General features: G+C 33.1%; 58 protein-coding genes and 1 tRNA gene (2 of these 59 cut by a window edge). 46 read left to right on the top strand and 13 right to left on the bottom strand.

Going from position 1 to position 57,671, the window contains the following annotated elements:
* The 4 genes in view from yidD to X925_RS08940 are tightly spaced (at most 58 nt apart) and all read left to right on the top strand, a layout consistent with a single transcriptional unit that may run on beyond the window.
* On the top strand, positions 1-240 hold the 3' portion of the coding sequence (gene yidD, locus X925_RS08925) for a membrane protein insertion efficiency factor YidD (protein WP_121959727.1). 30 nt of this gene lie to the left of the window's left edge; only the last 240 of its 270 coding nucleotides appear in the window; the start codon falls outside the window, past its left edge; its stop codon occupies positions 238-240.
* Between the two features lies 1 nt (position 241).
* Positions 242-1,630: a membrane protein insertase YidC gene (yidC, locus tag X925_RS08930; protein WP_158245453.1), complete on the top strand. Its 1,389-nt coding sequence runs from the start codon at positions 242-244 to the stop codon at positions 1,628-1,630.
* Between the two features lie 8 nt (positions 1,631-1,638).
* Positions 1,639-2,292: an RNA-binding cell elongation regulator Jag/EloR gene (jag, locus tag X925_RS08935; RefSeq protein WP_121514701.1), complete on the top strand. Its 654-nt coding sequence runs from the start codon at positions 1,639-1,641 to the stop codon at positions 2,290-2,292.
* 58 nt (positions 2,293-2,350) lie between these two features.
* On the top strand, positions 2,351-3,178 hold the full coding sequence (locus X925_RS08940; RefSeq protein WP_121514702.1) for a hypothetical protein: 828 nt from the start codon (positions 2,351-2,353) through the stop codon (positions 3,176-3,178).
* A 108-nt stretch (positions 3,179-3,286) separates the two neighbouring features.
* Here X925_RS08940 and X925_RS08945 read toward each other — a convergent pair.
* Both X925_RS08945 and X925_RS08950 read right to left on the bottom strand, forming a co-directional pair.
* Positions 3,287-3,361, bottom strand: a tRNA-Glu gene (locus X925_RS08945).
* An 87-nt stretch (positions 3,362-3,448) separates the two neighbouring features.
* A complete protein-coding gene (locus tag X925_RS08950; protein ID WP_121514703.1) occupies positions 3,449-4,729 on the bottom strand; it encodes a sigma-70 family RNA polymerase sigma factor in 1,281 nt (426 codons plus the stop codon).
* 346 nt (positions 4,730-5,075) lie between these two features.
* Between X925_RS08950 and rsxC the strand changes: the two genes are divergently transcribed.
* Genes rsxC through rsxA form a run of 5 tightly spaced genes read left to right on the top strand, consistent with a single transcriptional unit; the run spans position 5,076 to position 9,268 of the window.
* Positions 5,076-6,398: an electron transport complex subunit RsxC gene (gene rsxC, locus X925_RS08955; protein WP_121514704.1), complete on the top strand. Its 1,323-nt coding sequence runs from the start codon at positions 5,076-5,078 to the stop codon at positions 6,396-6,398.
* Between the two features lies 1 nt (position 6,399).
* Entirely contained in the window at positions 6,400-7,380 is a 981-nt protein-coding gene (locus X925_RS08960) for an RnfABCDGE type electron transport complex subunit D (RefSeq protein ID WP_012208449.1), read from the top strand.
* A complete protein-coding gene (locus tag X925_RS08965) occupies positions 7,373-8,071 on the top strand; it encodes an RnfABCDGE type electron transport complex subunit G (RefSeq protein WP_121959729.1) in 699 nt (232 codons plus the stop codon). The genes X925_RS08960 and X925_RS08965 overlap by 8 nt, the downstream gene beginning before the upstream one ends.
* Before the next feature lie 4 nt (positions 8,072-8,075).
* Positions 8,076-8,696, top strand: a complete 621-nt coding sequence (gene rsxE, locus X925_RS08970) for an electron transport complex subunit RsxE (protein WP_012208451.1) — start codon at positions 8,076-8,078, stop codon at positions 8,694-8,696.
* Positions 8,693-9,268, top strand: coding sequence for an electron transport complex subunit RsxA (gene rsxA / locus X925_RS08975; RefSeq protein ID WP_012208452.1), 576 nt, complete (start codon positions 8,693-8,695; stop codon positions 9,266-9,268). The genes rsxE and rsxA overlap by 4 nt, the downstream gene beginning before the upstream one ends.
* Before the next feature lie 21 nt (positions 9,269-9,289).
* Here rsxA and X925_RS08980 read toward each other — a convergent pair whose 3' ends face one another.
* Positions 9,290-11,332, bottom strand: coding sequence for a metallophosphoesterase (locus X925_RS08980; RefSeq protein WP_121514705.1), 2,043 nt, complete (start codon positions 11,330-11,332; stop codon positions 9,290-9,292).
* A gap of 112 nt (positions 11,333-11,444) precedes the next feature.
* Between X925_RS08980 and frr the strand changes: the two genes are divergently transcribed.
* The 13 genes from frr to X925_RS09050 all read left to right on the top strand — a co-directional run bounded on the left by frr (position 11,445) and on the right by X925_RS09050 (position 22,465).
* Positions 11,445-12,008, top strand: coding sequence for a ribosome recycling factor (gene frr, locus X925_RS08985; RefSeq protein ID WP_103065065.1), 564 nt, complete (start codon positions 11,445-11,447; stop codon positions 12,006-12,008).
* 17 nt (positions 12,009-12,025) lie between these two features.
* Positions 12,026-12,748 carry a polyprenyl diphosphate synthase gene (gene uppS, locus X925_RS08990; RefSeq protein WP_041534266.1) on the top strand — a complete coding sequence of 241 codons (723 nt, stop codon included), beginning with the start codon at positions 12,026-12,028 and terminating at the stop codon, positions 12,746-12,748.
* Positions 12,745-13,590 (top strand): phosphatidate cytidylyltransferase, encoded by an 846-nt coding sequence (locus X925_RS08995; RefSeq protein ID WP_012208456.1) that lies wholly within the window; start codon positions 12,745-12,747, stop codon positions 13,588-13,590. Before uppS ends, X925_RS08995 begins: the two co-directional genes overlap by 4 nt.
* Positions 13,591-13,599: 9 nt before the next feature.
* Positions 13,600-14,001, top strand: a complete 402-nt coding sequence (locus tag X925_RS09000; RefSeq protein ID WP_121959730.1) for a prepilin-type N-terminal cleavage/methylation domain-containing protein — start codon at positions 13,600-13,602, stop codon at positions 13,999-14,001.
* A gap of 115 nt (positions 14,002-14,116) precedes the next feature.
* Positions 14,117-16,747, top strand: a complete 2,631-nt coding sequence (gene alaS, locus X925_RS09005) for an alanine--tRNA ligase (RefSeq protein WP_121959731.1) — start codon at positions 14,117-14,119, stop codon at positions 16,745-16,747.
* 2 nt (positions 16,748-16,749) lie between these two features.
* Positions 16,750-17,553 (top strand): patatin-like phospholipase family protein, encoded by an 804-nt coding sequence (locus X925_RS09010; protein ID WP_158245454.1) that lies wholly within the window; start codon positions 16,750-16,752, stop codon positions 17,551-17,553.
* The gene (locus X925_RS09015) at positions 17,550-18,188 is read left to right on the top strand and encodes a hypothetical protein (protein ID WP_121959733.1); all 639 of its coding nucleotides are present in this window, start codon (positions 17,550-17,552) and stop codon (positions 18,186-18,188) included. The genes X925_RS09010 and X925_RS09015 overlap by 4 nt, the downstream gene beginning before the upstream one ends.
* A gap of 13 nt (positions 18,189-18,201) precedes the next feature.
* Positions 18,202-19,350 (top strand): type II secretion system F family protein, encoded by a 1,149-nt coding sequence (locus X925_RS09020; protein ID WP_121959734.1) that lies wholly within the window; start codon positions 18,202-18,204, stop codon positions 19,348-19,350.
* Complete coding sequence (locus X925_RS09025; RefSeq protein WP_121959735.1) at positions 19,328-19,753, top strand: hypothetical protein; 426 nt, start codon at positions 19,328-19,330, stop codon at positions 19,751-19,753. Before X925_RS09020 ends, X925_RS09025 begins: the two co-directional genes overlap by 23 nt.
* 28 nt (positions 19,754-19,781) lie before the next feature.
* Positions 19,782-20,231 (top strand): hypothetical protein, encoded by a 450-nt coding sequence (locus X925_RS09030; RefSeq protein ID WP_121959736.1) that lies wholly within the window; start codon positions 19,782-19,784, stop codon positions 20,229-20,231.
* A complete protein-coding gene (locus X925_RS09035) occupies positions 20,212-20,622 on the top strand; it encodes a hypothetical protein (RefSeq protein WP_121959737.1) in 411 nt (136 codons plus the stop codon). The genes X925_RS09030 and X925_RS09035 overlap by 20 nt, the downstream gene beginning before the upstream one ends.
* Positions 20,619-21,203, top strand: a complete 585-nt coding sequence (locus tag X925_RS09040; protein ID WP_121959738.1) for a hypothetical protein — start codon at positions 20,619-20,621, stop codon at positions 21,201-21,203. Before X925_RS09035 ends, X925_RS09040 begins: the two co-directional genes overlap by 4 nt.
* Positions 21,204-21,682: 479 nt before the next feature.
* Positions 21,683-22,465 carry an Rpn family recombination-promoting nuclease/putative transposase gene (locus X925_RS09050; protein WP_233187771.1) on the top strand — a complete coding sequence of 261 codons (783 nt, stop codon included), beginning with the start codon at positions 21,683-21,685 and terminating at the stop codon, positions 22,463-22,465.
* A gap of 50 nt (positions 22,466-22,515) precedes the next feature.
* On the opposite strand, the gene X925_RS10335 is transcribed toward X925_RS09050, so the two are convergent.
* Entirely contained in the window at positions 22,516-24,630 is a 2,115-nt protein-coding gene (locus X925_RS10335; RefSeq protein WP_158245455.1) for a YcdB/YcdC domain-containing protein, read from the bottom strand.
* Positions 24,631-25,627: 997 nt separating this feature from the next.
* On the opposite strand from X925_RS10335, the gene X925_RS09065 reads away from it, so the two are divergent.
* The 9 genes from X925_RS09065 (at position 25,628) to X925_RS09105 (ending at position 32,795) form a co-directional block, all read left to right on the top strand.
* The gene (locus X925_RS09065) at positions 25,628-25,843 is read left to right on the top strand and encodes a hypothetical protein (protein ID WP_121959740.1); all 216 of its coding nucleotides are present in this window, start codon (positions 25,628-25,630) and stop codon (positions 25,841-25,843) included.
* A gap of 93 nt (positions 25,844-25,936) precedes the next feature.
* Positions 25,937-26,137 (top strand): hypothetical protein, encoded by a 201-nt coding sequence (locus X925_RS09070; RefSeq protein WP_103065614.1) that lies wholly within the window; start codon positions 25,937-25,939, stop codon positions 26,135-26,137.
* A 17-nt stretch (positions 26,138-26,154) separates the two neighbouring features.
* Positions 26,155-26,364: a DUF2922 domain-containing protein gene (locus tag X925_RS09075; RefSeq protein WP_012209090.1), complete on the top strand. Its 210-nt coding sequence runs from the start codon at positions 26,155-26,157 to the stop codon at positions 26,362-26,364.
* A 397-nt stretch (positions 26,365-26,761) separates the two neighbouring features.
* Positions 26,762-27,781 (top strand): LacI family DNA-binding transcriptional regulator, encoded by a 1,020-nt coding sequence (locus tag X925_RS09080; RefSeq protein WP_121959741.1) that lies wholly within the window; start codon positions 26,762-26,764, stop codon positions 27,779-27,781.
* A gap of 176 nt (positions 27,782-27,957) precedes the next feature.
* Complete coding sequence (alsB, locus tag X925_RS09085) at positions 27,958-28,887, top strand: D-allose transporter substrate-binding protein (RefSeq protein WP_121959742.1); 930 nt, start codon at positions 27,958-27,960, stop codon at positions 28,885-28,887.
* 126 nt (positions 28,888-29,013) lie between these two features.
* The gene (locus X925_RS09090; protein WP_121959743.1) at positions 29,014-30,528 is read left to right on the top strand and encodes a sugar ABC transporter ATP-binding protein; all 1,515 of its coding nucleotides are present in this window, start codon (positions 29,014-29,016) and stop codon (positions 30,526-30,528) included.
* Positions 30,529-30,579: 51 nt separating this feature from the next.
* Positions 30,580-31,554, top strand: coding sequence for an allose ABC transporter (locus X925_RS09095; RefSeq protein ID WP_121959744.1), 975 nt, complete (start codon positions 30,580-30,582; stop codon positions 31,552-31,554).
* A 3-nt stretch (positions 31,555-31,557) separates the two neighbouring features.
* Positions 31,558-32,238: a ribulose-phosphate 3-epimerase gene (locus X925_RS09100; RefSeq protein WP_121959745.1), complete on the top strand. Its 681-nt coding sequence runs from the start codon at positions 31,558-31,560 to the stop codon at positions 32,236-32,238.
* Positions 32,235-32,795 (top strand): glucose-6-phosphate isomerase family protein, encoded by a 561-nt coding sequence (locus X925_RS09105; protein ID WP_121959746.1) that lies wholly within the window; start codon positions 32,235-32,237, stop codon positions 32,793-32,795. The genes X925_RS09100 and X925_RS09105 overlap by 4 nt, the downstream gene beginning before the upstream one ends.
* 337 nt (positions 32,796-33,132) lie before the next feature.
* On the opposite strand, the gene X925_RS09110 is transcribed toward X925_RS09105, so the two are convergent.
* Both X925_RS09110 and X925_RS09115 read right to left on the bottom strand, forming a co-directional pair.
* Positions 33,133-33,468 (bottom strand): hypothetical protein, encoded by a 336-nt coding sequence (locus tag X925_RS09110; RefSeq protein ID WP_121959747.1) that lies wholly within the window; start codon positions 33,466-33,468, stop codon positions 33,133-33,135.
* 5 nt (positions 33,469-33,473) lie between these two features.
* Positions 33,474-33,689, bottom strand: a complete 216-nt coding sequence (locus X925_RS09115) for a hypothetical protein (protein ID WP_121959748.1) — start codon at positions 33,687-33,689, stop codon at positions 33,474-33,476.
* A 158-nt stretch (positions 33,690-33,847) separates the two neighbouring features.
* Between X925_RS09115 and X925_RS09120 the strand changes: the two genes are divergently transcribed.
* Positions 33,848-34,756 (top strand): ROK family protein, encoded by a 909-nt coding sequence (locus X925_RS09120; protein WP_121959749.1) that lies wholly within the window; start codon positions 33,848-33,850, stop codon positions 34,754-34,756.
* A gap of 321 nt (positions 34,757-35,077) precedes the next feature.
* On the opposite strand, the gene X925_RS09125 is transcribed toward X925_RS09120, so the two are convergent.
* Positions 35,078-35,443 carry a hypothetical protein gene (locus tag X925_RS09125; RefSeq protein ID WP_121959750.1) on the bottom strand — a complete coding sequence of 122 codons (366 nt, stop codon included), beginning with the start codon at positions 35,441-35,443 and terminating at the stop codon, positions 35,078-35,080.
* Between the two features lie 229 nt (positions 35,444-35,672).
* Here X925_RS09125 and X925_RS09130 point away from each other — a divergent pair, with 229 nt between their 5' ends.
* From X925_RS09130 to X925_RS09140, 3 genes are all read left to right on the top strand, one after another.
* Positions 35,673-36,458 (top strand): hypothetical protein, encoded by a 786-nt coding sequence (locus tag X925_RS09130; RefSeq protein WP_121959751.1) that lies wholly within the window; start codon positions 35,673-35,675, stop codon positions 36,456-36,458.
* Positions 36,459-37,439: 981 nt separating this feature from the next.
* The gene (locus tag X925_RS09135; RefSeq protein WP_121959752.1) at positions 37,440-38,312 is read left to right on the top strand and encodes an ABC transporter ATP-binding protein; all 873 of its coding nucleotides are present in this window, start codon (positions 37,440-37,442) and stop codon (positions 38,310-38,312) included.
* Entirely contained in the window at positions 38,309-39,115 is an 807-nt protein-coding gene (locus X925_RS09140; RefSeq protein ID WP_103065047.1) for an ABC transporter permease subunit, read from the top strand. The genes X925_RS09135 and X925_RS09140 overlap by 4 nt, the downstream gene beginning before the upstream one ends.
* Here X925_RS09140 and X925_RS09145 read toward each other — a convergent pair.
* The gene (locus X925_RS09145; RefSeq protein ID WP_158245456.1) at positions 39,105-39,458 is read right to left on the bottom strand and encodes a transposase; all 354 of its coding nucleotides are present in this window, start codon (positions 39,456-39,458) and stop codon (positions 39,105-39,107) included. The two genes, X925_RS09140 and X925_RS09145, sit on opposite strands and share 11 nt — an antisense overlap.
* 499 nt (positions 39,459-39,957) lie before the next feature.
* Here X925_RS09145 and X925_RS09150 point away from each other — a divergent pair, with 499 nt between their 5' ends.
* The 11 genes from X925_RS09150 to X925_RS09200 all read left to right on the top strand — a co-directional run bounded on the left by X925_RS09150 (position 39,958) and on the right by X925_RS09200 (position 53,032).
* Entirely contained in the window at positions 39,958-40,689 is a 732-nt protein-coding gene (locus tag X925_RS09150; RefSeq protein WP_158245457.1) for an MBL fold metallo-hydrolase, read from the top strand.
* Positions 40,690-40,915: 226 nt separating this feature from the next.
* Positions 40,916-42,427, top strand: a complete 1,512-nt coding sequence (locus tag X925_RS09155) for an ABC transporter substrate-binding protein (protein WP_121959755.1) — start codon at positions 40,916-40,918, stop codon at positions 42,425-42,427.
* Positions 42,428-42,439: 12 nt separating this feature from the next.
* Positions 42,440-43,381 (top strand): ABC transporter permease, encoded by a 942-nt coding sequence (locus X925_RS09160; protein WP_121959756.1) that lies wholly within the window; start codon positions 42,440-42,442, stop codon positions 43,379-43,381.
* An 11-nt stretch (positions 43,382-43,392) separates the two neighbouring features.
* Complete coding sequence (locus X925_RS09165) at positions 43,393-44,196, top strand: ABC transporter permease (protein WP_121959757.1); 804 nt, start codon at positions 43,393-43,395, stop codon at positions 44,194-44,196.
* A 9-nt stretch (positions 44,197-44,205) separates the two neighbouring features.
* Positions 44,206-45,168 (top strand): ABC transporter ATP-binding protein, encoded by a 963-nt coding sequence (locus tag X925_RS09170; protein ID WP_121959758.1) that lies wholly within the window; start codon positions 44,206-44,208, stop codon positions 45,166-45,168.
* Positions 45,169-45,180: 12 nt separating this feature from the next.
* Positions 45,181-46,206, top strand: a complete 1,026-nt coding sequence (locus X925_RS09175; protein ID WP_121959759.1) for an ABC transporter ATP-binding protein — start codon at positions 45,181-45,183, stop codon at positions 46,204-46,206.
* Positions 46,157-46,963 carry a metallophosphoesterase gene (locus X925_RS09180; RefSeq protein ID WP_158245458.1) on the top strand — a complete coding sequence of 269 codons (807 nt, stop codon included), beginning with the start codon at positions 46,157-46,159 and terminating at the stop codon, positions 46,961-46,963. The genes X925_RS09175 and X925_RS09180 overlap by 50 nt, the downstream gene beginning before the upstream one ends.
* Before the next feature lie 315 nt (positions 46,964-47,278).
* The gene (locus X925_RS09185; protein ID WP_121959761.1) at positions 47,279-48,349 is read left to right on the top strand and encodes an aldose epimerase family protein; all 1,071 of its coding nucleotides are present in this window, start codon (positions 47,279-47,281) and stop codon (positions 48,347-48,349) included.
* A gap of 57 nt (positions 48,350-48,406) precedes the next feature.
* Positions 48,407-50,569 carry a Tex family protein gene (locus X925_RS09190; protein WP_121959762.1) on the top strand — a complete coding sequence of 721 codons (2,163 nt, stop codon included), beginning with the start codon at positions 48,407-48,409 and terminating at the stop codon, positions 50,567-50,569.
* Between the two features lie 184 nt (positions 50,570-50,753).
* On the top strand, positions 50,754-52,121 hold the full coding sequence (locus X925_RS09195) for an MATE family efflux transporter (RefSeq protein WP_103065040.1): 1,368 nt from the start codon (positions 50,754-50,756) through the stop codon (positions 52,119-52,121).
* A 26-nt stretch (positions 52,122-52,147) separates the two neighbouring features.
* The gene (locus tag X925_RS09200) at positions 52,148-53,032 is read left to right on the top strand and encodes a bifunctional enoyl-CoA hydratase/phosphate acetyltransferase (protein ID WP_121959763.1); all 885 of its coding nucleotides are present in this window, start codon (positions 52,148-52,150) and stop codon (positions 53,030-53,032) included.
* 6 nt (positions 53,033-53,038) lie between these two features.
* Here the strand turns inward: X925_RS09200 and X925_RS09205 are convergent, their stop codons facing one another.
* The 5 genes from X925_RS09205 to X925_RS09225 all read right to left on the bottom strand — a co-directional run.
* Positions 53,039-53,686, bottom strand: coding sequence for a hemolysin III family protein (locus X925_RS09205; RefSeq protein WP_103065038.1), 648 nt, complete (start codon positions 53,684-53,686; stop codon positions 53,039-53,041).
* The gene (locus X925_RS09210; protein WP_103065037.1) at positions 53,683-54,252 is read right to left on the bottom strand and encodes a GNAT family N-acetyltransferase; all 570 of its coding nucleotides are present in this window, start codon (positions 54,250-54,252) and stop codon (positions 53,683-53,685) included. Before X925_RS09210 ends, X925_RS09205 begins: the two co-directional genes overlap by 4 nt.
* Before the next feature lie 65 nt (positions 54,253-54,317).
* Positions 54,318-55,142, bottom strand: a complete 825-nt coding sequence (locus tag X925_RS09215; protein ID WP_121959764.1) for a thermonuclease family protein — start codon at positions 55,140-55,142, stop codon at positions 54,318-54,320.
* Positions 55,139-56,638 (bottom strand): YifB family Mg chelatase-like AAA ATPase, encoded by a 1,500-nt coding sequence (locus tag X925_RS09220; protein WP_121959765.1) that lies wholly within the window; start codon positions 56,636-56,638, stop codon positions 55,139-55,141. Before X925_RS09220 ends, X925_RS09215 begins: the two co-directional genes overlap by 4 nt.
* A 30-nt stretch (positions 56,639-56,668) precedes the next feature.
* Positions 56,669-57,671, bottom strand: partial view of a sugar MFS transporter gene (locus X925_RS09225; protein WP_121567522.1) — the 3' portion only. 137 nt of this gene lie beyond the right edge of the window; the window shows 1,003 of its 1,140 coding nt (coding positions 138-1,140); the start codon falls outside the window, past its right edge — the gene reads right to left on this strand; the stop codon is at positions 56,669-56,671.

Raw genomic sequence — 57,671 nt, forward strand, 5'->3', positions numbered from 1 at the left:
TTTTATAGAAAACATATATCGCCTGCAACTCCTCCCAAATGCATTTACCTACCGACCTGCTCATCTTACACCTATGAAGCGGTGGAAAAGTTCGGGGTATTTAAAGGTTTGTACTTGGGATTTAGACGTTTTATCAGATGCAATCCATTACACAAAGGGGGCTATGATCCTGTCCCCGAAAAGTTTTCTTTTTTTGTTCATAAGCAAGGAAAAAATAAACAACACAGAAGGAGTGTATGACTTGAAAAAAGGATTGTTTTTTTTGACGTTACTAATGTTTTTGAATGTTGTTGCCTTTGCAATTCCTGAGATAACGGTATCAGAGAGTTCATTGAATCAAGAAATTAGCATTGAAATGAAATTGTATAGATTGAAGTTAGACCATAATGGGCACATTTTAAATTTCGAACTCTACGATAGCAGAACTAAAAAATATAATTTAGTCTATGAGTATACAGCTGATAGCTACGATATTTTAGATACTCAAAACATGACAGAAATATTACCTAGTAACTATAATATCAGATTGGCGGAAGATCAAAGTTATATCGAAGTAAATTACTTTTTCCCCAACGGAGGCCAAAAGATTTATAAGTTTTACAACGATCCTAACTATCATTTTGATGTTGAATTTAAAAATTTAAATGGATACGTTGTTTTACCTAGCATATCTTTTTCTTCGGGAATAAGATATAGTGGAAATGTTTTTGTTTCATACATTGATAAATCCATCTCAACAGGTGAAGCTTTAGATTCTACACTAGCGATATATACGCCTGTAGCAATAGAATCCACTCAAAATCAATACTTGATGCCATTAAATAATTCAGATCAAAAAATAATTTCTTATTTAGGTCCAACCAAAAAAATATTTATTAAAGAAACGTTTGATGGTATAGAAGAAGGGATCGTTTACTCTACAGTAATCGATTTAATGCAGGATTTAGGAAAGTTTGGACCTTTCAATAATATTTTTTATTGGTTCGTTAACTTTTTCTGGTGGCTATTTAAAGTAACAGGGAATTTTGGTTGGGCTATAATACTCTTTACCCTCATTGTAAATGCAATATTATTCCCCGTATATGGCAGGCAAAAGAAATCCATGATCGAAATGAAACAGTTACAACCAGAACTTGAGAAAATAAGAAAAAAATATAAAAACCCTCAAAAACAGCAAGAAGAAACTCTGAAATTGTACAAGGAAAAAGGAGTGAACCCTGCCGGAGGATGTTTGACTTCTTTGATTCCTCTCCCCATTATGATCATACTGTGGCAAGTAATCTACTATTTTGAAGGTAGTTATGCATACAATCCCAGATTCCTTTTATGGACAGATCTTTCTCTAGGCGGTTTCCAAGCCAATTTTTTCCTACTATTACTAGCCATAATTGCTTCTTTAATCAATGCCCTTTTAATGTCGCAAGATGCCAGGAGCGCATGGACGTCGGTAATTATGTCTGTGGTGTTTCCTTTCATTTTGATTGGATTACCCGTCGGAGTATTCATTTATTATTCACTGAACACTGTAATACAAACCTTGTTGACATTTGTGTACAACAGGATTTACAATGTCAAAGGTATTACGTTTAGACAACTCGTTGGTTTGGGTCCAAAGCCTGTCAGGAGGTGAAATGATAAGTGTTTAAATTACAAGGTGAGACAAAATTTGAAGGAACTGATTTGGAATCGGTTTTAGAAAAAGCAAAATCAAATTTTAACGCATCATGTATCGATGAGATTTCTTATAAGATTATTCAAGAGCCTTCTAAGGGATTCTTTTTTGGAATAGGTAAAAAGCCCCTCATCATAGAAGCTTATCCCAACGAGAAATACCTTATCAATAAGGTAAAAAAATTCTTGAAAAATATCCTTTCTTATTTTGAAGAAGATGTTGATATCAATATTAATTATTACAATAAGACCTTGAAAGTTTTTTTAGAAGGAGAAAACTTGGGTAAAGTAATTGGCAAACAAGGGCGAAACCTTGGAGCACTACAGCATTTAACCATGATTTATGTCAATAGAATGACGGATACTAAATGTGATGTTAAATTGGATGTTGGGGATTACAGAAGAAATAGGAAAAAAAACCTAGAACTAATCGCTGACAATGCTGCTAAAAAAGCAATATCTACTAACGAAAAGGTGGAATTAGCCCCTATGTTTTCCTTTGAAAGAAAAATAATTCACAAGTATATAAATTATAATTATCCCAAATTACATACCGTTTCCATGGGTTTAGAACCTTATAGAAAAGTTGTGATTTATCCCTCAAAAAATGGTCACAATTAAATTAAAAATTACATTAGCACTAACCACAGTGTTTAAAAAATCGTGGGAGGAAACGTAATTGAAAACTGTTTACCAATATCAAGAGCAAGTTCTTTCCATAATTAGTAGAGAAAATCTTCCTGATATTGGTGTTTTAGGTGGCATAGAAATCGAACATATTATAAAAAAAATAAAAGATAATATCAAAATAACAACTGAGGTAGCGGGACCTGGTGGAAGAGTTGTTATTTATTTGAACGATTATTTTCATCTTAAACCATCGATATTTGATTTTTTAAGTCCTGATGAGTATATTGAATTCTTACTTAAAACTTTTCAAACAAAAGAAATTCCTATTATTTGGATTGAAAAACCTGGAGGAAATACGAGGAAAGTTAGGAATATAGAAGAAAGTACTGAATACCTTGATTATCGTGAAACAAACTTAAAAGTAGAACCTGAATTTATTACCGAATATCTCTATAATATAAAAAATCTTTTTATAGTGTATAACTCCTGGAACAAAAAGATAATCGATCTGACTAAGGCAAAAAGAAGATTATTTGTAGATTTACGGGAACCTTATACAGATGAAATTGATAAATTTACATGTGATTATCTTTTTTTAATTTCTAAAACGACATATAGAGAATTAGCAGAAAAAAGCAATAATTTGAAAGCTGATAATAAGCTAATTATAGCAAAAGATGCAATCTCTTTTGATAAAAAAATATATGAAGTAAAAGTTAAAGAAAAAAAGTATTTTGAAGAGGCTGTATCTGCTTTTGAGGCTAATTTTATCAGTAGTATCATAAAAGGTTACACGTTGAAATCTGCTTTTGAAAGTTCTTTTAATCTTTTCAATCACGTTTTTGAATGTGGAAGCATTCCCACAGAAAAATTGTGACTAAATTTTTCGATAAATCAAACTAGCTTCCCTTAAAAAAACAATAAAAATTTATCGGGTAGAAGGTTGATAATAATTCTTATCTATCTTCTACCCGATTATTAATTCTGGCAGCCCCACAGGGAATCGAACCCTGACTCTTGGACTGAGAATCCAATGGACTAGCCGTTATCCTATGGGGCCATTTGTATCGTTTCATTTTCAAATCCTTAGTTATTATATCAACCATAAATTACTTTGTCAATAGGCTTGAGACTTAAAATTTTCCCTTTAGTATTCCTGGATAATATTTTCTATCATCTTTTTTCTAGCCGGATGTTTTAACTTCCTGATAGATTTGGACTCTATCTGCCTTATTCTTTCCCTTGTTACGTTAAAAAATTCTCCGACCTCTTCGAGAGTTTTCTGTTTCCCATCTACGAAACCGTATCTCATTTTTAGTATCATAGCTTCCTTAGGTGAAAGTGTATCAATGATCATTTCCATTTTTTGACGAATAATCATCTTCCTTCCCTCTTCATCAGGGGTAGGTGAATCAGAATCAATAAAATCGAGTACCTCACTTTCTCCTTCAGCATCTACATCATTAGAAATCGGGGCATTTAAAGAGAATATATTTTTGGCACTAATTAATACCTCTTTCATCTTATCTACCGGCTTGTCCATCAAAACAGAGAGTTCTTCTAAATCAGGTACTTCTCCATTTTCTTGAATATACTTATTTACGACCCTATTCATTCTATTAATCGTTTCTACCAAATGTACTGGAATTCTTACAGTCCTTCCTTGATCAGCAATCGCTCTTGTTATAGCCTGGCGTATCCACCAATAAGAATAAGTAGAGAATTTGTAACCTTTTTTCCAATCAAATTTAGCAACGGCTTTCATTAAGCCAATATTTCCTTCTTGTATGAGATCCAAAAAGCCTAATCCATGACCAACATATCTTTTTGCGATGCTAATAACTAATCGCAGATTAGCTTTTATAAGTTCCTCTCTGGCTCTTTTATCTCCCATTTGTGCCCTTCTTGCTAATTTTCTTTCTCTTGAAGGGGTTAATAATTTGCTCTTACTAATCTCTTTAAGATATATTTTAATCGGATCTTGCAACGAAATATTATCACACATCTCAACTTCAACATCGGCAAAATCTTCGAAAATCTCATCGTATTCTTCAGGATCTTTAAAATCTTCATTGTTCTCTAAATCTTTTTCTTCTTCCTCTTCTTCTTCATAAAAATGATGTATTGAGCTATCCACTACAGAAATATTAGATTTTTTTAATTCATTGTAAAACTTTATTAAAAATTCTAATGTAAAATCTTCACGCATTTGGCTAGGTATAGACTCGTCAATTTCTTCAAAAGTTACTGTTTTCTCATCCTTCGATAGCTTTTTTTTGATTTTTCTTAAAATTTCATCGGTGATTGCATTAGGATTATTTTTAATAGTTAAAGACAAGGAATATTTTTTGACTTTTGAGCTTTTATCAGCTTGAGTGCAATCTGTGCTCTCCGATTCGAAGTCCTCGATTTTGTCTTTTTCTATCATGAAAACTCACCTTCTATTAAAAAATTAGAATAAAAAAAGAAGATATTATATGATAAAATCATAGAGAAGCATTTAAAAAAAGTAGACTAATTTAAAACAAACAGTTATATCTCTGTTAAGTATTATAGCGTGACAATATTAAATAAATATGAAAAAACAATTAATATACATAAATGTAATAATTTTTCTTAAAAACTTTAGAAGTTGTTGAAATTAGAACATTCTTTCGTGCTATAATAATTTTCGAACCGCTTTTGAACCCTTTAAAAAAGTTATAGAAGATTACCTAAAATTTATATAGGCTTTCAATTCTTAGTTTCTTAAAAAACAAAAAGGAGGTTTCTTTGTGCCAACATTAACTTTTAAAGGTGGTGTACATCCGCCTCAGAAGAAGCATTTTACAAAGGACAAACCTTTTGAAAAGTTACCTTTGCCCGATTTTGTATACCTATTCACAACTAACCATATAGGAGCTCCTGCAAAGCCGATCGTAAAAGAAGGCGATCAGGTAAAAACAGGTCAATTAATAGCAGAGGCTGCAGGCAATATTTCAGCAAACATACATGCTTCTGTTACAGGGGAAGTTGTTGGTATAGAATCATTTATAAATACCTCCACAGGAAGAAAGGATAACGCAATTGTAATAAAAAGAACTTCAGAAGATATTTGGGAGTATATTGAACACGATGAAAACTTTAAGAAGTTTTCAAAGGAAGAATTAATTAACATTGTTAAAAAAGCCGGTATAGTGGGATTAGGTGGTGCTATGTTCCCATCTCATGTAAAATTAAGTATACCCGCTGGCAAAAAAGTCGATTACTTAATAATCAATGGAGCAGAATGTGAACCTTACATAACTGTCGATGATATGATGATGAGAACATACACAGAAGAAATCATTAAAGGAATAAAAATAATAGAATATATAGTTAATCCGGGAAAAATTTATGTGGGCATCGAAGAAAACAAACCTGAAGCAATAAAAGCCATGAAAAACGCTTTAAAAAATGAAAATATCGAAGTTGCAATTCTAAAAACAAAATATCCTCAAGGTGCAGAAAAACAATTAATAAAATCTATCACAAAAAGGGAAGTCCCTTCAGGAGGATTACCTATTGACGCTGGGGCTTTAGTTTTTAACATTTCCACTACCTATGCAATTTATGATGCAGTAATCAATGGGAAACCCTTAGTTGAACGTGGTATCACTTTGAGTGGGGGTGTAAAAAAACCTGGTAACTATTGGTTCCGAATTGGAACTAAGGTTTCAGACCTTTTAAATCAAGTAGGACTCGTTGAAGAGGAAAAAATCGACAGAATAATCTATGGTGGACCAATGACAGGATTACCTTTACCAAATATTGATTTACCGACTTTCAAGGGAAACAATGCGATCACCGTATTAACAAAAGAAGAGATACCACAAAAGCATGAATATCCATGTATTAGATGTGCTTCTTGTGTTAAAGCATGCCCCATGGGACTTCAACCTTACTACCTAAAAAAACTTGCTGATGCTAGGAAAAACGACATCGCACAAGAAAATGGAATTATGGATTGTATAGAATGTGGTGCTTGTTCTTACATTTGTCCATCAAATATAGATCTAGTTAAAACATTCAAGACAACAAAAAAGGTTATAAAAGCCATTCAAAAAAGGAGGGTTTGAGTTGAATCTTAGCACTGAAGCGGCTCCCCATTTTAGAACTACCAATACTACTAGAAAAATTATGATCGATGTTTTGATATCATTGATACCTGCGGTTATTGCTTCAACGTGGATCTTTGGTTTTCGAGCACTTTTTATTATGTTATTTTCTATGGTTTTTGCAGAAATGTTGGATTTTTCGATCGTTCGTTTTATAAGAAAGCAAAAAGATCACATCCCTGATTTTTCCGCTTCTGTTACAGGGTTACTCTTAGGTATGAACCTTTCTTTAGCTGTTAACTGGTGGCAAATTATGTTAGGAGTGGTCATTGCGATAATTTTAGCGAAACAAGTATTTGGGGGGTTAGGTCAAAACTTTTTTAACCCTGCTTTAGTTGGAAGGGCTTTTATGTTGATATCTTTCCCTACAGCTATGACCACCTGGTATGTACCTTTTTATTACCAGAATCCTGATATTGTTACTTCTGCCTCCGTACTGGGAATAATTTCTGAAGAAGGAATGAGCACAGTACTCCAAAATTATACTTACTGGGATATGTTCATCGGAACAATTCCCGGTTCTATCGGAGAAGTTAGCGCTTTAGCTTTAATTATTGGTTTCATATACTTAGTCATTAAAGGTAGAATAAAATTGATGATCCCTGTATCCTATATAGGAACGGTTTTAATTTTTAGCTCTGTTTTTTACATGGTTGATCCTACCAAATTTGGAACTCCCTTGTTCCATCTTTTAGCAGGTGGCTTAATATTAGGTGCTTTGTTCATGGCAACGGATATGGTTACTTCTCCAATGACCAAAATGGGCCAGCTCGTTTTTGGTGTGGGAGCTGGTATTTTGACGATGATCATAAGATTTTTTGGTAGCTACCCCGAAGGTGTTTCCTTTTCAATTCTTATCATGAACGCTTTTGTCCCTTTGATAGATGATTGGCTAAAACCAAAAATTTATGGAACAACCAAAGGGGAGATAAAACATGCGTGAATATATAAAAACAGGTTTAATCTTAACCGCTTTTATGGTTGCTGCCGGTCTTTTAGTATCTATTGTGTATAATTTTGTCAATCCAATGATAGTACAATCAGAATTCAATAATACATTGTCAGCTATAGAAGAGGTATTAAAAGATGCAAATACTGGTGAATATTTAGTTTCTAATATTCCTACCAATGAAGAACAGTTAGAAAAAAATATATGGAAAGAAGATCAAGATGGTGTTTTATACGTAAGTCCAAAAAACGCAAAAGTTTTTTCCCCGATTTATAAGTTCACGGAAAACAACACCGAAATTTATGTCATGACAGTTTCAGGAGTAGGTTACGGAGGAGATGTGGTTAGCGTTATTTCATTCATCAAAAAAGATGATGTCCAAATTACTTTGAATAAAATAGAAGTAATAAATTATTCACAAGAAACTCCGGGGCTTGGGGCCAAAATCTCTGAAGAACCCGTGAAAAAAAGATTTAGTTTGATCCCAGAATCAGGTTTAAATGTAGGTGTTAAAGTCGATAAAGACGCCGGCGTAACTGTCCCAACTAATTCAATAAATAGTTACAAAGAACAAGGTGTAGTGAAAACTAGCGATGTAATGACAGGAGCAACAATAACTCCAAGAGCCGTTGCTGATTCTATTAATGCAGCTGTAGAATTTTTAAAAGAGGAAGGGGTGATGTGAAAAGATGGCGGATCTGAAAAACTTTACCAACGGTTTGATAAAAAACAACCCAACTTTTGTTCAAGTGTTAGGAATGTGCCCTACTTTAGCTACAACTACAAGCGCAGAAAATGGTTTGGGTATGGGAATAGCTACTCTAGCTGTTTTAACAATGTCAAACATTGTAATCTCTTTGATCAGGAAAATAGTTCCTAAAAAGATAAGAATACCCATTTATATTGTTATTATAGCTTCTTTTGTAACAATGATAGATCTCATAATGCACGGACTAACATACGAATTATGGCAGACTTTGGGAATATTTATACCTTTGATAGTTGTGAACTGTATCATAATGGGAAGGGCAGAATCTTTCGCATCAAAAAACGGGGTATTAGATTCAATATTTGATGCCTTGGGAATCGGTTTAGGTTTTACAGGAGCACTCGTATTATTGGGATCAGTAAGAGAATTATTGGGTAACGGAACGATCTTTGGTTTTACGGTGTGGGGAGACGCCCTCAACTTATACCTTTTCATACTACCACCTGGCGCATTCATTACTTTAGGACTTTTACTTGGAATGTTCAATTCGATAGGTATAAGTAGAGAAAACAAAAAGAAGAAGGCAGGTGCTAAAAAATGAATCTTATCCTTCTCTTTATTTCAGCCGCTTTGGTAAACAATATTATTTTAACTAGATTTTTAGGTATTTGCCCTTTTTTAGGAGTTTCTAGAAGCAAAAGTTCCGCTGTTGGAATGTCTATCGCAGTAATTTTTGTCATGACGATAGCAGGAGTAATAACTTGGCTCTTAAATCAGATACTAATAATGCTTGGAGTAGAATTTTTAAGAACGATCGTGTTTATTTTGGTAATTGCTGTACTTGTTCAATTTGTTGAGTTCTTTATTAAGAAATCAAGTCCAGCCCTTTACGAAGCCTTGGGGATATACTTACCACTCATAACAACCAATTGTGCAATATTGGGGATCGCATTGTTAAACATACAAACTAATTACACCTTTATCGAAAGTTTGGTAAACTCTTTTGCCTCTGGATTGGGATTTTCGCTGGCATTAATAATATTTTCTTCAATAAGAGAAAAAATGCAACTAAACAATGTCCCAAAACCCTTCCAAGGTACCGCTTTAGCGCTAATAACGGCTGGACTTCTTTCAATGGCTTTTATGGGGTTTTCAGGTTTGGTGAAATTATGAAAAGGGAGAATAATCTCCCTTTCACTTTTTGTATATGTAGAATTCATCAATTATTTCGTCAATTGGAGTATATTGATTTGGGAAAAGAGGATTATCAACCCTCGCCACTGCTTTTACAGTAACTTTGATCGAATCTTCGTAAACATCAAAAATAATGTAATGGAGCTTTCCAAGCACGTGCTTTACATGCCAAGGCAGTGGATCCGCTCCATGATTTGTATTTAGCTTAGCACCCCCTCCACCACTGGTTATAAACATGATTCCATCCTTAAAATACCTTTCGTAAGCGTGTATATGTCCGTTTATCACAACATCAACACCGTACTTTTCGAAAATGGGCAACCAATTCTTTGTGTTGAAATGACCTTCGGGAAGATTTTCTTCCATATTACCATACTCCGTGGCTGTCGTCCAAAAAGGATGATGGAAAGCCACGAAGATAAATTTTTTATCATTATTGTTTTTAAGATCTTCTTCCAGCCACTTCATTTGTTTTTCATAAAGATCCGTAGATTCCAAAATATTAGAATCTAAGATAACAAAATGAGAGTTTCCATAATCAAAAGAGTACCATCTCTTGGAATAATCTCCACCACCACTTGGAAGCTCGAATGCCCTATAATAAAGTAAACTGTTTCTTTCGTGATTACCTAAAGCCATGTAATAGGGGATTTGAGAACTTAAAGGGTTTGCAGACTCAAAAAATTTACTCCAGCTCTTCTCTGATGTGCCTTCTTCCGTGTGATCTCCAGGCTTTAGAATGAATGCTGTATTTAGATCCGAATCTCCTACAATTCTATTAACAACGTAAGCGTGTCTTTCGTCATAGATTTGAGTATCTCCATAAACTATAAATCGAAAAGAATCAATATTTTCATCTAAAGGCTTGGTTTTAAAAGCCTTTTTTTCTGTCTTAACATCATTCAGAGTATAAGTATCTTCAACATTTATCACGTATTCATAGGAAGAATCAGGTTGCAAGCCAGAAAGTTCTATATAGTGATATTCCAAAGGAAACTCGTTTTGTATTTCTAACACCTTAGCTTCGCTACTTGAATCATAAACTTCTACAGTTGACCTGGCAGGGACAGCCATCCTGAAATTGATAGTCACACCATCTTCCTCTTTGTTAGTGAGGAAAGGTTGGTAAAAAAAGTAATTTTCTCCAACTTCAACAAAAAGGTCTTCAGACTCTACAATAGAGACAGATTCACTCTTCAAATTTCCAAAATCTACTTTAACTTGGAAATTCCCATAATCTTCATCATTGGGAAGATAAAATTCTGCTTTTCCTTTTTCATCAACTAGTTGAACATCTTGAATGGTTCCCAATTCATCTTCTACAACAACTCTCATGCCCTTAGCAGACTTTTCATTGTTCAATATTATATTTTTTTCGATAGTTGTATAACCTATACCGAATTTATCATAATATCTTTTTTCTATTTCGCTAACGCTCTCACCAACGGTTATAACTCTCGTAAATTCAAGAACATCCTCAGGTTCAAGGGTAAAAAATGAGATACTTGTGGTCATCTCGTCGTTTGCTATAACCCTCTGAAATGTTTGATCATCAACCGGGAAATAGCCAAAGCTTCCAAAATCTTGCTGAAGAACTAATACATAGTTATTTAAGATCTTTGACTTTATAAAAAAAGGAAATGTGTCGGAGTAATCTATTATTTCATTCATTTGGACTCGTTTTTTTGTTTCCGTTTTGTTAGTTATCATAGTACTCAATAAGAGGTTTTGTTCTTGTAGGGTGTAAGTATTCAACACTTTGAAGTCGTTTTCATCATAAATGAAAGAAATCGAATCTTCCGAAGTTTCTACAATGCTGTTTTGGAGCTCTACACCTGAAATTAGAATTTTATGATTTGTGAAAAGACTTTTATTAACTTCATTACTTTTAAAAAGAGTTATATATCCATTTTCTTTAGAAATTCCTATTGTCAAATAGTTGTTGGATAATATATAATTATCCTGATAAGATGAAATTAGATCTGCTGAAAAAAAGAGTACAGACAAAATAGCAAAAAATGTTACGATAAGATACTTTTTCACATTAATGCCCCCTTTTCGTGTTTTTTCGCTCTTTCAATATTATATCATATAAGAAAAACCCTTTGGTGTGGTATAATATTTGCTGAATTAAATTTTATGCGGAGGTGAAGTCATGGCAAAGAGAAGTTCTTATGCGAAAGAAGCAGAAGAAAAAATGAAAAAAACTCTTGAACATTTCGAGGACGAATTAAAAAAAGTAAGAACCGGACGACCTACTACCGCTATTTTTGAGGATATAAAAGTCGATTATTATGGTATGCCTACTCCCATTAATCAGGTTGCAACCTTAAGTGTTGGAGAAGAAAGAACAGTTGTCATAACCCCATGGGATAAAAAGATGCTGGAACCGATAGAAAAAGCTATAAATGCTTCTAATTTTGGCTTTCACGCGATAAACGATGGTAACGTAGTTAGGGTATCTTTCCCAAATCCCACTATTGAAGAAAGAAGAAAACTGGTAAAAGCTATAAAAGAGATGCTAGAAGAAACAAAAGTGGCTTTAAGAAATATTAGAAGAGATGATATAAAAAAGGTTAAAGAAATAAAGAACGAGGGTTCAATAAGTGAAGACGAGGCAAAAAAATTCGAAGAAGAAATCCAAGAGATTTTAAAAGAAAATGAAGATGAGGCAGAAAAAATATTCCAAAGAAAAGAAAAAGAGATCATGGAGTCATAAATGTGGAAAATATAAGTATGAAACTTTCAAAAGTACCTGCCCATGTTGGTATAATTATGGATGGAAACGGAAGATGGGCAACTAAAAGTGGCTATGACAGAAACTATGGACATCAAAGGGGTGCTGAAACTGCCCTCAAAGTTATTGAGTGGTCTAAAGAATTTGGAATTAATTATCTTACCTTATACACCTTTTCAGAAGAAAATTGGAAGAGACCACAAAATGAAATAGAATTTTTATTTGATTTACTCATAAGATACTTTGAAGATAACCTTAAACGTATCATAGAAAATGGGGTAAATGTAAGATTTTTGGGAAGGATCAATAAACTGCCAGAAAGTCTCATAAAGACTTGTAAAGAAATCGAGGACATAAGTAAAAATAACAAAGATTTCAATTTGATCTTCGCCTTGAATTACAGTGGAAGACAAGAGATTGTAGATGCAGTAAATAAAATCTTGAAAGAAAAGAAGACAACAATAACAAAAGAAGATATTGACAGCAACCTTTATTTACCAGATGTTCCTTATCCTGATTTAATAATAAGAACAGCAGGTGAAGAAAGACTAAGTAACTTCTTACTTTGGCAATCTGCTTATTCTGAACTGTATTTTACAGAAACTCTATGGCCTGATTTTTCCTATGATGATTACTTCAACGCCCTTTTAGATTATTCTAAAAGAGAGAGACGATTCGGGGGTATAAGCAGTAAGTCTAAAGATATGGAGGAAAACCTTTGAATAAAAAAGAACTCTGGACAAGAGTAATATCAGGGGTAATTATTGGACCTATAGTTGTTTTTTCTTATTTAACGTATCCCACTCTTTTAGGATTGGTTACAACTATAGTGATGTTAGCTTCCTTTGAATTGATTGAACTATTTACAAGTGATGTCAAAAATAGTTTCATCAAGCTTTTGCTTACTTTTATTGTAGGAACATCCAGTCTTATATATGGATTCTCCTTGGAGGCTGAATATAGAGGAATTTTACCTTTTGAAAGTGAAGGAATATTTTTCTTAGCTTTCGTAGCGTCTGTATTTTCGATCATGCTCTTAGTTAAAGAAATAACGCACACAAAAAGGTTCATAGAATCTTCTGCATTAAGTATTATCTACGTATCTTTTTTCCTTTCAAACTTTTATTTGATTCATTTGAACTATGGACCAGGGATGGCGATTTTAGCATTAACTGCAGTATGGGCTTATGACGCCGGTGCATATTTTTTTGGGTTGAGTTTCGGTAAACATAAACTTTCTCCACATTTTTCACCAAAAAAAAGTTGGGAGGGATTATTAGGTGGCATCTTTTTCACTTTTGCTTATATATTTATATTTGATTCCATTGGGGTTTTTTTTGGAAGCATTCAAAAAATAACTCTCTTGCAAACCCTTATCTTTGCATTGATGGTGGGCTTTTTTGATACCATTGGAGATTTAACAGAATCAATTATTAAAAGATATTATAATGTAAAAGATTCTGGAGAAATTTTACCAGGTCATGGGGGAATGCTCGACAGAATTGATGGTTTGTTGATCGTAACCCCAATGTGGTATTTTTTGTTGAGAATACTGTGGATATAGGGGGCGAAAATGAAAAAGACAAAATTTAACGAAGGTTTCACAGTGGTTGAGGTTCTAATAGTATTGGGGATCATTTCAATCCTCGCTAGCATCGCCATCCCATCGGTTACAGGACTTATCAATCAAGCTAAAGCAACTAAAATAGTAACTGAAATGCAAAATGTGCAAGTCGCTGTAATGAACTATGGTATTTATAATCCAACTTTAAGTGGCTTGACGTTTGATGCTCTCTTGTCAGACGGCTATTTAACTTCTCAACCAGAAAATATAGAAATAGTAAAAGATTCATCTACCCCATTAGAAATCAGAATCGTATATGACGGTGACTCACCTACCGCAACAGAGCTAAAAAAGATTAACAACAACATACTTATCGATAATGATACTGCCTATTTAGTAGTTAAATATTAAAAGAATAGAAAGCAGACACTTTAGTGAGGGTGGGAAACGGGGCAAAGGGTTACTGACAGAAGTTTTAGAGTTTTCAAAGAAAGAATAATTTGAAAAAAATTAGGAGGATTTCTATATGAAATATTTTACCTCTGAAGAAATCAGAGAAAATTTTTTGTATTTTTTCGAGAAAAAAGGGCATAAAAAGTTACCTAGTTCCTCATTAATTCCCAACGATCCTCAATTGTTGTTTACGGTGGCTGGAATGGTCCCTTTTAAACCAATATTTTGGGGAAAAGTTGAACCCACTTATACGAGAATCACTACATGTCAAAAATGTTTAAGAACGAACGATATAGAAAATGTTGGAAGAACTCCCAGGCATCATACTTTTTTTGAGATGTTGGGGAATTTTTCTTTTGGGGATTATTTTAAAAAAGAGGCTATAAAATGGGCTTGGGAATTTTTAACAGAAGAATTAGGACTTCCAGCAGAAAAATTATGGGCTTCCGTGTATGAAACCGATGACGAGGCTTTTAATATCTGGAAAGATGATATCAAAATACCTGAAAATAAAATACTAAGATTCGGTAAAGAAGAAAACTGGTGGGGACCTGCAGGTCCAACCGGTCCATGTGGCCCATGCTCAGAAATATACTTTGACACAGGGTACACCGAAAACTGTCCAGACCAAGAAAATTGCACTCCTGCATGCGATTGTGGACGTTTTGTCGAGATTTGGAACATAGTTTTCACTGAATATTATTCCGATGAAAACGGAAATCTATCCCCATTACCAAGAAAAAACATTGATACTGGTGCGGGTTTTGAAAGAATCTGCGCAGTTACTCAAGGTAAATATGATAATTTTGACTCCGATCTATTCAAAGAAATAATAGAAGAAATACAACGAATCTTTGGTGTAAAATTCAGAGAAAATAAACGTAAAGACGTATCAATAAAAGTAATAGCAGATCACTCAAGGGCGATTGCTTTTTTAATATCTGAAGGAATTATACCATCAAATGAAGGAAGAGGCTATGTTTTAAGGAGATTAATAAGAAGGGCTGTACGACATGGAGCTTTGTTGGAAGCAAAAGGCCCATTTTTAAGCAGTATCCTTGAAACGGTGATTAAAAAAATGGGAAAAATCTATCCTGAACTCATCGAAAAAGAAGCTTTAATCAAAGATATTTCCTTTATGGAAGAAGAAAAGTTTTTTGAAACTATGGAAAAAGGAATGGAAAGGTTAAACAACATAATTCAAAACTTAAACAACGAAACTACATTACCGGGGAAAATAGCCTTCGAACTTTACGATACATACGGATTTCCTTTGGACCTCACAAAAGAGATATTATCCGAAAAAGGGATAGAAGTTGATGAAAAAGAATTTACAGAACTGATGAACAAGCAAAGAGAGATGGCAAGATCAGCTTCGGGTAAAGTAGAATATGATACAGAAAAACAAATTTACAAAGAAATCGATAAATTTTTGACTCCAACTGAATTTATTGGTTATGATAAACTAAGTTCGACAGAAGAAGTTCAGCTTATAATAAAAGGTAATAGTATTGTCCCACAAGCTCAAGAAGGTGACGAAATCGAACTCTTCTTCCCTAAAACGCCCTTTTATGCCGAAAGAGGAGGACAAGTCTCAGATAAGGGTGTTATCTACAATGAAACATTCGAAGCTGAAGTTATACATGTCAAACCTATAAGAAATGAGATAATATCTCACCTAGTAAAAATAAAAAAAGGTAGTATAAAAAACGGAGAAAGAGTATTTCTAAAAGTTGATGAAAAAAAGCGAAAAGCTACAGAGAAAAACCATACAGCGACACATCTTTTGCATTCTGCATTAAGAAAAGTAATTGGAGAGCATATAAGGCAGGCTGGTTCATATGTAGCCCCGGAAAGATTAAGATTTGATTTCACACATTATGAACCTTTGACCCAAGATCAAATAAAGCAAATCGAATACCTTATAAACGAACAAATACAAAAAGCTGTCCCTGTTAACATATACCTAAAAAGCTTAGAAGAAGCAAAAAGTATGGATGTTATAGCCTTATTTGAAGAAAAATACGGAGAAGTGGTAAGAATTGTGGAAATAGACGATTTCTCAAGAGAGCTCTGTGGAGGCACACATGTTTCCAACACAGGAGAAATTGGTCTCTTCAAAATTTTGGAAGAATCCTCTATTTCATCAGGAGTTAGAAGAATAGAAGCTATTACAGGTTTTGAAAGCCTTAATTATGCTACAGAATTGGAAAGTATTATGACTATTTTATCTAAAATGTTGGATTCATCAAGGGACCAGATACCTGATAAAATCGAAGGTATTCTAAAAACTATAAAAAATCAGGAAAAAGAAATTAAACAACTTCAATTTCAGTTGGCCACAAAAAATATAGAAAGATTAGCTGAAACTCCACAAATCATAGAAGGCGAAAAGGTGGTAGTAGCTCAGTTAGAAAACTTAGAAAAAGATGTTCATGCTAACACGGCCGATATCCTACTTCAAAAGTTGGGTAGAGGCGTTGTGATCCTTTTCAACAAGAGTAACAATGATCAAGTAAGTTTGATAGTAAAGGTATCAAAAGACACTTCTAAAAAGTTCCACGCCGGAAACATTGCAAGAAAAATAGCCTCTTACTTAGGTGGCGGTGGAGGCGGTGGACCAACTTTTGCACAAGCCGGCGGAAAATATGCTAATAAGGTGAAAGAAGTGATAGAACACATAAATGATTTTATGGAGGTTTAATATTGCTTGGGGTTGCTTTATCTGGAGGTGGGGCCAAAGGCGCTGCCCACGTTGGAGCACTTTTAGAACTTGAAAAAATGGGAATTAAATTTGATATCGTTGTTGGTACAAGTATTGGCGCACTCGTAGGTGCTGGGTATGCCATTTTAGGTAATTCCAACTTATTGTATGAATACGCTTTAAGGTTACAAAAAGCTCCTTTTATAAAAAAAGCACCCTCATCTCGTAAAATACCATCTATTTTGACGTGTATAGGTGCAAACTTGCTACCATCGGCTTTACCTTCTTTTCTTTATTTTTATATATTAAAAAGGATATTTAAAGACGTCACCTTTGAAGATTTGAAAATTAAATTCTATTGTACAGCGGTAAAAATGGATAGTGGAGATTTGGTAATTTTTCGTGAAGGACCTTTATTCCCAGCTTTAAAGGCTAGCATGGCGATGCCTGGTGCATTCAGGCCCTTTAAAATAAACGGTAGCAAATACATAGATGGCGGAACCCTGGAAAAGCTACCTATCCTAACGGCTAAAAAAGTTGGCGCAGATAAAATTATCGCCCTAAAAATTTTATCAAAGAAGATAAAATACGAGGAAATAAAAAATGCCTCCCAAGCTTTTGATAGGATGGATACAATAAGAGAAAATATATATGATAATTTAACTGAAAAGTTTGCTAACGTACTTATCGAATTGCCCACAGAAGACTTTAATACTTTAGATTTCACACAAACAGAAGCTTTAATAGATACTGGGAGAAGGGCTGTTTTAGAAAGAAAAGAAGAAATCTTGGAGAAAATATCATGATTTTAGTAAGTGGAGGATTTGGATGGCAAGGAATTAAAGCAGCTGAAAACTTAAAAGGTTTGGATCTATCCTATTACGATAAAATCATCACCAACGGTATCACAGGATTTTGTATCGCCTGTTTCCAACTCAAGAAAGAAAAGATCCTTCACCAAACTATAAAAAGTTTAGAGCCTTACTTGAATACAATAGATAAAGATTACATCTTTTTTGGAAACATAAAAAATTGTCTCAAACTTTCTTCAAATTTAGGCAAGTATGAATATCAATTAGAAGAAGATGCTGAATTAAACATTCCCTTAGAAATCGAACTGATAAATTTAAAGACTGAAGAAATAACAGCTAAAAAGATCAGCACCATTCAAGAAAGTTTTTTCTATTCTACACTTTTACCTGGTATTAGGCCACCATTTCAAGGATGGTACAATACCGCTTCATTTTCAAGAACACCTTGTTACTCATTATTAAAATACGAAGGTGAAGAAATAGAAATCTATGATTCACCATATAATTATCACAAATCTTCAACCATACAAAGATTATACAAATCCATTCAGGTTATGAGAAGCAGATATTTTTACGAATTGGTCATGGATGAAATCAAAACAAAAAATAAGGTACATTTCATAAGATAAAAGAAGGGAAAAGGTGAAAAAACTTTACCAGGTGGACGTTGAGGAAAGATCATCAAATAAAAGATACGAATGTCTATTACTTGTAAAAGATAAAGAAGAAATTTATGATATTCTGTCTAACCTCAATATCAGAGTTATCAACATCAATGTTGATAACTTTTATTTCAACAGTAAAAAATTCAATATCGATCAAATGATCAGCCTTGTTGATAATCTGTACCTCCTTGTAAACTCGGGGCTGACCCTCTTTGAAGCTATGGAATTTTTAGTTTTCAACGAACAGGTTGATAAGTTCATAAGAGGTGTTGTTTTTAAAGGATACTTTTTAGTAAAAAAAGGATTAGACTACAAAACCGCATTTGACTTTCCTGAAATAGATAACTACTTTAGGTATACAATAAATATCTCAAAGACAACGCTAATTTTAAGAGAAAACTTATCCAATTTAAAAGATTACTATAACAACGTCAAACTTTCCAGGTCTACCGCCGAAAAATCATTAATTTATCCACTACTAATTCTTTCATCAATTTTGGTTTTGCTTTTTCTTCTAAATTTTTGGGTTATTCCACAGTTTTCTACTCTTTTAGGATACGATATTAATCTTAACTTATCAACTTACATGTTGATAAGTATGTTGATATTTTTCTTCTTTGGGTTGATAACTTTCTGGATAGGCAAGGGAAACGATATTTTTTGGACAAAGATTCCGTTTTTAAAGTCCTTGTACAAGAATTACATACTTCACGAATTCACAAGGAACGTTAACTTACTTTTAAAAAGTGGTCTCACAATATACAACGCTTTAGAAATAGTCCTTTCTAACACGAATTCACAGTATATATCATCTACTTTCTTAACAGCCTATTTGGATATAGAAAAAGGGAAAGATCTTACCGAAGTTTTTTCAAAAATAAAAGACGTTAAAGAATTTTCTTTAACAATGAGCGTCTCAAAAAGGAAAGGAAATTATAAAGAGGTATTTGACTTCTTAGAAAACTATTATTATTCGTCTTTTAAAACCGCTTCAGATAAGATTATGAAAATGATCGAACCTGTACTTATAATATTTTTATCTGTAATAATTTTGAGTTTAGCATTTGAAATTTACTCCAATGTCTACTTAGGGGGGATAAAATTTGAAATGGGGGGTACATTCTAAATCTCATAAGGAAGGTTTCCTACTTATGGAAGTGCTAGTTTCTTTAGGTATCGAATTAATCTTGTTCTCGTCGATAGTTTTTTTCACTGTATATCCACTTCAAAAATACTTTTCATCTCTTACGGAAAGATTCATAGCTTCAGAGGTGGTGTATAAAACACGAAGCGCCTCTACCCATTACGGAGAGGATAACAACTTAAACGGAATCCTACGCTCTCAAATAGTACAGGGAAAATTAAAAATCGTGACTTATGATATAAGATACAGAATAGAAGATCAAAGTAGCCAAGATCTATTATGGAGCTTTGGAAAGATAGTCGGAAGGGGAGGCAGAATTGTAAACAGCGAAGGAAAAACCATATTCAACGTCGTTCCAGTCACGGGAGCGCTCACCAATCCATGATCTATCTTCAAGCCTTTGGAGGAAAATTATGATTAAGTTCAAATACAAAGGGAAAAAAGTATGTATAAATCATATTGATTGTTTTATTAAACCATTTGAAAATGAATTTCAACTGAGAAAAATATACTTCCAAGAAATAACGGATAAAAAAATCGCTTTTAAAAAGATTCATTCTTCTGATAAAGAATATTTCTTGGTAATCGATGCTATCGACTACAAAAAATCAAAAAGATCTTTATTCTTTGACACTATTCTACCGATTCAATCCATTCTTTTGAGAAAAGTCTTAGAATTCAAAGAGGGTAGATACGTTTTAGGTACAGATTTTTACAATTATGAGTTCCTTAGAAACAAAGAATTCGCATTTTCGGGAATAATAGTTGACGAAAAACCAACATACTTTTTTAATAATCAAGAATTGAAGGAATTAGCAATAAAATATTTGGAGGATAAAAGAATTGTTCCTGTTAGAATCTAACGTTAGAAAATTTCTGAAATACACACTAATAACAATAATAATTATACTTTTCGTTCTTCTAGTTTTTGAAAGTTATGAGAAATATCAAGAATATCTGAATATCAAAAGGATACAAAACAACTTAAATTATACTTACAACAACTACCTTTACAAAGTTGCCAACCAAAGGATGGTCGTCGAGGAATTTTTTGATTTCCTAACAGATAACAACTTTTTTCTAATAGAATTCAACTACTCCTTGGCGAATGGACTAACAGCAAAAGTTGCAACATTTATGGAACCAACTCAGAAAATAAAGAGCAAGTACTCCATATCAGAAGTCTCTAAAATAAACATGGGATCCAATTATTACGTGGTTCTTGAAATTAAAGAACAAGGAGTCAACCAATGAAACGCTATCTATTTATTATTCTTTTGTTGATTATAACTTTAGTGTATATAAAAAATTATGAAATTGAATCACCGAACCTAAAATTCTCTCTCCATACCATATCAGAAGTAGAAAGCAACTTCTTATCAGAGCCTCTACAAAAAGAGTTAGAAAATATTTTATCTTCTGATCTTTTGTTGGAAAGTATGATTATAAAAAGAAATAACGATTCTTTTCTTGAACTTGGGGATAATTTTGACATCGCCGTATCCTTTTCATATCCTAATTTTGAGTATAGCCCTACGGATGCGAATAATAATAATAAATTATACATCAAAAGCTCAAACATTTTCAAGCCTTTAAAAATTGACTTATTAGATCTATGGTCACAAAAAGATAACTTGCCTAAATATCAAAAAGAAGGGGTAGAATTCTCAGGTTTTTTCATAGATTCAGAAGGAAGAAATACAGGGTTTGTTTATTTCTTCGATGAACTTATAAAGCTTTCCGCAGGCGATACATTGGGGGAAGATTTAGTATTGGCAATTTTCAATGATGGAATTTTAATTCTAACTGAAGATAAAAAACTATGTGTTCTCTAGTCAATTCAAATTTCTTTAATTTTCCCATCTCCACTAATAGTATCTGCAAGAAAAATTAACTTCATGTGAATTTTTATTTACTCTTTCGTTATTTTTTATCCATCTAAGAATATTCGAATTTCTTCAATCTCTCGCTTACGTATAATATGGCCTAATGCAGGTTTTATAGATTTTTCAAAATATGGTATAATTAAATTGACAAACAAAATCTAACAAAAAAGAGAGGCCAGACATGAACGAATTAGTGCACAATCCTCATGATCTATTCTTCAAACGAATTTTCAGTGACATAAGGATAGCTCGAGATTTCTTATGGAACTATCTACGTTTGCTGCTTTGTGCAAACTAATTTTTTAGATGATTTTGACTTTGAACTTGTTTTCGTGGATCTTAAGGGGCTTGCCTTTTGCTGGTTTATGTAAAAAAATCTTTTAAAACAAAATTAGGTTTTGGGGATCTTAAGGGGCTTGCCCCTTAATGTGTATGGCTACATATACATTCTGATGGAACACAAAAGCTACATTGAAGGGAAAGTAATCTTTCAACTGTTGAGATATATTACGAGCATCTGGGAAGAAAAATACGATCCCAAAACAAAAAAGGTACCAATAATAATACCGATGGTAATATACCATGGAAGAGAAATCTGGAACGTAGAAACGAATTTATCAAATATGGTGCAAGGGATAGAAGATTTACCAAATGAACTAAAAACATACTTACCTACATACCGATATGAAATATGTGATTTCTCGATCAAAAGGGAAAAAAGGATAATAGGATTAACAGCGATGAAAGTTGCAATAGAAGCAATGAGAGCAGGAACGGCAATGACCACAGAAGAGTTTAAAGAAAGATTAAGAAGGATATTTGAATACATAAAACAACTACCAGAAGAAGAGGTACATGAATGGTTTGAAGAGTGCATGATCTACTTACTAAACGTAAGGGAAGATGTAACGATAGAGGAGATATTAAAAGTACAAAAAGAAATAATGCCTGGAAGGGGTGAGATAGTTATGACGATAGCTGAAAAGTTGAGAAACGAAGGTAAATTAGAAGGTAAATTGGAAGGTAAAGTTGAAGGCAAACTTGAAGGCGAAAGAGAGTTCGCAATTAGAATATTAAGCAAAAGATTTGGTAACCAACTAACTGAAGAGATAAAAGACAAGATAAGAAAAGCGGATGAAAAAACGATAAACTACATAGGGGATAACTTGTTAGAAATAACCATAGAAGAACTAAAAAAGTTGTTGAAATAATGGGGTAGGAGGTAGATTAATTAATTTATCTACCTCCTTCCCGATTTTAGCTACATATTTTTCATGGCATTATATACTATGGCACAGAAATCAGAAAATGTCAGCAAATCGTAGGGTTTGAATTCTCCATCTTTTACATCCATTACCTCTAACGCAGTTACTATCGCTATGCTGTTTTTAGCTTCCTTATCAAGGTCATTGATATCTTTTGCCGGTAATATAAAGCATATATCCGAGTCTACAAGTTTACCATAACCCGCAGCTCTCGAAAGCCATAGGGCAATCTGGGCTCTTGTAACGGCATCGGATGGTTTTACATCCTCTTTTATCACACCTTGTTTCATTAAAGCTTTCAAGGCGATTCCTTCAGGCGTAGTTTCTACAGCCCCTTCCTCTGTTCTGGGCTCTGGCGTTGAATAATAATTTGGAATAAATGCCTTAGTAAGTATTAATGCAGCCTGGCCTACCGTCACATTTTCACTAACCTCTGGTACCGGTTGAGGCATAATACCTATATCAATGAAAATCTTTAAGATCTTCTCATTCTTATCTCCGATTACTCCAGTATAAGGGTCGACCTTTCCTCCTGGCATAGGCAAGGTTGATTCACCATATCCTACAAACTCACCCGTCTTGGCGTCTATCCCAAAGCCGTTGATATCGGAGAGTTGATAAACAGGAATCGGTTCCCCCACAGGATCTCCTGTATACTGATCTCTCGGTAAAGCAAAGGAGAGCTGAAGTTTTTGATACTGAGACAGCTTTACCTCGGCTTCTTCAATGGTAATAATTCCAGTAGTATCGATCTTCTCGATGTCATTGTACTTAATATTAAATCGAACTACCTTACCCTCGTTATCAACATTGACATTAACCGTATTAACGGGGTATAAGACTCCCTCTTGATACATGATGAAGTTAACTGTGTAGTTGTAATCTTTCCCAGACACAACCAACATGTTTTCAAAAGGAAGACTTACCTTGGATAAATAATCCTTTGCAATTTCCACTGCCTTTTCTATTCCTATACCATTATCGGCATCCGAGAAAGTCGGCTGATTTAACCCTTCGCCATAATTAAGGCTTATTATCTTCCCTGTCTCCACCTCAATTACTGAGTAAAAATTGATGTTGCTATCTTTATCCCCATGATTAGCAAAAATATTATATACGTTTATATTTTGGTCGTTATAGTTTTCCTTTATACTGATGTTTAGAGTGAATTTTTCTGGGTCATTACCCATGCTCTTCAGATATTCTTCCACAAAATCCTTTGCTTTCTTTTCATCCATTTTCCCCAGGGAAGACATTTTATTTACATTGGTTACCTTATACTCTTCCCTTTCGCCCATCTCAAAAGTCTGACCGGTGTAGTTTACGGGCTCCCCCGTTCTAGCATTAATCCCCATTGGCAAAGGATATAAGCCAGCGCTCTTGGCCGGAGCATACAAGAGCTTATTTTCGGGAGGGGAGTACTCTCTCCATATATCCTTCTGAACAAGGAAGGTACCCATTATTTGATCCATTTTCTCTAAAGCTTCATCTTCGCTCAGTAACCCATCGATGTCAACCTTAGATATGTCTGTCCAGTTAATGTAATAATTTGATACCTTTCCGGTTGTGGCATCAATACTTATATCTATCCCTTGGTTGATATCTATCCCGTCGTTGATACCACTTAGCTGTTCAATGTTTCTCTTGAAATGATAGGTATAATTTGTCTGCCCGCCTTTATAATAATAAAAACCATATTGAAAATCAGGGGCTTTGTCTATCTGGTCATACTTGTCGGGTGCGTATCTCTTTATGAAGTTTAAAGCATTGTCTTTGAGCTCATCCCTTGTGTAGTTTGGCACATTGCTATCTTCGCTGCCCGGATAATTGTTTTTGTAGTACCAATAGCTCACCAACTCACCGGTGGAGGCATCCACCATAGCAGTGACAGTTATTTCTTGATCCCAATAGTGAATATTCCAAGCCTCAGATGGTACATCGTACCTATAACTCAGGTCGGCATTAAACTTTGCCGCATCAATACCTGAGATCTCTGATACTAAGTTTTTAGCCTGCTGGGAAGAATACGTCGGCTCGACAGCAAAGACGCCCACCGCCAACATGCTTATGAACATAACAGTTGTAAGAACAACTGATAAAATATTTTTCATTGTTTACCATCTCCTCATATTTGCCTTCACTCCGAAGAGGATTCAAAGAAATAAATCTTCTTGTGGATAAATTATACAACATTCAAATAACAAAAAGTAAATCAAGTTCCAAGACAATAATTACTATCTAGCCATTATCCTATTTCGAGGACAATTAATTATGATCCCAAACGGATAGTAAGAATTCATACTCCATCCAAAGAAATAAGCGACTTCTTGCCTTAAGGAGATTAAAAACAATCACAAAATTACCTCAGCATTTCAAAGAATTTTTTCCTTCCATTAGTAGTATCTGCAAAAAAAATCAAAAAAAGAAATCCTCTAGGGGAAATGGGCCTCATAAAAAAAGAAATCCTTAAGGGGTGGTGGGCGGGAAAAGATAATCAAATAAGCTTCATAAATCGAAAGTAATTTAAAGACTAAGCTTCCAAAAAAACTTATCAAAAGACTTTTTTACCTTAGACTGCAAATTTTTATTTCTCCCTACAAAATGAGAAAAGATATATTATATATTTTTATATATTTATATTAATAATATAAAACCTTATAGGGTGTCCCAAAAATTGACCCACAACTGGGTCAAAATTTGACCCAAAACTGTCCCAATTTTTGACCCACCTTGTCCCAAAAACTGACCCACTAAAAATGGCGGCAGTTTTCATAAAAAAAGAAATCCTCAAAGGGGTGTGGGGGATCATAAGGGGCGAAGCCCCTTAATCCTCTGAGGGAGGAGGGTGGGAACAGATAATCAAATAAGCTTTATAAACAACGGAAATCTTAAAGGCTAAGCCTTTAAAAAAGGGATCAGAAGGGACAAAGTCCCTTCCACAAAGGGCGCAGCCCTTTAACTTTCCTCAAGCTTCTCAAGCTTTAAAAAAGGGATCAGAAGGGACGGAGTCCCTTCCACAAAGGGTGGCGGGTGGGAATAGATAAATAGTAAACAATTATTTACCACAATTTAAGTATTCTTACGGATACTATTAGTGGAGGTGAGAAAATGAAAGAAATAGTAGGACTAATCCCAGACCTTGTACAAATGGTGGAAGTACCTGGTAACGGCAAAAAGAAAAAAGAAATCGTCCTAAACGCAGTCAGAGAATTCTTAAAATCCATTGGAAAATACTCTCCGATCATGGATCTAATAATCTCCATACTCATCGACGGAGTAGTAGCGTTACTATTTCCAAAACCAGAAAAACCAGAAAAAGCATAAAATGATTTCTCTCCGGGGAAGCAAGGCAGCACAAACCAGGAAACGCCCCAGAAGGGGTCTAAGGAAATAAAAACACACAGGAGGTGGTAACACATGGCAATGAACTTAGAATCAAGAAAGGGAAAGATCGTCTGGATAAGCATAGTAGACGGAAAAGAACAAAAAAAGTATAAAACCTACGACTTATTCACAGACGTAGAAGCAGACATAAAAACCGCCTTACAAGGATTAGTCTCACTCTGTGAAAACACCAACGCTGTCTATTACTTCGACGAAAGCTACGAAATAATCTAAAAAGGGGGAAATAGCGAATGAGAAGATTAAGAATGAAATTCTATGACTCAGCAGAAGGAAAAAGCAAAACCCTATCAGTTGACGGAGTATTAGAAACACTAACGCAAGCAGAAATAGAACCAATAATGCAAAGCTTGATAGGCGTATTAGTACCAACAACCGCACAAGTAGACGAAGCAGAAATCGTTGAAACAACGACAAATGAAGTATTCAACCTCATTCAATAAAGGAACATACTCATGCCTCTTGACGGGGCATGAGTTTTTTGATATATTAGTATACGCACGTATAATTACTTTGTTTAAGGGGTGGCAGTCGCTTCCTTAAGCTTTTCATCCCTCAAATACATTTAGCTGATACCTTAGTTACCCGCTCTTTGAAAACCGTTAATCCTTTCTTTTACAAAATAAAAATTTAATAAATCTTGATTATAGTTAATTATTTACGTTTATGGACAATTAAAAGTGATTATTCGATAATTCCTCCCTTTTTCTTTGCTTTACTTTTTAGATATTTTGTGGTAGCATTATACAAACATTTTGCAATCGATTTCATAAATAACTACAAAGATACTATAAAAATTAAATTTTATACTATGAATTCGAATGCACAAGGAGAAAAACTATGAAAAAACAAGATTTTAAGATTCGTTATAGTGAAATAGCAAAACTAGCTGGAGTATCAAAAAGTACTGTTTCCAGAGTTTTTAATCACCCAAATAAAGTTTCAGAAAATACTAAGAAAATTGTTTTTGACGTGGTTAACAAGCTAAATTATCGCCCAAATATGATAGCAAGAAGCTTAAGAGTTGATAAAACTAATACAATTGGGATTATAATTCCAGACATAACTAACTCTTTTTTTTCAGAATTAGTAAAAGGCGTGCAAACCGAAGGACATAAAAATTCATACATGGTACTTATTGGTAACTCTTTTGAAAATGCAGAAATGGAAAATGAAATTGTTTATAGCTTTTTAAGTAGGAAAGTTGATGGCTTAATTATTGTTACTACCTCTTCTTATCCTAATTATTTAAAAGATTTATTTGTTCCAACAATATTCGTAGATCGTCTAATAAATGATATTTCATTTCCGCAAATTACAAGTAACAATGAAAAAGGTGGGTATTTAGGAATGAAGCACTTATTATTCGAAAAAAACCGAAAGAATATTTTAATTGTCCATGGCCCGCTCAAATTCAGTAATATTCCTAGAAGGTTAGAAGGTTGTAAACAAGCGTTTGAGGAATTCAACCGATTAAATTCTGCTGATCGCGAAACAGCTAAAATGGAAACATTAGAACTTTCAACGGTCAGCGTAAGAGCTGGAGAATATGTTGGAGATCACATTTTAAAAAATTCCACTGATTTTGATGCAATTTTCGCTTTAAGCGATCTTATTGCTATAGGAATATTAAAAAAGATTAAAAGATACAGGAAAATTGGAAAAGAAATATCAATATTAGGATATGATGATATAAAGGAAGATAAATATGTAGAACCAGAATTAAGCTCCGTGAAGCAAGAGAAAAGTGGTATGGGGAAGAGGGCTTTTAAACTATTTATGAGTGTATTAAAAGGTGAAAAATTAGAAAACAGTAACATTATTTTACCTGTAGAAGTAATGAAGAGAAGAACTTCGTAACAATGCTTACGAAATATAAAGAAAGCTTCTTTAACTCAAAAATTTTAATATTTGTTTCTTTAACTTTATTAGCTTAAAAGATGATTCTAGGATGGAGGTGATTGTTTATGAAATAACGAAATGATGAAATATGGTGAAATTATCAAAATTTAAAAAACTCATGAGGAGGTAAAAACATGAAAAAAAGTATTTTGATTCTGTTGGCAGTATTGATAAGTTTTAATCTATTTGCATGGAATGCTTTAGAAGGAACTGAAAATGTCCTTCCAGAGAAGCCCTATAAAGTAGCAGCTTTGTTGAAAACGTTGCAGAACCCCTTTTGGGTAGCAATGAGAGACGGTTTACAAGAAGAAGCAGAAAGGTTAGGAATTCAACTTGACGTTTATGCAGCTCAGACAGAAAACGATATGTCTGGACAATTAGCTATTATGGAATCAATAGTTCAAAAAGATTACGATGCAATACTTTTTGCTCCTATAACCCCAACAAATTTAATCCCCGCAATAGTTGAAGCAAATAAAAAAGGAATTGTGGTTGCTAATTTAGATGCCGCAATAGATTTTGAAAAATTGAACCAAGCCGGAGGGCATGTTGTTGGATTCGTTTCAACTAACAATTATAATGTTGGGAAAATGGCCGCCCAGTATATTGCTAATTTGATAGGTGAAGGAGAAGTTGCAGTAATTGAAGGAATAGCAGGTGAAGTATCTAGCGAAAATAGAAAAAATGGATTTTTAGATGAGATAAAAAAATATGAAAATATAAAAGTAGTTTCAGTTCAACCTGCTAATTGGGACAGAATGAGAGCTTTAGATGTTGCAACCAACATGCTTACGTCCTTCCCCAATATAAAAGCAATATACGCCTGTAATGATACTATGGCATTGGGAGCTGCACAAGCTGTGTTTAATATGGGCAAATCTGGTAAGGTTCATGTAGTAGGAACAGATGGCATTCCAGAGGCCTTACAAGCTGTGCAAAGTGGAAGAATGAGCGCAACTATAGCTCAAGACCCAGCCGGGATAGGGGTTGCTACATTACGTGTTGCTATTTTTACGTTAAATGCAATGAATGGAGAAGTTCCAGCTCAACTAATAACAAAATAGCTATAAAAAAATTTTCAAACAATGGGGGGGGTAACCTCCCATTGCTTTAGTAAGTATTTTCAAGAAAAAAAGTTTTTCCAATGGTTTCTTGTATTTCCTCTCCATTAATCAATAAGGAGGATCGTTATGAGAGAAAATGTTGTGATGAAAGTAGTGAACCTTACTAAAGACTTTCCTGGAGTGAGAGCATTAGATAACATTAATTTTGATTTATTAAAAGGAGAAATTCATGGGCTAGTTGGCGAAAATGGTGCAGGTAAATCAACATTAATTAAAATTTTAAGTGGTGTTTATCAGCCTTCTTCAGGTGAAATGTTTATAAATGAACAAAAAGTGGAACATTTAACCCCTCTAAAATCTAAAGAATTTGGTATATATGTTGTTCATCAGGAATTAAGCCTTATTAATACACAAAGTGTAGTAGAAAGCTTTTATTACCCAAGAATTGCATCAACAAATAGTTTTATCAATTGGAATAAAATGAGAGAAGAAGTCTCAGATTTTCTAAAATCTTTAAAAATAGATATAGACATTGAGGAGAAAGTAGGGATTTTACCAATAGGTAAAAGACAATTATTAGAAATTGCCAGAGCTTTTTTTTATAATTCAAAAATAATTTTATTAGACGAACCCACATCGTCATTGAGTGAAAATGAAATATGGAAACTTTTTGAAATCATTTCTAATTTAAAACAAAAAGGTGCTTCTATAGTCTACATATCTCACAAAATTGACGAAGTAATGGAAATTGCAGATAGAATTACAGTATTAAAAGACGGTAAAATAACTAATCAATTTAATAAACTTGAGGCATCAGTTGATAAAATTGTTAACAGTATGGTTGGAAAAAGCTTGAGTTTTAAGTATTCAAGCCAAGATGACCTAAAAAAACTGAAGAACAGTAGACAGAGAAACGAAAAGAAATTAGCGCTTTTAAAGGTAAATAATCTTAACAATGGGAAAGAATTAAAAAACATTTCATTTGAAGTTGAAAAAGGGGAGATTCACGGATTTTTTGGTGTGATTGGTTCGGGTAGAACAGAATCAATAAAATCAATAATCGGAGCCAATATTTTAAAATCAGGTAAAATTTCATTTCAAAATAATGAAGTGAAATTTAAAAGCCCTTATTCTGCTTTAAAACATGGAATAGCTTATGTAACTGAAAATAGGAGAGAAGAAGGGTTGATATTCACCCTTGATTTAAAAAACAATATCTCACTTGTAAGATTTAACAAAGAAAATAAACAATTTATTGATTTCTATCTAGAAAGAAAAATAGCTCTTGATGCTATAAAGATGTTCAAAATAAAAGCACGTTCAATATCCACTGGGGTTAGAGAACTAAGCGGTGGAAACCAACAGAAAGTTGTAATTGCTAAATATTTTTTCGCTAATCCAAAATTATTGATTCTCGATGAACCTACTAGGGGAATAGATGTAGGAGCAAAAGAAGAGATTTATCGTTTAATATTTGATCTTGCCAATTCGGGGATCACCATTCTTTTAATTTCTTCTGAATTACCCGAGATAATGATGCTCTGCGATAGAGTTACTGTTTTTAAAAATGGAAAAACCATAACTACTTTAGATTTAGACAAAGTCAGTGAAGAAGAGATTTTGAAGGCTGCTACAGCATAAATTATTTTTTAAGTTTCATAAACATCCAAATTATACGAGGAGGAAAATCTGATGAAATTTTTTTCAAAAAAATTTTCTTATGATAAAAAATTTAATTTTTCAAAATTTTGGGAAAAATTCGGAACATTAATAATACTCTTATCTTTAATTATTATTTTTTCATTTATGTCCCCATTTTTTTTCACTGTAAACAATCTAGTACAAATACTAGTTCAATCTTCAATTTTCATGCTTATAGGAATGGGAGAACTATTCGCTATCTTAACTGCAGGAATTGATTTGTCAGTAGGTTCTATATTAGCCTTAACAGGCGTATTCACTGCAAAGTTAATGACTTTAGGAATACCTATTTGGATATCAATATTAGTTGGGATTCTGATAGGGGCTTTGTTAGGATCTTTTAATGGTATGCTGGTAGCTTTTACTGGGTTGCACCCTTTTATAATAACTCTGGGAACAATGAATATTTATAGAGGAATAACTTTAGTTATAACTGAAGCAAGACCTATTTTTGATTATCCTTTTGAATACAATAATATATTTTCTGGTAATATCTATGGTATACCTAATCTTTTAATTATAGTAGCAATAGTAGCTTTAATAATTTACCTTTTCACCAAATATACCACATGGGCAAGAAATATTTATGCTCTTGGTGGAAATCGAGAAGCAGCATGGTTAAGTGGAACAAGAATCAACTTAACTACAATCTTAGCATTTACTTTGTCAGGGCTTTTAAGTGGGATAGCAGGTTTATCAATGATTGCAAGAGTTGGGGCAGCTGAACCTTTAGCAGGTTCGGGATACGAATTGTTTGCAATAGCTTCTACAGTAATTGGCGGAACAAGTTTTTTTGGAGGAGTGGGAAATGTTCCTGGTACTTTATTGGGTGCAATAGTAATTGGGGTTATAAACAATGCTTTAAATATATTTAATGTTCCAACTTTTTATCAACAAATTCTTACAGGTGTCATAATTATCGCAGCTGTGTACGCAAATAAAGTAATAATTAGAAGGGGTGAATAATTTATGTCAATTCTTTTTTCTGCTTCAGTTATGTGTGCTGATTTTACAGATCTGAAAAATCAATTAAAAAAATTAGAAGAAATAGGAATACACCGTTTGCATTACGATATTATGGATGGGATATTTGTACCAAATATAACTTTAGGCATTGATATGATTAGAGACATAACCAAAGTTTGTTCTTTGCCTATAGATGTTCATCTCATGGTTACGGAACCTGCAAATTTTTTGGAAATGTTAATAAAATATAAGATTGATTCAATTAGCTTCCATGTAGAAAGTAACCCAAATGAAGCCTTTAGAATGGTAGATTGGCTTCATGATCATAATATTAAAGCGGGAATAGCTATATCCCCTATCACACCAGTATCCCAGATTGAGCTAATTTTAGGAAGGGTTGATATTATCACGGTCATGACCGTAGATCCTGGCTTTGCTGGGCAACACTTTATTCCTGTTGTTTTAAAAAAAATTGACGCCTTAAGAAAAATTCGGGAGGAAAATAATTTTAAATATACAATAATGGTAGACGGCTCCGTCAATCTAAAGACTATACCTGAAATAATGACACATTCACCTGATATTCTAATTTTAGGTAATTCAGGATTGTTCGGAGATTCTGAAGGATTAGAAGCAGCATATAAGAAGATACTTACTTTACCGGAGGTGAAAACATCTTTATGATTTTAGAAAATGATTTTTCTTTCTTTGATTGGGAGTATTTACAACTAGAAAAGCCAACAGATATTTATGTAAAAAAACTAAGTAATATGAAAGAGCAATTCATAGATAATTCGGTTGTTTTGAAAATTTTAAGTTCGGCAGATCTTGTTTTATACAAAGTAGAAAAATTTGAACCAGAAAAGGGAAAAGGAAATTTAATTTTCAGCGTGACCTCCTTGTACCCTGGAACAGTTGGAAGAGAATATTTTTTTACCCAGGGACACTACCATCAGAATGATTTTGCAGAAATTTATATTTGCCTAAAAGGAAAAGGCCTATTATTGCTTAAAGATAAAAATAATGAGCAGGTTTATAATTTTGAAAAAGGATCTATTAGTCACATCAACTCAAACTTCGCTCATAGAGTGGTCAATATAGGGGATGAAATGTTAAAATTCATTTCCGTTTATAATGTTGATGCAGGTTTTGATTATGAAAAAGTGATAAAGGAAGGAGGCTTTTCTACTAAAATTGTAAAAAGCGAAAATAGTAAAAGCTATAAAATTGAGACTTTATAAATAAATAATTTACGAAAATTTTTAATTTCTAGAGTTTTAGTTTAAACCTAATTTGATAATTTCTAATGATGATAAAAATATGAATGCCCACTTCAGAAATAGGCAAAAGCAACGATTGACTAAAAGTAAAATTAGTTAAGGCAAGAAGAAAAAGAACTAAAATATTGGATAATTATCCAAATTGCTCTTTGAAAATTGAGATAATTCTTCAAAAAATCGAAAAGTAGTTAGAATTGAAGAATTTTTTTGGAAAAATACGCACGAAAAAAGTATAGTTAATGAATAACCGTTCATTTGGGAAGTATTGAAAAGGATTTAATCTTTCTAAAGAAACAAGCTAAGAAGCAGTTTCATAATCACCGCTTGAATCATATGCGGCATCAGCTAAGAAGTTAAACCCACTGAGATCCAAACACTTAACAACCTTTTCCAAAAGGACCAAAGCATAATTCTTGACATGATGGCAAGCAGGGGAAACAACGGTGAAGATAGGGACGTTGATCTCCTCTTTGATACCTTTAAGAACGGTAAAAACGATAACCTTATCCAAATAAGAAGGAGCAAACTCCTTCTTAAAGGAAGAGAAAGTAGCTTCAGAAGGAACGTAGTTGATAATAGGATCGAAACCTATGCATTTAGCAAAGGAAGGGGTACTCTTAAGGAAGTGAATCAACTCCCTTACTGTAAACCCTTAACCTTCTGAACGAAGATAGCTTTAAGTAAAGCTCGACGGGAGTACCCTGTTCTGCCCATCTTATTATTGAAATCTGGGACAACAGACCAATCGATCATATCGATTAAATCAAGGAGATATTTAAATTCAGAATGTTCTTTCATATAATCAGAGTAGACGAAATCGAAGTACAGTTGAGAAGAGTTACCGAATAATGACAATTGAATGACCTCCTTACGAGATAATAAAGATAAGGTATCAAATAAATTATACAGTGAGGAGGTAAAAGTACAATATTGAAGGTATTAAAAGTTGGTTACAATGCATGTTTTAGAGTTTCTAAAGACGATAAAGTATTAATTATTAGGAGGTACTAATAATGGCAGTTCTGGTTTTTGATATAGGTGGGACAAAAACCGCTTATGCTAAGGTCAATACTTATGATGATATAGAAGACTTTAATATGGTTGAAACAAGAACTATTTATAATAATGTTGAAGATTTTCTCGTAAATATAATTAATAAGTTTCTTTTGAAGAATTCTGATATCGAGGGTGTAGCAATTGGTATACCGGGTACGGTTGATTACATTGACAATAAAATAATATCATGCCCTAATGTAAGTGTACTTGACGGCTTGAATTTATCAAAATTGATTGGAGAAAAGGTAGGTATCCCCTTAATAGTGAGTAGAGATGTTAATTTTAGCATTTTAGCTGAACATATTAAAGGATCGGCAAAAGATGTAATGAATGCATTAGGGATATTTGTAGGAACAGGATTGGGAGCAAGTATATTAATAAATGGGAAAATCTTTTTAGGGAGTCATGGTGTGGCTGCAGAGTTGGGACATATTTATTACCCAAAAGGAGAAAATAAAGTCTGTCAATGTGGAAATATTGATTGCGTCGAACTTTATGCCTCAGGAAAGAGTTTAAAAGAAAAAAGTATTCTTTTTAGAAATAAGTTTAATAAAAAAATCTCTGAAAAAGACTATTTTATTTATAAAGATCCTGAATGGCAAAAAGAAATTTATTCATTTATAGAAGCTCTTAGTTTTAGTATTTCCACATTTGTTAACTTGATTGATCCGGAGGTGGTCGTGATCGGTGGAGGAGTTTCAAAAGCTAACGGATTCCCTTGGGAAGTAATAATTAATAAAACTAAAGAAAAACTAAGGAAACCTTTACCCTATAGAAAAGTTTCTTTTAGGGAGGCAAAAATGGATTATAAAGAATCATTGATAGGAGGATATTCTTTTTTTCACCAGATATTAAAAAACCAATGACTAATTTTTTTAAATTAATTTAATATTTTCCTCATGTTTTTTTAATCTAATTTAATTAAATCCATTTTTTAGATTGACACTTACCGAAGAAACAACATTACGAATAAATTCCAAAAAAAAGGAAAAATCAAACGGTTAATTAATTATTTCGGTGTTATTTAATCATGCTACATACCTAAAAATTATACATAGGAACCATTGTGGCCGTGGTAAGAGAAATTCTTATAAAAATTGCAAATGCAAAGTATGGGTAATTAGTTTAAAACGGCGTGTTAGATCATAATTAATTGTCGTTGAAATAGGGTAATAGTTAGATAGTATTTATGTTTTTGAACTTGATTTGTTTTTTGTTAGTTGAATGTTGTATAATTTATCCACAAGAAGATTTATTTCCTTGAACCCCCTTCGGGGTGTTTCTTCTCTCAATTTTACCATGTTTAAAGTTTCGTATGTTTTCTTTAGTTGAGATTTAGTTTTTTCGTTAACAGTATTGCTTTCAAGCAACCGTTGGTATGGAGTCTTAGGTTTCTCGTATTCTTTTTTTATTGTTTTACCCTTGTCGTTCTTTACTTTGTTTTTTAGTTTAAAGTTAGCTATGAAGAAGTTATCAAGTAAGTCTGCTTTGCTGTAAATCTCGTTGAGCAGACTTACTTCTTCTTCACTCTCATACCTGAAATACCCTACCAATTTTCTTACCTTATCCCCTAGATAATTCCCAACATTTCCACAATATCACTTCATGAATAGATTCATGTTTTTTTCTTGCCTCCTTCCAAAAGAATCAAGGATATGATAACATTTCAAAGACATCAAATTATGATCTACCAATCTTTTTCACGGACGTCTAATATGATCTAATGTGGGGACGTTATATGAAATTGAATTTCTAATATAATAAAAATCGGAGGTGATAAAAATGGCAAAATTCTGTCAAAGGTGTGGTAAGAGGCTCCGTTTTTCTACTAAAGGTGTGCTTTGCAGAGATTGTGAAACGGAAATAGAAAAAGAGATATTAGCAACAAAGAGCTTTACCGAGCAGCAAATGGAACTTCTTAAAAAGCAGGACAAACGATCATTGATTGAGTTGTATTCTAGAATATACGACCAATTTGAAGCTGACAAAGAACTTGAAGAAGAAGAAATAGAAACCTTACGAAAGATGCAAGAGGCGTTCGGTTTAACAAACGAAGATATTGAATTTGACGATCGTATCAGGCCCTACATTTATGTGAATACAATAAGAAAAGAAGGAAAGTTGCCGTCTGTAGACTTGCATATAGAAGGTGGTAGTCAAGTGATTTTAAAGAAGAAGGAAATTGTGCATTTTGCGGATAAAGCCATCCTTTATGAAATGAAATCAATTAACTTGGGTTATAGTGGAGGGTCGCAGGGCGTAAGTTTTCAGATTGCAAAAGGTGTTCGTTATAGAGTAGGGGCTCATAGAGGACATATGGTAAAAGAGGACCGGCTTGTTAAAACATCGATGGGGGTTCTTATTATCACGAATCAGAGACTTTTTCTGCATCCTTTCCCTGGTTATAAACCGTTAAGCATCCCCCTAAATAAGATTTTATCTTACCAATGCTACAATAATGGGATTGAAGTATATAAAGAGGGTAGAGAAAAAGGCTATTTCCTTTCTATGAACAAAAGCGGCTCAGTTGAGGTATTTGGACTGTGCCTCGGATATTTATTAGGATAGTGAAACAGTGTAATCCTCTTTCGTTAACAGCGTTTACATAGCATAAAAGGTTTATGCCTAATGGCATTTATTAAAATTTTTGCTTTGTAAAAACTTCTTGGTTTTCTTCCAAAAAGTATGAGTAGAAAAAATAAAATATGAACAAATAATTAAATAATCTGGTATCATTTGGAGGAACATCAAATATACCAGATAAGAAAGAATACCTAATAAATTCTTGAAACAGATATTGAATATAACAAAGCCAGCCTAGATAGCAAAGATAATATTTTATAAATTCCATATTCTTAACCTATTAAGTGGACAATTTTATAAAGCGAGAATCATAAAGGATAAACCAAGTACCATTATTTTCGTAAGAGAACTAAAAAAGGATCGGAAGATAAACTTGGGTATGGAACCGGGTAATTAAAAAACACAAGTCCAACAAAATCACCATTTATTTAACCTATTAAAGCTTTTTATTTATACAAGGGAAGATGTAACGATAGAGGAGATATTAAAAGTACAAAAAGAAATAATGCCTGGAAGGGGTGAGATAGTTATGACAATCATGGGCGTTTTTCAATTAAAAATTTTTTACTAGCTTTAATAAACTTTTCTCTTTCCTGAGTTTGACAGTTACATAAATGTAAGAATTATAAAACAGGCATGAATAAATACAAAAAAGTGTTTTTCGCTTTCTCTGTTTTTCAAAAGTGTCACTACATATCTTTCTTTTCTTTTGTTTATGAGGGTTTGCACAGTAATTTAATTGAATATTTTCTTTTTACTCTTATTTCTTTTTACCAAACGCCTTCCAATGGTTGATTAAATAACCTTTTCGATTAGTAAGTTCAATATAAAATCATTATCTTCAAAGGAATGTTCCCTTCTCTATTTTTATATTCTGGAAACATAATTCTCTATATTCTGGCAACATAATTTTGTTAAAATTTGCATCAATTATATAAAATTAATTCAAGGTAGGAGGCCCCAGATTTGATCAAAGTAGAGAATATCAAAAAATACTATGGAAAATACCTCGGAGTAGAGGACATTAGCTTTAACATAAAAAAAGGTGAAATATACGGCCTTATAGGTCCTAATGGTGCTGGGAAAACAACGACTATAAGAGCTATGATGGGTATGATTTCAATTGATGAAGGGCGAATTACAATTGGGGATAAAAGCATCCCACACGACTTGAAGCATATAAAAAATAAAATTGGTTACCTCCCTGGAGAAGTCAATTTTTATGAAAATATGAGAGTAAAAGATTTTTTTGATTTTAACGATAGATTTTATAAAAATATTGATAAGAAATATGAAAAAGAGCTAATAGATCTATTAGAACTTGAAACAAACAAAAAGTTCAAAGAACTTTCAATGGGAAACAAGAAAAAAGTTGGAATAATACAAGCCATTGTACACAGACCCGAGTACATAATTTTTGATGAACCTACCAACGGTTTAGACCCTCTTTTGCAGCATAAATTATATAATATTTTAGAAAAAGAAAAAGAAAGAGGCGCTACAATTCTTTTTTCATCACATATTTTATCGGAAGTTGAAAAAATTTGTGATAAAGTAGGGATAGTAAAAAAAGGCAAAATAATAAAAGAAAGTAATATTGAAGAGATCTCTAAGGTATCTAAAAAAACAATAACAATCTACAAACTCAAAGAAAGAAATAAATTCAATGATTTTGAAATAAAAGAACAGACGGATTCTTTTATAACTTATCTAGTAAAAAATGATGATTTAAATAGTTTTTTTGAAATTTTATCTAAATGTTCATATGAAGACATTGAAATTAAAAGACCGTCTCTCGAAGAAATATTTATCGATTATTACAGGAGTGATGAAGAATGAACTTCAATTTATTAAAAAAAGAGCTTAAATTCACATATAAAAATACAATATTATGGTCACTGTTGTTTGTTTTATTTACCGGTATGTATATACCTATGAGTAATCAAATCCTTTCCCAGTCTAATAATGTATTAGAACTAATTAATAATATGCCCAAATTTTTACTCGAATCTTTCAACTTTAGCGAACAAATATTTACTAAACCAGAAGGCATATTCGGGTCAGAAGGTATGAGCTTTGTTTATTTATTAGGAGCTGTTTTTTCAGCGATGCTTGTGGGGAAAGTTTTTGCAGATGAATATGAAAAAGGAACCATAGAATATTTGAGCGTAAAACCAATAAGTAGATCAACTTTATACATAACTAAATTCACGAATATAATGATAAATATATTATTTTTAAACATTATTTTTACCCTTTCAGTTGTTTCTATGTACGCTATTTTTATGGAATATGAATATAATCCAGAAATATTGTTAGCTTTTGGAATATATTCGCTCACAGTACAAATATTTTTCTCTTCAATTTCTGTGATAATAAGCATACTCACCCAAAACAATTCTTCAAACTTGGGTATCTCGCTTAGTATACTAATTTTCATGTATTTTGGAGATACTATGGCAAAGACTATAGAGGCAACAAGTTGGATAAAATACTTCAGCATATTTAATTATATTCCTTTGATGGAAACCGTTTTAGAAGAAAAAATCTTTTGGGTAAATTCATTAATAATTTTACTAATATCTTTTGGAATATATTATTTTTCTTATTACCTATTCAAAAATAAAGATATTAATGTATGAAACTTTCAATGTTTTGTATATTTTCCAAATCCTTCAAACTCTGAAGAGTCTGAGCAAGTTCGGGATATTCCATACAAAGCCGAGAAATCTCATCCAAATCGACACCGGCATTCTCGTAAACCACAGGAGGAACCTTAGAACCACGAGAAACTATGTAATTTTTATTGAAAGAACCATTGAAAAAGCAAGAATAATTCTCACCAGAATCTCTAAACTTCTTAACCCATTTTTGGATATTTCTGACAGGGATGTTGTGAGTTTTGCTAAGTTGAGAACAAGAAACGCCTTTTTCGACATGCTCTTTAACAACGTTGGCCTTTAACTCTGGAGGGTAAGACTTCACAAAAATCACCTCTTTTAAGAATTTATATTTATATCTATTTTACTACCATGCCCCTCAAAACCCCAAATCTCATGAGGACCACTTGTGGCATTTTCCAATTAAAAATTACTGCTAATTTTGATGAATTCTTCCATCTTGCTATGGCTAAACAATTTTGACTTCTTCTTACTTATCGTTTATTCCTATTTATTATTCTCAAGAAAAAGAACTTTCAGTCTGAAAATCTCCAAAATGATGCTTAAATATAATGTTTTAAATGTATTTCCAAAAAATACGAAATATTATTATAACCACTAAAAATTTATGGTAAATGTTATTTTTTATAGTATTATAGCATTTTTCAGAACATAGAACTTATAACAAGTGCCATTGCCAACGTTTCTGGATCAAATCATAATAAAAACACCAAAGGAAAATATCTGTTTATTAAAATTCTCTAATAAAAGTTAATGCGTGATTATTATTAATATTACATAATATATGTGAGAAGGTGGTAAGTTTGAAATTAAAAGTAGTTGGATATTGGGGTGCTTATCCAGAGCCAGATTCAGCCACTTCATGTTATATTGTTTCAGATAACAATTCAAAAATTGTTATAGATATGGGTTCAGGAAGCCTCTCAAAATTGATGAAATATGAAGACATAAATAAAATAAATGACGTTATAATTAGTCATTTTCATTATGATCATTTTGTAGATGTTTATCCGCTGCAGTTTAACTCAATGATCCAACAAGATATAGGAAACAGAAAAGATCCTGTTAAAATCTATACTCCATATGACCCCCTATATTCTGAAGCTATGAATTATAAAACGTTCACAAAAAATATTTTCTATAATCAAGGTTCAGTTTTCAATATAAACGGTTTTATCACAACATTCTTAAAAACAAATCATGTCATAGATTCTTATGCTGTAAAACTAGAAAAAAGTGGAAAAACTTTGGTTTATACAAGCGATACAGCATGGTCAGACGAATTAGTAGAGTTTTCTAAAAATGCTGATTTATTAATTAGCGAAGCAAGCCTTTTTGATGAAATGAAGGGTAAGGTAGAAGGCCATCTAACCGCAAGCGAAGCTGGGAAATTGGCATATTTAGCAAATGTAAAAAAACTTCTTCTAACTCATTTCCCACATTTTGGCGTTATTGAGCTACTTAAAAAACAAGCTTCAAAATACTACAAAAAAGAAATTATTTTAGCGGAAGAAAATTTAACTATAGAACTTTAGACACTTTATAAAGAAAAAAATTTTGAAAATGGGAGGTGGTTTTTATTGGGATTATGGAATACGATAAGATGTCGCATGTTTCAGAGAATAAGTAAAAAAGAGTTTTTAATACTAAAAAATGCATAAGGAGAAGAAGTATTTTGTAAAAAGCTTTTTATAATCATGATTTAATAAGTGTTTTAGAGTTTCTAAATACAGAATATAAAACTCTGGTAGGAGGGCTAGCATGAAAAAAATTAAAACGATTCTCTTGTTTGTACTGATTATGATTTTGACTGTTAACATCTTTTCAGCAAATGAACCAAAGGGAGAGGCCATATATGGGGGAGAGGTGGTTGTTGCAGTTCCTCAAGATCCCGATTATCTAGATCCTCACAAAGCAGCTGCTTCAGGTACTGAGGAAATGATGTTCAATGTTTTTGAAGGACTTTTAAAACCAGATCCTAAAGGCGGAGTTAGGCCTGCCGTTGCAGAAAGCTATGAAGTGTCAGAAGATGGCTTGATTTACACTTTTAAAATTAGAGATAATGTGTATTTCCACAATGGAGAAAAAGTTACGTTAGAAGACGTTAAATATTCTTACGAAAGGCTGATGGGGGTATATGGCGAAGTACTTTCATCTGAATTTGAACAATATGTTGAAAGCGTAAAAATTATAAAACCTGATAAAATAGAGTTTAAACTCAAAAAAATTAATACTGAATTTTTATACAATTTTACAGAAGCAATATTACCAAAATCAAACGATGGTAAACACAACACTAATCCAATTGGTACAGGTCCATTTAAATTTGTTGAATATTCACCAGGACAAAGAGTAGTGTTGGAGAAATTTGATCAATATTGGGATGAAAATTTGCCTTACTTAGACAAAGTAGAATTCAGAATAATTACTGACCCGCAAGCTTCGCTAATAGCCTTTAAAGCTGGAGAAATAGATATGATTCCAAGGCTTGGTACAGAATACATAAATCTTATTGGAAATAACGGATATACAATAAGCGGAGAACAAAATATGGTACAAATATTTGGACTAAATTTACAAAGAAAGCCCTTTGACGATGTAAGAGTTAGAAAGGCGATGAGTTATGCTATTGATAAAGATCTTTTGATTCAAGCAGTTGCAGGAGGTTATGGAACCAAACTTGGCTCTAATATGTCACCCGTTATGGAAAAATATTTCAAAGAAGGTTTAGCTGATAAGTACTCACCTGATATAACAAAGGCAAAAGAACTATTAACTCAAGCAGGTTACCCAAATGGTTTTGAAACTACCATAACTGTACCTTCAAATTATAAATTCCATGTTGATACGGCACAGGTACTCGTAGAAATGTTAAAACAAATTGGAATTAATGCCAAAATTGAACAGGTTGAGTGGGGAGTATGGTTAGATAGAGTATATGCTGGACGAGATTATTACTCCACAATAATAGGATTCACAGGAAAACTTAGTCCTTACGACATATTAAAAAGGTATATGAGTGACTATTCCAGAAACTTTTTTAACTACAACAACCCTGAATACGATCAAATAATGCTAAATGCTGTAAAAGAAACAAATATAGAAAAACAGATAGAATTATATAAAGAAGCACAAGTTATATTATCAGAAGATTTACCAGCTATATTCTTAATGGATCCAAACTTTATAGTAGCTTTACAAAATGATTTGGCAGGATACACCTTTTATCCATTATATATACAGGATATGTCAGTAATACATTATGTAAAATAAGGGTGATTTGATTTGCTATATTATATTAGAAGAACTTTTACCATGGTCGTAACAATTTTTATAGTAAGCCTTATAACATTTTTTGCTTTTCAAATTATACCTGGAGATCCTGTCCTTTCAAAATTGGGCATGGATGCAGACCAAGCACAAATAGATGCCTTGACAAAAGAATTAAATTTAGATCAGCCAGTCATCAGGAGATATTTTTCCTGGGTGACTGGTATTTTTAAGGGTGATCTTGGTGTGTCCATAAGATATGATAGAGAAGTAATAGATATGATAATTTCAAGATTACCGGTTACTTTTTCTCTAACAATTATTTCAATGTCATTAGTACTCGTTTTTGGCATACCAATAGGAATTCTTTCCGCAAAATATGACAAAAAGGCTTCTGGTTTTTTTATTAATTTTATAACTCAAGTGAGTATGGCTATACCTTCTTTTTGGACTGGCATATTACTAATGTATCTTTTTGGTTTGATACTAAATTGGATCGCGCCTGGAGCCTATACCCCTTGGTCGGAAAATCCTTTCGAAGCTTTTAAATCATTAATCCTACCTTCCGTTGCAATAGCGATACCCAATATAGCTGTAGTTGTGAGATATCTCAGAAACACTATTTTAGAACAGAAAAATCAAGATTATACCAAAACGGCTTTTTCAAAAGGGGCCAAACCGGGTTATGTTTTAACAAAACATATTTTGAGAAACGCTCTTATACCAGTTACCACCGTTTTAGGGATGATAACTGCCGAAATATTGGCAGGAAGCATAATAATAGAACAGGTTTTTAGTCTGCCTGGTGTTGGAAGCCTTTTAATAAATGCAATTTCAACTCGTGATCTTCCATTAGTTCAGGGCATGATCCTTTATTTTTCAATTTTAATTGTACTTATTAATTTTATAATAGATATTATTTACAAACTCATAGATCCGAGAATTAAATATACTTAAGGAGACTCCAAATGAAAAAAAACACAAATTTTAAAATTGGATTTTTCATTGTTTTATTTTTGTTTATTTTGATGTTAATAAGTCTTTTTTATACTCCATACGACGTTACTCAAATGGATTTTTCAAATAAATTAAAAGCTCCATCTTGGGAACATATCATGGGAACTGATAATTTTGGAAGAGATATCTTCAGCAGAATTATGGTTGGTTCTCAAACGGCTTTTTTTGTTGGGGGTTTGGCTGTTGGAATCGGATTATTTTTTGGTGTTATTTTAGGGGCTATTTCAGGATATTTTGGTGGCATTATTGACGAAATCATAATGAGAATTATGGATGCTATGATAGCATTTCCGGGAATACTTTTTGCTTTGATGTTCGTTGCTATTTTTGGTGTGGGTATAACAAATACTATAATAGCCATAGGAATAATGGCTATCCCAAATTTTGCAAGAATTGTTAGAGGAAGTTTTATGCAGCATAAACAATTTGATTATGTCAAAACCGGTATCGTCGCTGGGGCATCCTCTTCAAGAATCATATTTTTCCATATATTGCCAAATGTTTTATCCCCCATAATAGTTGCATCATCTTTGGGCTTTGCTACAGCGGTTCTCTCAGAGGCAGCTTTAAGTTATCTGGGGTTAGGAGTACAACCCCCCTACCCAAGTTGGGGAAGAATGTTAAACGAATCTCAAGTTTATTTAACTACAGCACCTTGGTACGCTCTTGCACCTGGTATCATGATTACTTTAACAGTTTTGGGATTCAATTTTCTTGGAGATGGGCTTAGAGAGCTCTCAGACAAAAGGAATTGAGGGATATAAATGTCAAATAGTTTATTTTCTATCGAAAATCTCACAATCAGTTTTGAAAATGAAAAAAAGAAAATTATTGCTGTTAACAACGTCTCATTTGATATAAATAAAGGTGAAATTGTTGGATTAGTTGGAGAATCTGGTTGTGGTAAAACGATTACTTCTTTAAGTGTAATAGGTCTTTTACCTAACAGTGCCATCTTAAACTCAGGAAAAATTCAATACAATAAAAAAGATATTTTAGCCATGGAAGAAAAAGAAAAAAGAAAACTCCGAGGAAAGAAAATCTCGATGATTTTCCAAGAACCAATGACATCGTTAAACCCCTTGTGGAGATGTGGAAAGCAAATAGGTGAAGCGATCAAGCTTAATAATAAAATAAACAAAAAAGTACTTAAAAATAGAGTTTTAGAAATAATAAAAAATGTAGGGTTGCCAAATCCAGAAACTATATATGGTAAATATCCACACGAGCTTTCTGGGGGACAAAGACAAAGAGTGATGATAGGTATAGCAATAGCAAATCACCCTGATTTAATCATTGCTGATGAACCAACAACTGCTTTGGATGTAACCATTCAGTCTCAAATTTTGGAGTTACTAAAAAAAATAAACAAAGAAGAAGGATCTTCTATTTTATTCATATCACATGACCTAGGAGTAATTCACGATATTGCTGATAGAGTTATAGTCATGTACGCGGGGTTTATTGTAGAAATAGCTTCAAGAATAGATTTGTACTCAAACCCAAAACATCCTTACACTTTGAAATTGCTTCAATCCATACCTTTACCAGAAAAAAAAGGAAAAAAACTAGAATCAATACCTGGTATTGTTCCAAGAATAGATTCAGATATCCAATATTGCCCTTTTGTAGATAGATGCCATGCTGCAAAAGAAATTTGTAAAGAACAATTACCAAAATTGGAAGAAAAGGGTAACAACCATTTTGCGAGATGTCATCTCATTTGAGAGGTAGATTATATGGAAGAATATATATACGAAGTAGAAAATTTAAAAAAATTTTTTAAACTCCCTAAGAAGAGCCTATTCAAAAAAAGAGATATTTTAAAAGCTGTAAATGGAGTCAACTTCAAAATCAAAAAAGGAGAAACATTTGGCTTGGTTGGAGAATCTGGTTGTGGTAAAACAACACTAGGTTACAGTCTTATAAAACTTTACAACCCTGATGAAGGAAAATTAATATTTAAAGGGAAAGATATAACAAAAATTGAGGGTAGTGCACTAAAAGAATTTAGAAGCAATGTTCAAATTGTTTTTCAAGACCCATACAGTTCTTTAAACCCAAAGAAAAAAATCGGTTGGATTTTGGAAGAACCTTTAAAAGCTCACGGATATAACGATAAAAACCAAAGATATGATAAAGTCTTAACTATGCTCAAAGAAGTGGGATTTAACGAAGAGTATTACAAAAGGTATCCACATGAGCTTTCTGGTGGACAAAGGCAGCGTATAATGATAATACACGCTTTGATGTTGAATCCAGATTTTGTCATTTTGGACGAAGCTGTTTCTGCATTAGATGTTTCTGTACAATCTCAAATTTTGAACCTCTTGAACGAGTTACAAAAAGAGTTTGACCTTACTTATTTATTCATTTCGCACAATTTAAACGTTGTTCATTACATAAGTGATAGAATAGCCGTAATGTATATGGGGGAGATTGTTGAGCTTGCTACAGCTTATGAAATATACCATTCACCAAAACATCCTTATACACAAGCTCTTTTTTCTGCAATTCCAAAAATAACAAAAGATGGCACAAAAAGAATCATCCTTTCTGGGGATTTACCTGATCCTTCAAATCCTCCTAAAGGTTGTAAATTTCATACCAGGTGTAAATACGCACAAGATAGATGTAAAAATGAAGTTCCAAAAGATTATGAAGTAAAAAAAGATCATAAAGTTAGATGTTTTTTATATGAGAATGGAGGAAAAGATGAAAATATCCATTTTATCCGACATACATGTAGACGAACAATTTATTGAATCTGATCCTATTGAAGACGCACTGGTAAAAGTATTAAACGAAGAAAAGCCCTATTATTTAATAATAGCTGGAGACATAGCAAATGATTACAGAAAAAGTTTAGAAATATTGTATTTGCTTGAAAAAAAGACTGAAACAAAAATATTGTTTGTTCCTGGAAATCACGACTTATGGAACAAAGAAAACGACAAAGAAAACACAAATGAAATATATCTTGAATTGAAAAAGTTTAAAGGGAACTTATCGAATGGTCCTGCAATTATAGGTGATTGGGCAATTGTCGGCGATGTTGGTTGGTATGACTACTCTTTTGCTGACGAAAGGTATAGTTTAGAGCAATTGTCTGTGGGAAATGATTTTAACAGAAATTGGAAAGATAAAAAATACATAAATTGGGAAAAAGATGATATTTCCGTAACGAAGTGGTTCAAAGAAAAATTAAACAAACAAATAGATGATTTAAAAGATAAGAATATTATATTGGTAACCCATGTAGTAACTCACGAGATATTTACAGTTAAAAACAGAGAAATGTGGAAATATTTCAATGCATATTTGGGAACGAAAAATTACGATGAACTGTATAAAAAAGAAAATGTTAAATACGTGATCATGGGTCATGTTCATTATAGAAAAAAAGCTATGATAGATGAGAAGCTGTTTATCTGCAATTGTTTAAATTATAGAGATCAATGGCTATATTCAAAAGATGCTTATACAGAAATAAAAAAAGCTCTTGCAACTATAAATATTTAATATTTGTGTTAGATTATATCCACAATATCACTTCATGAATAGGTTCATACTTTTTCTTTGGTTCTATTTTCTTTTTTGAATTCTTTTGGATATCTCTTTCTTGAAAGAGATATCTCTTCTTATATCTCTCAAAAACTTTTTCATGCTTACTTTCAAAAGAGAGAAGGTTAGGATATCATTTCAAAGACTCGAATTATGATCTGACCAATCTTTTTCACGGACATTTAATATTATCTAATACGGTTTCCTTACAAGGTATCTCCCTATATGATATAATGTTATTGGATATTAGAAAAAATAAAAGGGGGATATCGAGTGTCAATTTTAGAACATATTGAAAAAAATCAATGGGGATATACAACAGAAGGCATTCCAGTAACTTTGTTCACATTAAGAAACGAGAATGGAATTACGGTACAAGTAACAAATTATGGTGCTACTTTGGTTTCTTTGTACTTACCTGACAAAAAGGGAGAACTGGAAGACATAATTTTAGGATTCGATACCGTTTCAGATTATGAAAAACCCAACCCACAGAATCCATTTTTCGGCGCTACAATAGGACGACATGCAAATAGGATAAAAAACGGGCAATTCTCACTTGAAGGTAAAAATTACACCTTGGCTCAAAACAATAATTCAAACCATCTTCATGGGGGAATAAAGGGGTTTCAAAAACAGATATTTCAAGCTCTAGCTTTTACAACCGTTGAAGGACCTTCTGTTCGTTTCAAGCGTTTAAGCCATGATGGTGAAGAAGGTTATCCAGGAAACTTACTTGTAAGCGTTACTTACACCTTAACCAACGATAATGAATTAAAGATTTCTTATACCGCAACTACCGATAAAACCACTATTATAAATTTGACAAATCACAGTTATTTTAATTTAGCAGGAGAAGGTAGAGGAAATATTTTTGATCACCAGTTAGAACTTTTTGCCAATCATTATACACCTGTAGATGAAACGCTAATACCCACAGGAGAAATAAAAAGTGTCAAAGACACGCCTTTTGATTTTACAGTCCCAAAAATTCTTCGAGAGGTGCTCAAAGATCTGAAAGATTCTCCGTTAGAAGGAATAGATCATAATTTCGTATTAAACAAGGAAAATAGCAAAATATCCTTAGCTGTAAGGTTGGTTGAACCCACAAGTGGAAGAGTGATGAAGATATACACAACAGAGCCTGGAATTCAAGTTTATACAGGTAATTTTGTTGATACTTATGGAAAAGAAGGAAAACACTACGGAAAATATTCTGGAATAGCCTTGGAAACACAGCATTTTCCAAACTCTCCAAACCAGAAAAACTTTCCTTCCACAATTTTAAGACCCTCAGAAGTGTATTCTTCAACAACAATTTACAAATTTTCTATCGTGAATTAGAGAAAATTTAGGTTTTCTAAAGCTAGTAAAATAAATTGTTTCATGGAGGTAAAAGTATTGGATATAATCAAAACAATAACAGAAGATCTGAACATAAAACTATTTCAAACTGAAAACACTATAGAATTATTAAATGAGGGAAACACCGTACCTTTTATCAGCAGGTATCGAAAAGAAAGAACAGGTAATTTAGATGAAGAAAAGATTAGGCAAATAGAAGAATTATTTAAATATTATCAGAACTTAGAAGACTACAAAAAAACTGTCTTAAAAAGCATCGAAGAGCAAGGTAAATTAACAGATGAACTAAAAGAAAAGATCATCAACACCAAAAAAATGACTGAATTGGAAGATCTGTATCTTCCTTACAAAAAAAGGAAGAAAACCAATGCAGACAAAGCTATAGAAGCTGGTCTTGAACCTGCAGCAAACAAAGTGTTGTTAGGTAATATCAAATCTTTAGATGAATTAGAAGAATTTGTATCTGAAGAATACGACAATATTGACAAAGTGGTAGAAGGTATTTCCTACATAATAGGTCAAACCTTTGCCCATGACAAAGACAATCGGGAAAGTCTAAGAAAGTATTATGAAAAATTCGGCAAAATTCACTCTGAAAAGAAGAAAGAGTTTGTCGAAGAAGCCACTAAGTATGATATGTATCATGAATTCACTCAAGAAATTTCAAAAATACCCAATTACAGGGTCTTAGCTTTAAACAGGGGCGAAAAAGAAAAAGTATTAAATGTAAGATTAATTATCGATGACGAGTGGCTTGATAAAGAAAAATCTAAATACAAAACAGGAAATGAGATCTGTGATGAAATAATATCCAAAGGTTTGAACTATGGATTCACAAATATGTTAAACCCATCAATAGAAAGAGAAATAAGACAAAATCTAACAGAAAAAGCAGAAGAAGGGGCGATAGATCTCTTTGCCAAGAACCTCAGACAATTATTATTAACACCTCCTTTAAAAAACAAAAGGATCCTAGCAATTGATCCTGGTTTCAGAACGGGATGTAAAGTTGTAGCATTGGATGAAATGGGAAATTTTCTCGCTAACGATACGATATACCCCGTTCCTCCACAAAACGATGTAGAAAACTCAGAGAAAATTATGATGGGTTTAATTAAAAAGTATAATATAAATCTAATAGCGATAGGCAACGGAACAGCTTCACGAGAAACTCAACAATTCGTCGTTGACTTAATAAAGAAAAATAAGTTAAATCTTAAGTACATATTCGTTGATGAATCTGGAGCTTCTGTTTATTCCGCTTCTAAGTTGGCAAAAGAAGAGTTTCCAGAATACGATGTAACTGTCCGAGGAGCTATAAGTTTAGGAAGAAGAATACAGGACCCTCTTGCGGAATTTGTGAAGATTGACCCAAAATCTATAGGTGTTGGCCAGTATCAGCATGATGTCAACCAGAAAAAATTGAAAGAAAAGCTTGACGCAACTGTGGAAAGCGTGGTTAACCTCGTTGGTGTTAATTTAAACACAGCTTCATATTCTTTATTAGAATACGTTTCGGGAATAACGATTAGCCTGGCAAAGAAAATTGTCCAATACCGCCAAAAGAATGGCTCATTCCAAAAAAGAGTTGATCTCTTCAACGTAAAAGGCTTTGGAGAAAAAGCCTTTGAACAAAGTGCAGGATTTTTGAGAATAATAGATGGGGAAAACCCGTTAGAAATGACGGGAATACACCCAGAAAGTTATGAAGCAGCAGAAAAATTAATAAATATACTTGGCTACACCTTGGATGATTTAAAAATCAAAGAAAAATTGGACCCCTTGAAATTAAAAGTTTCGCAACTTTTAAACGAAAAAGAAAATCTTAAATCAATATCCGAAAAATTGGAAATTGGGGAATATACACTGATTGATATACTTAAAGAACTTCAAAAGCCTGGCAGAGACCCAAGGGATGAAATGCCTCAACCTCAACTTATGGATGATATTCTAAAATTTGAAGATCTTAAAGAAAGTATGAGATTATCAGGTAAAATAACAAATATTACTGATTTTGGTGCTTTTGTGGATTTGGGAATAAAAGAAAACGGCTTGATTCATAAGTCAAACCTTGCTGAAAAATTTGTTGCTCATCCTACGGATATTGTACAAATAAACGATATCGTGGAAGTGGAAATAATAAACATTGATAAAACAAGAAGAAGAATTGGTTTAAGACTAGTAAACATAAAAAAATAAAAACTTTATCTTTATTTTGAGATTTTGAGCGTCCTTTTTTATGGACGCTTTTTTATTTATTTCTTAATAATATTTCACTACTAAATTCAAAATATATACCTTTATTTTTAACCTAAACCCCAAATAATCTGATAAAATATTGATAAGGATAACGAATTAATTTTAACATTAAAGGTGATAGCAAATGAAAATCAAAGATACAGGAAAAGTTGACGTTTTAAAAACATCCATTTGGAAAGCTTTGTTTACTTTAGCCTGGCCAATCATTTTGACAAATATGATGCAAGCGATATATAATATAACTGATGCTTATTTTTTGGGAAAATTGGGTCCTTTGGAATTGTCTGTTCCTACTGTAATTTGGCCGCTGATCTTTGTTTTTATATCATTTGCCACAGGATTTTCCTACGCCGGAACCTCTTTGATAGCCCAATATACAGGATACGGTGATCAAAGAAGAGCTGAAAAATCGGCAGCGCAAACCATTTTGGTAATGACTTTTGTGGCGTTATCCATTATGGCAATAGTTTTGATCTTTAGCAAACAACTATTATCTCTTCTACGATTAGACGAAAATATATTTGAACTCAGTCACACCTATCTAAAAATAATGGCATTTAGTTTGCCTTTCAGCTTTTTAATGCAAACTGTGGCAGGTATATTTAGGGGATGGGGAAATTCATTTATAGCCTTGAAATACAACGGTATATCAATATTGTTGAATGTGGCCCTTGATCCTCTTTTCATTTTTCAATTCAATTTAGGCGTTTTTGGTGCTGCTTTAGCAACTATGTTATCTCAAGTTATAATGTCCGTTGTATTCCTAATTGTATTATTCAAAGGTAAAGAGGGTTTTAAATTACACACCAAAGATTTTGTTCCTGATCCAAAACTTATAAAAAAAGTTCTTTCGGTTGGCTTACCTTCTTCTATTGGTGAATCTTTTACAGCTATTGGATTTGCTATAATTATGGGAGTTATAGCGCAATTTGGACCTATTGTTATTAGCGGATATGGAATTGGAAATAGAATGAACAATTTAATAACGATGTTCGCAATGGGAATATCCTTGGCAACGGCTACGATGACAGGTCAATACGTGGGTGCTAATCAACCTGAAAAGGCTGAAGAAACCGTTAAAAAAGCTTCTTTGGCAACTTTACTGATCGTTGGAAGTGCTTCAATGGTTATGTTTTTATTTGGACACAATATAACAAAATTTTTCATAAATGACCCTGAAGTAATTAAAGTAGGAGAGGAATTTTTTAGATATGTTTCTTTCTCACTTCCATTCTTCTCTTTAGTTTCTGTTTTTCTTGGTACTTTAAGAGGTACAGGGCATACGATTCAGTCGACCATTATCGATATCACTCGATTGTGGGGAATAAGGGTACCCTTGGTTTTTTTCTTTGCTGAGACTCACGGTTACATAGGTGTTTTCATAGCGATGATAATAAGTAATTTCTCTGCCCTTTTATTAGCCTTAGGTTTTCTAATTTTTGGTAACTGGAAAAGACCTGTAATTGAAGAAGCTTCACAAAGAAATGCTTAATATAGTCAACAAAGGGGGAAGTTTTCATGAAAAACTTTGAGGAACTGCTGAATAGAGCAAAGTCCAAACCAACAAAGAACGTTGTTCTTGTCTGTGCAGAAGATTTGGAAGCTTTGAAGGCTTTATCAAAGGCAAATGAAGAAGGGTTTGCAAACCCTGTCTTGGTTGGAAATAAAGAAGAAATTAAAAAAAATTTGGAAATTGTTGGAAAGGAATTTGACATTATAGAGGCAGAAAATCCACAGGAAGCTGCAGAAAAGGGTGTTCGTCTCGTTTCAAGTGGGGCTGCTGATCTGCTGATGAAAGGTAAGATAAAAACCTCTGAATTGTTAAAAGCTGTTTTAAACAACGATTGGGGATTAAAAACGGGAAATTTGCTTTCTCATGTTGCCCTAGTAGAAACACCTTATTTGGATAGATTACTTCTAATAAGCGATGGTGGAATGATAATCCATCCAGATTTAACGCAAAAGGTTCAAATTATATACAACGCCGTTGAAGTAGCCAAAAGTCTTGAAATAAAAACTCCTAAAGTAGCTCTATTAGCGGCAGTCGAAGTAGTTAATCCGGATATGCCCGAAACAATAGATGCCGCCATATTGACCCAAATGAACAAAAGAGGCCAAATAAAAGACTGTATTGTCGATGGTCCCCTTGCCCTTGATAACGCTATAAGCGAACAAGCTGCCAAGATTAAAAATATAAACAGTGAAGTTGCAGGTAAAGCAGATATTTTAATTGTTCCAGATATCCATTCCGGGAACTTGTTAGGAAAATCTGCGGTATATTTCTCAGGGGGAAACGTGGCAGGGATTGTAGTAGGAGCAAAAGCTCCTGTAGTTTTAGTATCAAGAGCCGACAACGATCAATCGAAATTAGCCGCTTTGGCACTCGGAGTTTTAAACTCTTGAGATTTCTCATATAACATAAAAAAACACTGAGAAAAAGTGGCATATACTTCCTGCAAGCACTATCAAATGCCATATAGCATGATGGTATGGAATTTTTCTCCATACGTAAAATATGGTCCCGACTGTGTAAAGAATGCCTCCTATAACCAACCAAACTACTCCCCAGAAATCCAAGTTTGTAACTAAAGGCTCCATAGCAAATACAACCAACCATCCCATGGCTATGTATAAAATAGTTGAAAGAATCCTAAACCTCTTAACGAAAAATATTTTAAAAATAATGCCTATAGCTGCCAAACCCCAAACTACAGAAAATATAATCCAACCTAACCTTCCATTCAACGTAATTAGTGCAAAAGGTGTGTAAGTACCCGCTATTAAAATATAAATTGCCGAATGATCGAATATTTCAAAGAGATCTTTTATTTTTTGACGTTGAAAGCTGTGATATAGTGTTGAAGATGTATAAAGAATAATCAAGGACGAACCATATATAACCGAACTGAAAATACTCCAAGGTTGTCCGTTAATCGCTGAAAAAACTACCAATAACACCAAAGCAGCTATACTCAACAATGCTCCTATACCGTGTATAACGGCATTAGCTATTTCTTCACCCGTGGTAAATTTTTCGATATTGTCTAAATCCTTCACCCTATTACTCCTTTCGCATCTTTCATTTCAAGAAATTCTTCTCTCAAAATGTCCATAAATATTATATCGTATCTATTGTTTTTAAAAAACTTTGCTTGCCTCCGCCTGCCTATTTCTTTAAACCCTGCTTTTTGGTAAGATCTTATGGCTCTTTTGTTGTATTCAAAAACCTCTAACATAATGTTATTTAAGTTTAAAACGTTGAATCCATAATTCAACAACAATTTAATGGCTTCGGTACCATATCCTTTAGATAGATATTCTCTATTGCCAATAAAAATTCCCAAGACACCCGATTGATTAATTCTATTAATGTCATGCAACCCACAATTACCTATCAGCTCTTCTGTTTCTAAATCCACGATGGCAAAAAATACATCGTTACCTTTTGCCATTTTTTCTAAGATATCTTTTTCTTTTAGCAAAGAAATGATATTATCCTCTACCATCATGTTTTCTGATATTTCTGGGTCATTTAACCATTCCGTGTATTTTTCAAAATCATCAGGATTAACTGGTGACAAAAAGCATTTTTCTCCTACTATTTTTTTAAAATATTTACCCATAACGTCCTTCCCCCCTCTTATTCTGTTATACGATCTTTAAAATAAACTCCCTCTTCCCACTACAGCTAATTCGAAAGTCTTTTTATCTCAAAAGGAGCCCTTCCCAGTATTTCGTATTGCCCAGTTCTTTGATCTAACCATATTTCTCCCCAGAACATAACTTCTTCCTCGACTAAATCATAGATATCGTATCCGTCAAAAAAGGCATCAAACTCCTGTTTTCTTATTCCATAGTAAAAATCTTCGCCTTCAGAGATAATTTTGTAATAATTTTCGCCTTCTTTTATAACATCCTTTACTTTGGCCTTCACCCACCGCATTCTACCTAAATCCTTTTGGGTTAAGGCATCAGATTCCACGACAAGACTTTCATCATCATATTTTTCAAAGATGCCTTTTCTATCTTCATATGCTTGGATATAAGCTTTAACAAATATTTCTTGCTTTTTTGAAGTATCTTCATAAAACAACGGTCGGGCTAATCCATTTTTTAATATTTCTTCGTTTAATAATACTAAGTTACCTTCTTCATCTTCATAATAAACATACGCCAAAACTCTGCCATAATCGTCAAACTTATCCTCATCAAACTCTAAATATACGTTCCTGTTTGCAACATTTATTAGTCTATCTTTCACAAATTGATACGACTTATAGCCATACTCGCTAATGGGCTTACTCCCAGCTTTGATCTCTGGTGTGTCTATTCCAATCAATCTTATACTTTCAGCGTACTGGTAAGTGTTAATCGTGTCTCCATCGAATATAGAAGAAACTTTTGCTTTTTGGAGGTTTTCTATATCTGGTATTGTTATTAATTCTTGCGAATTAGCATAAACTACGCTTAATACCAATAAAAGTAACAGAAAAAATGAAGACATTTTTCTCATATGATTTTTCTCCCTCTGTAATTCAGGGCTTCCGAAACATGACTTATTTCCACATTCTTTGAATCAAAAGTGTCAGCTATAGTTCGCGAAATTCTAACTACCCTGTTTACCGATCTTGCAGTTAATTTTAAATTGATAGCTGCTTGTTTTAAAAAGTCTTCCGCTTTTTCAGTAAGAGCAGCAAATTTCTTCAGCTCTTTATTGCTAAGTTTCCCATTCAATTTATTTTGTCTTTTTATCTGTATTTGGGAAGCCTTTGAAACTCTTTCTTTAATCTTTTCTGAGCTTTCTCCATCTTCCTTGGACATGAGCTCGTCAATTTTTACCCTTGGTACATCTATTCTTATATCTATTCTATCCAATATAGGACCTGATATTTTTCTGTTGTAATTTAAGATCTGGTTCAAACTACACGTACATTCAATCTCCTTATCTCCATAATATCCGCATGGACACGGATTTTGAGAGGCTATAAGCATGAACCTTGCAGGAAAATTAGCAACGGATTTTGCTCTTGTTACCGTCACTTCTCCGTCTTCTAAAGGCTGTCTTAGGGACTCTATTACATCCGTACGGTACTCGGGAAATTCATCCATGAATAATACTCCATTGTGAGCCAAGCTTATTTCACCAGGTTTCGGAACGGCCCCTCCCCCTATTATTGAGGCCGTTGAAGCTGTGTGGTGAGGAGATCTGAAGGGCCTTTTATCGATTATCGTGTTCATATATCCAGCAACTGAATAGATCATAGTTGATTCGATGATTTCTTCCCTCGTCATATCTGGTAATATTGTTGGAACCCTTTTAGCTATCATTGTTTTTCCCGAACCGGGAGATCCTCTCATTAAGACGTTGTGAAATCCACTGGCTGCTATCTCTATACCCCTTTTGGCAAAGATTTGACCTTTGATTTCACGAAAATCCAAGTTGTAAGACGGTTGTACAATATCCTCATACTTTGGAGAGTATTCATCCAAAATACCCAGCGATATATTTTCGATATCTTTCAAATTATCTATAACGATAACTTCGTTTTTTTCTACAAATTTACTTTCCCCCTGATTTCCGCGTGGAATTATGAATTTTGCTTGTTGATTTCTTTCTTTTATGTACATCAAAAAAAGAGATATCCCAGAAACAGGTCTAACTTCTCCATTCAAACCGAGTTCACCAAATATATAGTAATCATCACTTAATTCTTTTATCTGACCAGACGCTTCCAACAAGGATACAGCAATTGGTAAGTCAAAATGTGAACCGTCTTTTCTCATAGAGGTGGGTGAAAGATTTGCAACTATCGATCCGTTAGGGATAGTAAACCCAGTATTTCTAATGGCACTGGTAACTCGTTTCTCACTTTCTAAAACAGATGTGGAAGGCATTCCTACTATTTTGAATGTCTGTTGGGTAGAACGAGAGTTTACATCGATTTCTACTAAGATATTTTCTACTTTAAAACCGTCTATGCAGCCAGTTTTTATCTTAGAATATTTCATCTTCCCCCCCTTTGGGTACGCTTTTTAATTTCAATTGCCATTATCTAATTTCTCCTTACCCAATTTTTGGGTGATAAAAATGATGATGGCAAAAGTAAAAAAAGGAATGGCGTAGGAGATATTAAAATTAATATCACCAATTACCCCCATGGAAGTTGCGATTATCATAGCTCCAATCCCAGTGGAACCAAAAGCCAACCCATTGTACATCCCTAAGATTCTCTTTGGGAGATTTTGGTTGGAGTATTTTTGAATACTTGGAAAAATGGCAGATAAACTAAAACCAACGAAAAGAAAGAAAATAAAGTGTTGAAATATCAGTAACAACGCAAGACTTATTATAAGAGAAATAGAGAAGTACAAAATGGTACCCAATTCTGTTAATTTTCTGTTTAAAAATTCCGTAATTGCCCTACCAAAGGTAAAAACAACCCAAAATAAACTTATAATTATAGATGAAAATTCCTTAGAATAATTAAAAACATCATGGAAAAGGTTTGCACTCCAAGTTATTATGCCTATTTCACTTCCCGAATAGAATAAGAATATCAACAATGACAAATAAACAAATTTTTTCCTTATTATACCTGTGGCTTCTTTAAATTTAATCGCTTCATACTTTATGTTTTGAATGGGTTTATAAATTAAAACAAAAATAAAAAGTAACGAAATTAAGATTAAGTGTATAAAATACACAAATCTAAAATCTAAGTTCACAACTAAAAATAAGCTAACCAAAAGGGGTGCTATTATTCCCCCAATTCCAAAACTCGCGTTTAAAAATCCAAAATTTTGGATTTTTCTATCAAGATGTGAAAAAGCGGAAGTTAAAGTCATAAAAGCGGCTCCTGTGGCTACTCCAAACAAGAAAACTGATAATACTACCATGGGGAAACTAAATGCAGTTACAAATAAAAACAAACCCATAATTAGAACAATTAAAGCACCTATCAAGAAATTTTTATAGCCTATCTGGGCGATAAAAAAGCTGCCTATAAAGTTGGATATCATGGTACCGAAGGTACTTATAAAC

Origin of the sequence: Petrotoga sp. 9T1HF07.CasAA.8.2, assembly GCF_002895585.1 — a bacterium.
Classification (GTDB): Bacteria; Thermotogota; Thermotogae; order Petrotogales; family Petrotogaceae; genus Petrotoga; species Petrotoga mobilis.

Excerpts from the sequence above, each read along its gene's own strand:
- X925_RS08950 (WP_121514703.1), bottom strand. The coding sequence starts at position 4,729 with ATGATAGAAAAAGACAAAATCGAGGACTTCGAATCGGAGAGCACAGAT.
- X925_RS08965 (WP_121959729.1), top strand. The coding sequence starts at position 7,373 with ATGCGTGAATATATAAAAACAGGTTTAATCTTAACCGCTTTTATGGTT.
- rsxE (WP_012208451.1), top strand. The coding sequence starts at position 8,076 with ATGGCGGATCTGAAAAACTTTACCAACGGTTTGATAAAAAACAACCCA.
- rsxA (WP_012208452.1), top strand. The coding sequence starts at position 8,693 with ATGAATCTTATCCTTCTCTTTATTTCAGCCGCTTTGGTAAACAATATT.
- frr (WP_103065065.1), top strand. The coding sequence starts at position 11,445 with ATGGCAAAGAGAAGTTCTTATGCGAAAGAAGCAGAAGAAAAAATGAAA.
- uppS (WP_041534266.1), top strand. The coding sequence starts at position 12,026 with ATGAAACTTTCAAAAGTACCTGCCCATGTTGGTATAATTATGGATGGA.
- X925_RS09000 (WP_121959730.1), top strand. The coding sequence starts at position 13,600 with ATGAAAAAGACAAAATTTAACGAAGGTTTCACAGTGGTTGAGGTTCTA.
- alaS (WP_121959731.1), top strand. The coding sequence starts at position 14,117 with ATGAAATATTTTACCTCTGAAGAAATCAGAGAAAATTTTTTGTATTTT.
- X925_RS09015 (WP_121959733.1), top strand. The coding sequence starts at position 17,550 with ATGATTTTAGTAAGTGGAGGATTTGGATGGCAAGGAATTAAAGCAGCT.
- X925_RS09030 (WP_121959736.1), top strand. The coding sequence starts at position 19,782 with ATGATTAAGTTCAAATACAAAGGGAAAAAAGTATGTATAAATCATATT.
- X925_RS09040 (WP_121959738.1), top strand. The coding sequence starts at position 20,619 with ATGAAACGCTATCTATTTATTATTCTTTTGTTGATTATAACTTTAGTG.
- X925_RS10335 (WP_158245455.1), bottom strand. The coding sequence starts at position 24,630 with ATGAAAAATATTTTATCAGTTGTTCTTACAACTGTTATGTTCATAAGC.
- X925_RS09065 (WP_121959740.1), top strand. The coding sequence starts at position 25,628 with ATGAAAGAAATAGTAGGACTAATCCCAGACCTTGTACAAATGGTGGAA.
- X925_RS09070 (WP_103065614.1), top strand. The coding sequence starts at position 25,937 with ATGGCAATGAACTTAGAATCAAGAAAGGGAAAGATCGTCTGGATAAGC.
- X925_RS09075 (WP_012209090.1), top strand. The coding sequence starts at position 26,155 with ATGAGAAGATTAAGAATGAAATTCTATGACTCAGCAGAAGGAAAAAGC.
- X925_RS09080 (WP_121959741.1), top strand. The coding sequence starts at position 26,762 with ATGAAAAAACAAGATTTTAAGATTCGTTATAGTGAAATAGCAAAACTA.
- alsB (WP_121959742.1), top strand. The coding sequence starts at position 27,958 with ATGAAAAAAAGTATTTTGATTCTGTTGGCAGTATTGATAAGTTTTAAT.
- X925_RS09090 (WP_121959743.1), top strand. The coding sequence starts at position 29,014 with ATGAGAGAAAATGTTGTGATGAAAGTAGTGAACCTTACTAAAGACTTT.
- X925_RS09095 (WP_121959744.1), top strand. The coding sequence starts at position 30,580 with ATGAAATTTTTTTCAAAAAAATTTTCTTATGATAAAAAATTTAATTTT.
- X925_RS09100 (WP_121959745.1), top strand. The coding sequence starts at position 31,558 with ATGTCAATTCTTTTTTCTGCTTCAGTTATGTGTGCTGATTTTACAGAT.
- X925_RS09105 (WP_121959746.1), top strand. The coding sequence starts at position 32,235 with ATGATTTTAGAAAATGATTTTTCTTTCTTTGATTGGGAGTATTTACAA.
- X925_RS09120 (WP_121959749.1), top strand. The coding sequence starts at position 33,848 with ATGGCAGTTCTGGTTTTTGATATAGGTGGGACAAAAACCGCTTATGCT.
- X925_RS09130 (WP_121959751.1), top strand. The coding sequence starts at position 35,673 with ATGGCAAAATTCTGTCAAAGGTGTGGTAAGAGGCTCCGTTTTTCTACT.
- X925_RS09140 (WP_103065047.1), top strand. The coding sequence starts at position 38,309 with ATGAACTTCAATTTATTAAAAAAAGAGCTTAAATTCACATATAAAAAT.
- X925_RS09155 (WP_121959755.1), top strand. The coding sequence starts at position 40,916 with ATGAAAAAAATTAAAACGATTCTCTTGTTTGTACTGATTATGATTTTG.
- X925_RS09165 (WP_121959757.1), top strand. The coding sequence starts at position 43,393 with ATGAAAAAAAACACAAATTTTAAAATTGGATTTTTCATTGTTTTATTT.
- X925_RS09170 (WP_121959758.1), top strand. The coding sequence starts at position 44,206 with ATGTCAAATAGTTTATTTTCTATCGAAAATCTCACAATCAGTTTTGAA.
- X925_RS09175 (WP_121959759.1), top strand. The coding sequence starts at position 45,181 with ATGGAAGAATATATATACGAAGTAGAAAATTTAAAAAAATTTTTTAAA.
- X925_RS09180 (WP_158245458.1), top strand. The coding sequence starts at position 46,157 with ATGAAAATATCCATTTTATCCGACATACATGTAGACGAACAATTTATT.
- X925_RS09195 (WP_103065040.1), top strand. The coding sequence starts at position 50,754 with ATGAAAATCAAAGATACAGGAAAAGTTGACGTTTTAAAAACATCCATT.
- X925_RS09200 (WP_121959763.1), top strand. The coding sequence starts at position 52,148 with ATGAAAAACTTTGAGGAACTGCTGAATAGAGCAAAGTCCAAACCAACA.
- X925_RS09210 (WP_103065037.1), bottom strand. The coding sequence starts at position 54,252 with ATGGGTAAATATTTTAAAAAAATAGTAGGAGAAAAATGCTTTTTGTCA.
- X925_RS09215 (WP_121959764.1), bottom strand. The coding sequence starts at position 55,142 with ATGAGAAAAATGTCTTCATTTTTTCTGTTACTTTTATTGGTATTAAGC.
- X925_RS09220 (WP_121959765.1), bottom strand. The coding sequence starts at position 56,638 with ATGAAATATTCTAAGATAAAAACTGGCTGCATAGACGGTTTTAAAGTA.